Below are 56,282 nucleotides of genomic sequence, written 5' to 3'. Positions count from 1 at the left end.
CGCACCTAGTGCTTGTAATTCTTCTTCTGATGCATAAGCGTTCGCAATAATAACATCATCAATTAATTCTGTCGCAAATAAATGCTTCGCTTGCGTTGTCATCGGTAATTCACGATGCTCTTCTAACGTACATAAACCTTCTGTTACTGGCCAAGGTCCGTATGTTGCATCAAATGATGAAATAAATGCAGCTGTTCTCATGCCGTAATCTTTAAATTGTTTCGAGCATGTAATGAAATGATCGTATGATAACCCAGAATAGCGGTGCGGATAAAAATTATGACAGCCAATTAAATTTTCACGATTTGGTCTATGACTCATAATGTTATCTACATACTTCGTACCATTGCTCATATTAATCTCAATTTTCAAACCATACGGATTATAAGTCATAATTGATTCTTCTAATCCTGAGAAACCAACATCTAAACGAATACCGTACGCACCTAATTCATGGAAGAATGATAAATCATTATACGAAATACCTAATTGTTCAAAAACAGATGGACTAATATCAACTAATACTTGGAACCCTAATGCATTCGCATGAGAGATCGTTTCTTTAAATTCTTCAATAATTTTCTCTTTTTCTCCATCCACAGATAGTAAACATGTGAACACACGTGTAAATCCGTATTTACTTGCTAATGTTACATATTCCTTATCTTTCTCTACCGTTGAATGTTCTGGATAAATAGAAATACCTAATCGTCTCATATGTACACGCCTCTTTCTTCATTGTTTTGTAAACCTTTTCAAATATATGTAGCGAAAAAGTATATATCCCCTTCTCATTCACTACCTTTTGAATCCGCTTTCTTTAAAGAAAAAACAATTTCTATCATTCATAACAACTACAAGTCTATACATCTATACTTTACATCTTTTTTTCATAGTTGTGTAGCGTTTACACAAATTTGTCAGTTTTTCATTTTAAAAATTGTTATCCGCTTTCAAGACACCTTCCTTGACTGCTACATTGACCAATACATATACTCAAAAGAAAAGAGATAAAGTGAAACTTTAATCAGTGGGGGTTTTGTTCATCCCCCACCGATTATTAGCCTTCACCAATCGGGCGTTTGCTGGCAGCAGGGCTTCCACCTAACTTCTTTGCTCCAGCCAGATTTTGAGGTGGGAATTTTACTGTCCGCAATTAGCGGAAAAAATGTATATAGGGGATGAATATATGGGAGAGGCAATACTCGTAAAACGAGAACCGTTATGGACAAAAGAGTTTGTTGCTTTAATTTTTGCAAACTTATGTATGTTTTTAGGGTTTCAAATGTTAATTCCAACTTTACCTGTTTATGTGAAAGAAATCGGTGGCACAAGTTCAAATATCGGATTGGTCGTCGGTATGTTTACCGTTGCGGCACTTTTTGTTAGACCGCTAACTGGAAACGCCTTACAGAAATTTAATAAAAAAATCATTTTAATGATCGGTACTGCTATTTGTTTACTCGCTATGGGCAGTTACCTTTTCGCCTCTACCATTTTTCTCTTGCTTGCCGTTCGTATTTTACACGGAGCTGGCTTCGGTATTACAACGACTACATATGGAACTGTCGTTTCTGATTTAATTCCAGCAGCTCGCCGCGGAGAAGGCATGGGATATTTCGGACTTTCTGGAACCATTGCAATGGCTCTCGGCCCACTAATCGGACTATGGCTTATGCAAGCATATAATTTCAACGTTCTTTTTTTATGTGCACTTTCATGCACAATCGTTTCATTAATTTTAACGAAACTACTTCAAATCCAAAAAACGAAACAACCACCAAAACAATCATCTGGTACTTTTCTCGATGGATTTATTGAGCGCAAAGCTTTACTTCCTTCATTATTAATATTATGTATTACATTAATGTACGGAGGAATCGGCAGCTTTATCACACTATTTGCTACCGAAGTTGGCATTGCTGATATTAGTCTCTTCTTTTTATGTAACGCGCTAGCAATCGCTGTAACTCGTCCATTTTCCGGAAAGTTATATGATGCGAAAGGCCATACATTCGTCATCATTCCAGGGGTTATTATAACGTTCGCAGGTATTATTTTATTGTCGTATACAACGACAATTCCGAGCTTAGTTATTGCGGCAGCCTGTTACGGAAGTGGCTTCGGAGCGATTCAGCCTGCGCTACAAGCATGGATGATCGACCGAGTAGCACCGCACCGACGAGGAGTCGCAACAGCTACATTCTTCTCAGCATTTGACCTTGGAATTGGTGCGGGAGCGATTATTTTCGGATTCATTGCACATTTTACAAACTATGCGACTGTATATCGTTATTCTTCCCTATTACTTATTGCTTTTCTGTTCATTTACATTACAAGTATAAGAAAACAAAAGCACGGAGATAAAAATACAGAAAAAGCTGCTGGATAATTTAGCGGCTTTTTTTTCTTGCAAAAAAAGACTACTTAATAAATATTAAACCCCATGTTGGCTTTATAAAACTACATGCATTTCCCTACATATTTTTTTAACTATCATCAAAAAATATACAATGAACTTGTAGAAGATTTCTTTGATATACAATTGAATAATACTATTCTAAAAAGTGTGATTTCTTTACAAAAACACTATTTACAAAAGACGAAAACCATTAAAATACAGCTGTTTCTTTAAAGAATTGTAAACTTTTCACCTCTTTGTAAATTTAGTGTAAATTTTACTAGCAAACCGTTTACAGTGCCTCAAGATTTAGTTAATAATTACATCGTACATGAAATTTAAGGAGTGGAATGCGTGGAATATAATGTTCAAGAAATGATCTTCCAATTCATTGGTGGATTAGGTATTTTCTTATTCGGGATTAAATACATGGGCGATGGACTGCAACAAGCAGCTGGAGATCGTCTTCGCGATATTTTAGATCGTTTTACAACGAACCCACTTATGGGTGTACTAGCAGGTATGTTAGTTACTGTATTAATTCAATCAAGTTCAGGAACAACCGCTTTAACAGTCGGACTTGTAAGTGCCGGATTTATGACATTAAGACAAGCAATTGGTGTTATTATGGGTGCGAACATCGGTACGACAGTTACTGCATTTATTATCGGGATTAAAATCGGAGAATACGCTCTCCCAGTTATGGCAGTTGGAGCGATTTTACTATTCTTCTTTAAAAATAAAAAAGTACATTCTGTAGGTCAAGTTGTATTCGGTTTTGGTATGTTATTCTTCGGTTTAGAATTAATGAGCGCAGGTATGAAACCTCTTCGTTCATTAGAGGCATTCCAAGATTTAATGATTAGCATGAGTGATAATCCAATTTTAGGAATTATTGTCGGTACAGTCTTCACTTTAATTGTACAAAGCTCAAGCGCAACAATCGGTATTTTACAAGAATTATTCGGTCAAGGTGCAATCGATTTACAAGCTGCCCTTCCTGTATTATTCGGTGATAACATCGGTACGACAATTACAGCAGTATTAGCAGCAATCGGTACTTCAATTGCAGCAAGACGTGCAGCATTAGTTCACGTTATCTTTAATATTATCGGTACCATTATCTTTACGATTATATTGATACCATTTACAAATTTAATTCAATATTTCCAAACGTCATTAAACTTGAATCCAGAAATGACAATTGCATTTGCACATGGAACATTTAACGTAACGAATACAATCATTCAGTTCCCATTCATTGCAGTATTAGCCTGGATTGTAACAAAAATTATTCGTGGTGAAGATGCATCTATTAACTTCAAACCACAACATTTAAATCCAATCTTTATTGAACAATCTCCAGCTATTGCTTTAACAGAAGCTCAAAAAGAGATTATCCGTATGGCGGAGTTTTCATTAGATGGATTAAAAGAAGCAAACCAGTTTTTAAATACACAAGACAAAAAACACGCTAATATGGCTACTCAATTAGAAGGAGCTATTAACAATTTAGATAAAAAAATTACCGAGTATTTAGTTTTACTATCAGAAAAACCACTTTCATCAGCAGATTCTGAGAAGCATTCTGTTTTAGCTGGTGTTGTTGGAGATATTGAACGTGTCGGTGATCATGTAGAAAACCTTGTAGAACTTGTAGATTTCCAAATTTCAAACCGCGTTTCACTATCAGACGACGCACTAACTGAATTAAATGAAATGCTTGAATTAACAATTTCAACATTACAAGATGCAATCAATGCTTTAACAAACTTTGACACTGAACTAGCTCAAACTGTTATTGCAAAAGAACGTAAAATCGACCAAATGGAACGTGTTCTTCGCAAACGTCACGTAATACGTCTAAACGAACGTAGCTGTTCAGGCGATGCAAGCATCATCTTCGTTGACATGGTAAGTAACTTAGAGCGTATCGGTGATCACGCTGTAAATATCGCTGACGGTGTTTTAGGTGAACAAGGAAAAGTCAATTTAAAACAATCATTATAATAGGAAAGAGACGCTCAAGTTAGCGTCTCTTTTTTATTTCATATTTACAACTGTTCTTCCTTTTAACTTTCCTTGCAATATGAGCGAAAACTTCTCATCTAATTTTTCTAATGTACATTCTTCTGTATAAGATAATAGTTCTAAGTTTTTCCACTCTGTCGCTAACAATGCCCACACTTCTCTTCTCATATCTACTGGACATTGTACGGAATCTATTCCTACAAGGCTAATACCTCGCAAAATAAACGGATATACTGTTGTGTGTAATTCATGCCCTGCCACATTACCACATGTCGTTACACAACCGGCATATCGTACCAATTTCAATGCTGTTTCTAACATCTTTCCGCCCACAGTATCGATAACCCCGGCGTATATTCCTTTAAGCATTGGCCTTCCTGATTCATCACTCAACTCTACACGCTGAATTACCTTCTTTGCTCCTAAACGTAGTAACATCTCTTCTTCTTCCAATTTCCCTGTTGCTCCGACTACGTTATATCCTAACTTACTTAAAATACTAACCGCTACACTACCTACACCGCCCGTAGCACCAGTTACTAAAACATCTCCCATATTAGGCATAATTCCTGCTCCAATGAGCTTATATACCGATAGTGCAGCTGTAAAACCAGCTGTCCCATACATCATACTTTCCTTCAAAGACATTCCTTCTGGTAAAGAAACAATCCAAGATGATGGCACGCGAATATATTCTCCGAATCCACCAGACGTATTCATACCTAAATCATACCCCGTTACAATAACTTGATCCCCTACCTTAAAGGAACCATCTTCACTACTCACAACTTCTCCTGCAGCATCGATTCCTGGCGTATGAGGATATGTTCTCGTTACACCTTTATTACCAGTAGCTGAAAGCGCATCTTTATAATTTAATGAAGAGTAATGAACTCGTATTAGCACATCTCCTTCAGGTAAACGATTGATTTCTCTCTCGACAAGCTTTCTTTCAAATTGATTATTTTCTTTTTCTTTCACGACGATTGCTCGGAATGATGTATGACCCATTATGCTCTCTCCTTCATCCGTAAAATTCTTCTTTATTATATAGAAGAAATAAGTAGTACTACCAATTTCTTATTGGCTATATTTCAACAAATCTTACTTCTCTCTCACTTTCTCACAATATATATTTTCATTTCTACTAAAAAAACATATACTTATCCTACATCTGAAAAATAACATATAGAAAATCTGACTTTTTATAAATAAATTGAATTTTTACGAAATGTAAATGATTTGTAATGTTTTTTTTCGTCAAATTTCATTATAATAAGTGGATGTGAGTGTCGTATTTCAATCCAAATGAAGGAGTACAAGAAATGGAGCAAAACCCATCTTTGCAAGAAAATACACGCAATAAACCGAAAAAAAGTAAGAAAAAAACAAAAATTATTATAAGCGTCATTCTATTCTTTTTAATAGTAGGAGGCGGTTATACGTGGTTTTTAGTAAATAAAGCATCTTCTGCTGTTCGAAATGCCGCACACGATTTAGCACGCGGTGATAAATCTGATTTACGTGATAAAGCTGTAAAACCTATTACGAACAATGTCTCTGTCTTAATAATGGGTGTTGATGAAAGCGATGTCCGAGGAAAAGAATATGGTGAAGCTATAAGAACAGATGCGCTGTTGCTTGCAACTTTTAATAAAGACAGCAAAACTGTTAAACTATTAAGTATTCCACGTGACACATATACTTACATTCCAGTAGAAAAGAAAAAAGATAAAATTACACACGCTCATGCATTCGGTTCTGCTAAAAACGGTAAAAAGGGTGGACCACAAGCAAGTATCGATGCAGTTGAAAAATTAATGAATGTTCCTGTCGATTACTTTGTAAAATTTAACTTTAAATCATTTATAAAAATTGTCGATGATTTAGGCGGCATTGAAGTCGATGTACCTGTTGAATTTTCAGAACAAGATAGTAATGATAATGCCGATGCAATTCACCTGAAAAAAGGTGTCCAAAAGTTAAATGGCGAAGAGGCTCTTGCTCTTGCTAGAACGCGACACATCGATAGTGATGCAATGCGTGGGCAACGTCAACAACTCGTTATTGAAGCTATTTTAAAGAAAATAACAAACGTTGGATCTGTAACAAAAGTTGGCAACATCATTGATGATATTAACGGACAATTCGTTACAAACTTAACATTCGATGATATGCTTTCATTCTATAAATATGGCGCAGATTCTTCAGTTGAAAAATTACAAATTCAAGGTGATGACTGCTATATGGAAAAAGGTGATGACACATGTAGCAAATCTGCTGGTGGCGGTCGAACATATTACTACAATCCAGATAAAAAAGCACTAGCAAATGTTACGAACGAACTTCGTACTCACCTTGGACTACCTGCCTATACAAAAACTGACTTTGATTCGAAAAAAACAGATTCAGAGAAAACGAAAGACACTAACTCTGAGAGAACAAAAGACACTGACTCTGAGAGAATAAAAGACACTGACTCTGAAAATACAAACAAACGTGAGTCAAGTAACAACAACCATAATGATAATAACAATGAAGATATAAAAACATCATCTAATAACAATGAATAAAAAGAAACCGTACTCTATGGAGGTAGAGTGCGGCTTCTTTTTTCAAACATGAAAAATCAGAACTTTCCAACTATCTTTTTTAATATTTTTAAATTATAATAAATAATAGTAATCTATTCCAATTACCAGGGGGCTCATACATATGAAAGCTGCAGTAAAACATAACATTTCAGATTTTAAAGACTACTTAAAATCCAACGATATATACATGGAAGAAAATATAGATGAAAATGATGGTTCGGTGCATTTTTCAGTAGGATTAGAAACAGAAGCTGGCGCAAAAATTCAACTTATCGCTGCTTTCGAAAATGAAAATCCGACTGTGGATATATACTGCTTCAATGTTGCTCACGTACCTGACGAAACATCAACAAATGACATTTTACATGTCATCAATGAATTAAACACATCTTACCGATTTGCAAAATTCACACTAAATAAGCAAAATGCAATTGATATTTCAACATCTCTTGCATTCTCAGAACCAAACTTTAATCCAGCACTTGTTTTTGAGCATACGAGAATGCTGTATAAATTAGCGAACGACGAATATAAAAACTTAATGAAAGTTATTTGGGCATAAAGTAAAACTATAATCAGTGACGTTTTACTACCCACAAAACAAAAGGATGGGCTGCAAGCAGCACCATCCTTTTACTTCGATATCATATCAACCCACATTTTAACAGCAGTTCCTACAATTAAAGTGGACAATACATATTGCAGTACTTTTTGATTTAGCCTCTTCCCGACTCGTGCTCCAAGTGGCGCAGCAAATATACTTGCAACCGCAATAATTAGAGCTGGAATGATAACTACTTGCCCAGTAATCACTTTTCCTGTAGTAATCCCTATTGAGGAAATAAACGTAATAGCGATAGATGTTGCGATCGTCATGCGCAGTGGTAATTTTAAAATAACTAGCATAATGGGAACTAAAAGGAACGAACCTCCAGCTCCTATAATGCCTGAAGCTCCCCCTACAACGAACGCTAACAAGCTCGCTAACCATTTATTATACTTCACGTCTCCACTATTATTTTGTTTCGGTACAAACATCATAATAGCTGCAATTGTAGCTAATGCTGCATAAACAACATTCACTGTATGTTCCTCTAATATGTTAGCACCGAAACTCCCTATGAAGCTTCCTATTAATATACTAGCTCCCATATACATAACTAACGTTTTATTCATGTCATTACTTTTTCGGTATGCCCACGCACCTGCAAAAGTTGCAAAGAATACTTGTACCGCTGTAATACCGCTCACCTCATGTGCAGTATAACCAGTAAACCCTAGCAATACTGGAATGTAAAAGATCATCGGATAATTAATAATCGCGCCGCCAATCCCAACCATTCCTGATATAAACGATCCTATAAACCCAATTATAAAAAGTAATACGACTAAGCTCACCTTACATCCCCCGCCTTCTTAAAAGAAGGTGATTTAAATGAATAAGTTTACATTCCCATCCGAAGCATCTGCTAAATATGCTCCTACCCCAGCAAACTCTACCCCTTCCATAATCTCTTCCTCTTTTAACCCTAATAAATCTACTGTCATTTGACAAGCTACAAGTTTAATTCCTTGTTCTTTCGCCAAATCAATTAAATCCGGCAAAGGCATTGCGTTATGTTTTTTCATAATGCCTTTAATCATCTTCGGCCCCATGCCAGCAAAATTCATTTTGGATAATCCCATCTTATCGGCACCACGCGGCATCATCTTCCCAAATACTTTCTCTATAAAAGTCTTCTTTACTTTCACATGCTCATCTTTTCTAAGAGCATTCAACCCCCAAAAAGTATGAAATATAGTCACTTCTTGATCATAAGCCGCTGCACCATTTGCAATAATATAGGCAGCCATCGCTTTATCATAATCTCCGCTAAATAACACGATTGTCGTTTTCTTCTGTTGTTCCATTTTGTTCCTCCTCTAAATTACCTATAGGGGTATTTAATTGTTTATAAAAAGGCTCAAATCTTTTATCTCTATGCTATATGACTTTACCTTCCCAAGCTAACATACCACCTACCATATTGATCACTTGAAAACCGTAACCTTCTAAAAATTGAACTGCTCTTGCACTTCTTCCTCCCGAGCGACAAACGATAATGTATTCATTATTTTTATCAAGCTCCTGTATTCGAAACTCTAGTAAGCCTAACCTAATATGAAGCACGCCTGGAATTTTCCCTTCCCTCACTTCTTCCACTTCACGAACATCAATTACATGTATCTCTTCATTTCGTAACAATCTTTCCCCTACTTCTCTCGCTGTAATTTCTTTCATCTTAATATTCCTTTCCTTACAAAGCGTTCATACCACCTGAAACATTTATAATGCGCTGAAATCCTAATTTCTTTAATACTTTTGCTGCTTGCTTACTTCTCATCCCGCTCTGACAAATAACGATTACTTTCTTATTCTTATTTAATTGATTTGCCTTACTAACTAACTCATTTAGCGGGATATTCTGAAAGCCCTTCATATGGTTCCCTCTATATTCGCCTACTGTACGAACATCGATAAAGTGTACTTCCCCTGTTTTCCCACTATACTTTTTAATTCTTTTCCATTTATATTTTGAACACCTTTAACCGGTAAGAACCGTGAAATAACAAACCATGCAGCCAATACAACGAAAAGCGTACTTACTATTGTGTTCATATAACTCCCCCTCTACATTTATAAAATTATTTCTTTACTACGCCTTCTTAATCCAAAACTTTAGTACATCGCTTTCTTCTGCATGCTTTACGATGTCATGACCAGTTTTGTTTGCCCACGCTGGAATATCCTTAATTGACCCTTTATCCGTTACATGTACTTCTAACACTTCGCCCGATTGTAAAGTATCCATCGCTCTTTTCGTTCTTACAATTGGCATTGGACATGCTAAATCTTTCGCATCTAAAACTTGTTTTATATTCATCATCTATTCCTCCAATTTGTTATTAATTATGAACTGCACAGCGGTTTGGACCAATCTCCATTTCACGTTCTTCTTCCACACTCGGATGAATTTTCCCCATATTCGTTTGACGAATTTCTTGATAAGCATTCGGCTGAGGTGGTAGATTCTCCGTTACAATTTTGCGAAATTCATTCTCATCTTTCATATTTAACCCTGCATTCACTTCAAACAATTGTTTTAAATTAGCACTCACAACCCCATTTTCATCCATTTCACTTATTTTTGAATAATGAGCTGGTAAAACAATTAACTCTTGAGATAATTCCTTATAGCGCTTATATAATGTATTTCGTAAATCGCTCACCCAATCTTCAGCCTTACCAGCAAGATCTGGACGCCCGATTGAATCTACAAATAAAATATCGCCCGATAATAAATAGGAATTATCTACAATAAATGATGTACTCCCAATCGTATGCCCTGGTGAGTATAGCGCATCAATTTCGATTTTGGTACCCCCTACCGTAATAACAGATCCTTCTACAAGTGGTTCGTATAAGAAAACGACTTCCTCCGCATCTTTTGGAGGTAACCAATACGTACCACCTACTTTTTCAGCTAACTTACGACCGCCAGAAATATGGTCTGCATGTAAATGTGTATCCATTACATTCGTAATAGTAACTCCATGCTCTTCCGCAAACTCCTCATATGATTCAATCGTTCTTACTGCATCAATAACTGCTGCTTCACCGTTAGAAACGACCATATAAGATAAACAGCCTTTTCCAAGACGATTAAATTGATATATACTCCCTCCGCCCTGTACATCTCCTACTTTGAGCGGCTTTACATATTCACTCCAAGCTTTCATCCCACCAGCTAAATAGGAAACATCGTTGAAGCCAGCATCCAACAATTGCTCCGCGACAAACTGCGAAGAACCTTCTTTTGCACATACGACTAAAATCTCTTTCTCTCTCGGTAATTCATCTACAATATGGTCTACACCATCTAACAAGTCAAAATAAGGTTTATTAATAGAAGAAACTTGTTTCCCTTCAATTTTCCAATCTTCATAATCCGTCTCATTACGAACATCTAAAATGAATAACTCTCCGAATAAAACTTTCTCTGCGACATCTTTTGCTTGTAACGGTTTAACATTCATTTTATTACCCCCATAGGTATATTTTCGTTCAAAAAAAATTTACTTCTCTATATTCCCTTGCCACCCTAACATACCAGGAATGACATTTTTCACATTTGAAAAACCTTTCTCTTTCAACATTTGGCAAGCTACATCACTGCGGTTACCAGTTCGGCAAACAACATAAATTTGCTTCGTCTGATCTAACGATGTACTGTCTAGTTCACCTAGTGGCACCGAAATAGCAGATGGAATATGACCAAAAGCAAATTCTGCTGCTTCGCGAACATCTAATACAATGCACTCTTCTCCGTGAGATAATATATCCTGTAATTCCGCATTCGTAATTGTATGAGGATATTTCACAACTTCATTCACTTCATGTTCATGCGCTTTCCTCACATAATGCATCAATATAGCACCCTCGTGTTTCGTCCCGATATATTGATGCCCTATTTTATTCGCCCAACTTTGTATATCTACCGTAGATCCTTTATCTGTTGCCTCAATTTCAATCACTTGCCCTGATGCCAATCCTTCCATCGCCTTCTTCGTCTTTACAATAGGCATCGGACAAGCCAAACCTTTACAATCTAAACTCATATCCACTTTTATACTCATTATCGATTCCTCCATATTTCACATACTTATACCTGTAGGGGTATATTAAAACGTTTTTGAAAATCTGTCAACACTTATGTTTGACAGATTATCGGCTTTTTACAAGTAATTGAACGGCTTCTTTAATTAACTCTTCATTTGAACCATTGCCACTTTCAAACTGTTCACGCAAACATTGCTCTAAATTTGTTCCAACAACTAATCCAATTGTACGATCTAATGCAGAACGAGATGCCGTTAACTGTGTAATAACCTCTCGGCAATCTTTTCCTTCTTCCATCATACGAAGCACACCGCGCACTTGGCCTTCAATACGTTTTAATCTATTTTTCATATCTTGATTGTATTCCACTGTAGACCACCTCCGTAATTATAGCTATATTATACATTACTTTATAACCTTGTATAACATCATATACCCTTTAGGGTATATTGTAAAGGGGGATGTTTGTTTCTCAGCCTTCTAGCGGTTAAGTGGTCTACTCTACCTTATTCCTTATAAACTCTTTGTAAAAAGATAATCCATATCGCCACCTAACGCTGCAGCTGTATCACCAGTTTCTCTAAAATCATGTGTATAAATTTTCTCAAATGAACCGAGATCTACTTGCTTATAAAATTCAAAACAAGGGAATCCATCATGTTCTCCTTGAATATCGATACTACCATCCCTTTTCACACATACAGTTAATACATAGTCCACAGGAGGGGCATACACATTTAACGGATTACTAGCGCTTGCACTCATTTTGAATTGCACACCGTTAGAACTCCATACAATATGAGTACACACAATATTTTCAGTACTCGCTTTTCCTGTTCTTTTATTCACAGAACCGTCTGGATTAGTAACCTTCTCTGTCGTAATACCCGTATTTGCATATGAAAACACTTCTTCTTTATAAAAATCCACTACAACCTCTTGCTCCACTCTAGAGCGCATAGTATTTACCGCATGTGGTGTAAATTCACGTGAATCACCTTCAAATTGGATTACTTTTCCTGTTTCCATATCCTTCTTAGCTTCCGTCCAAGGCATTGGAATAAATACACTCGCTCTAATTTTTACGATATTAGTCATATGAAACCTCCATTAATTCTATTTAAATACATCATAATTTGTTTTATCACTATAATTTAGTCAACTTGATTGACTTCATTGTGTATAGTACAATGAATTGCACTTATAGTCAATTTAATTGACTATAAGTGAGGAGGTTATATACATGAATCATCAAAAATTTAACGAATTAGATCTGACATCACTTTTATCATTATCGTTCAGTACATTAATTACTGAACTACATGACAGGTTAAGTAAATTGGGATTTGAAGATATTAGGCCCGCACACGGTTTTATGTTCAAACGCATCCTTCCTAGTGGAGCAACAGGTATTGAACTAGCTGAATATTTAGGGGTTTCCAAACAAGCTGTAAGTAAAATGGTGGATTCTCTTGAAAACAGTGGTTATGTCACGCGCAAAACGCACCCTACTGATAAAAGAGGTAAAATCATCGTTTTAACCGAACGTGGTTTGTCAGTAATGAAAGCAAAAGAAGAAATAGTAGCTGAAATAGAACAGCGATGGATTGAAAATATCGGTGCGGATCGAATGCAATTGCTAAAAGAAGATTTGACAACATTCGTTACTACAAAAGATGCAGGAAAATTATCATCCAACATACGACCTGTTTGGTAAACAAAAACTCTATATAAAAAAGAACGGACATAGCATGCTATGTCCGTTCTTTCCATCACACATACTTCCGATGCACCATCTTCCCATCATAAGAAAACACAACGCCCTTACTCTCCACAATGGACTCCATATGCACCGTTCTTCCCCACAACTGATGAAGATATGGCAATACTTTTTCTAAGTATTTTAAATCGAGCTCGATTCCTTCGTAACTATGTTTAATGTATAATTCTCCGTTCTTTAAGTAGTCTCCATCTTCTACTACTAAGTACGGGAATCCACCATTTGTCCGCATATTTACGAGCTGATCACGTACATGTTCCCATTCTTTATCAATTACTTTATATTCTTTTCCTTGGCGCTGGAATAAGTACATATCTTCTCTCATTACGAGTTCTTTATTTAAGTAGTTTCTTAGGAATGATACGTCCCATTCAATTTCGCGTACTTCAAACATTTTCTCTCGACCAGAACCAGGCTTCACACCACGCCTTTTCATTTCTTCTGTCGGGTTGTTGTAGCGTTCTTCAATATCTTCAAACATTTTAATACCGAGGTAGTATGGGTTAATGCTTGTTTTTGATGGCTGAACGACACCTGCATTTAATTTTGCGAATTCGATTGCTTCATCAGATGTTAAGTCCATTTCACGCAGTATACGTTGATGCCAGTAGGAAGCCCAGCCTTCGTTCATGATTTTTGTTTCAAGCTGTGGCCAGAAATATAACATTTCCTCACGCATCATCGTTAATATGTCTCGCTGCCAATCTTCAAGCTCACGGCTATATTCTTCAATAAAGAGTAGTAAATCTTTCTCTGGTTGCGGTGGAATCTTCTTCTTTTTGCGTATATTCGATCGTTCCCTCTTTTTATTTCGATCATCTAAATTCCATAAATCATCGTATTGTGATGCTTTTTTCTTTTCCACTTCTTCCTCTTCTAAATCATCAATACTCCATGCAAGTTTCGGACGCATAAGCGACGGATCAATATGCTCTTGAATGGCAAGTACGGCATCTAAAAATGTTTCTACCTCTGCCTTTCCGTACTTATGCTCATACGCTTTCACACGGTCCGCTGTTGCGGCCATACTTTCTACCATATCCCGCTTCGTATTTGAAAAACGAATATTATTTTTGAAGAAGTCACAGTGTGCTAAAACGTGTGCTACGATTAATTTGTTTTGGATTAAAGAGTTCGTATCCAATAAAAATGCGTAACATGGATCAGAGTTAATAACGAGTTCGTATATTTTACTAAGTCCTAAATCGTATTGTAATTTCATTCTGAAAAATTGTTTTCCAAAACTCCAATGTGAAAACCTTGTCGGCATCCCATATGCACCAAATGTATAAATAATTTCCGCTGGACATATTTCATAACGCATCGGATAAAAATCAAGCCCAAATCCAGTCGCAATTTCCGTAATTTCCGCAATCGCATATTGCAGTGCTTTATCGTCACTTGCTCTCATTATTTTCCCTCCTTACACTTTCCCTTAAGAAAGTGTATGATGGGGAACAAGCTTTCATGAGGATTGATTGCATAATAAAAAGACACCCTCGTAAAAACGAGAATGTCTCATCTATTAATCTTCAATAATCTCCATCTTCTCCGTAATCGGTGTACGAGCTTTTCCTTCTGGCGCTTTTTCGAAATAACCAATATGAAGAATTCCAACGATACGTTGGCCTCTTGTTAAACCGATTCCTTCTATAAATAATGGATTATAGTTTAATCCACCTGATTTCCAAACACAGCCTAAGCCGCGTTCCCAAGCAAGCAATTGGAAGTTTTGCATAAATGCGCATGTTGCAGCGTAATCTTCGTCACGCTGAATTTGACGCGGATCTTCATTCATATATACAACGATTTGTGCAGGTGTGCTTAAGAAACGATCAGATAAAATTTTACCGCGTTTCGCTCTTTCTTCTTCTGTGAAAGAGTTTAATACCGCATCTACTAATTTCTTACGGCCGTCCCCAATGTATAATTTACAATTCCATGGCTCACGGTGTTTATGATTTGGTGCCCACGTTGCATCGTTTAATAGTTCAATTAATAATTCTTTGTCTACTGCTTTATCTGTAAATGTACGAACAGATCGTCTTTCTTTAATAACATTTGCGATGGAAGTATATGTAGTCATATTTTTCTCTCCCTTATTTTTCATCTATATGTATAAGTTTGTTATTGATATTGATTTTCAATTTCGATTATAACCTAGTTTTTCACTATTAATCAATGTTTTATGTTGGAAAACATATAAAAAACTTCTTTTTCTACTGTGAATAAAAAAACTTAGCTTGTTCACAAGTTTTTCACATTTTATGGAAATGATATGTGTAAAGTTTTCCACATTATCCATCTAGGAGGAGTTTACATGTACAAAAAAATCGCAGTAAGTATGACTATGGCCGCATTATTATGCGGGGTATCTACCTTCCCTGCTTCTGCTACCACGCCAAAGGAAGTTGCAATGCATCATCATAAACCTATTTCAGAAGAAGAAATGCAGTCGCTCGAAAAACTCGGCTATAATAAACATGAAATTTGGAAAGCTGCCCACATTGCAAGAATCAGCAAAAAAGAAACTAAGGACGTTTTAGCTTACTATAAGCAAAATAAATCTTGGGAGAAAACCGCACAACATTTCGGTGTAGATCCAAGTAAGCTTAAAAAGCATCATATGAATAAGGAAACAAAAAAAGCATTACTGCAACAATTAGCAACGATGCAAAAATCCACACCAGATGGACTAAAACAAAAAATGAAAGAATATAATATCGGCTTACGTCAGCTCACGGTATTAACAATCATCTCTCAAAAAAGTAATACCCCTCTTGATGATGTACTAAAAATGAAAAAAGACGGTATGGATATTAAACAAATCGCGGAAAAATTAAATGTTAAAAGAGAAGATATACGAGCAGAGATGATTAAATTAGTGAAGTCTATTAAAGAGAAGCAAACAAATTAACACGCAAAAAAGGAAGAGGTATTCACTGCTCTTCCTTTTCTTTATGAACTTTCAACTTTGAAGTATAAATTCCCGTCTTTCCCAAAAACTAACATAAACAAATGATGTAGTAAGGGGTGAGAAAGTGTTTCGTTTATCGTCTAAAAAGAAGAAAAAAACAATCTGTTCCATTCCAGAGTTTATCCTCACTATGAAAGAATCTAGTGATTTCGTTTCTTATAACATCGTAGAAGATGGGACACTATGTTTGTTTTATTATAAATCTACAGCTGAATCACTCCTCATTAATCGATTCATTTTAACACCTATAAAAAGAGAATTAGATCGCATTGAAAATATAAGTGACATAGCAAATATCGTTACACTCGAAGGGATCATCACCAGTCCTTCTATTGATGATATTCGTGAAAAATTATTAGTTGGGTATGTACTCATACAGATAACAAACGATTCCCAAGCAGCAGAATATGCACTTATTCGTGCTGAAAGTTCAGTTTTAGGTACACGATTATATAACGATACCGAAAATGAATATAGTGTAATCGGTCCAAAAGTCGGATTTGTTGAAAATATTGATACAAATACACACTTACTTCGCCGAAATATAGTAACAGAGCAATTAGTTTTCAAAGAAGTTATAGTTGGCTCTATATCAAAAACAAAGGTTATAGTTGCTTACATCGAAGGCATTACAAATGAACAACACATCAATACTGCAATGCAGCGCTTACAAGACGTTGACTTTGATGTTCCTTTTGATGCAACTATGATTGAACAGTTTATTAGCGATAATAGTAACTCACCCTTCCCTGTTTTACTACCTACAGAGCGGCTAGACCGCTCTGTGTACGCATTACTGAATGGAGGCGTTGTTATTTTAACAGACGGTTCACCTTACGCATTAGCTGGACCAGCGACGTTACTTGATTTCTTCGTCTCGCCAGAAGATTATTATTTACCATGGATTGCAGGCTCATTTCTTAGATTAGTTCGTTTTTTTGGAGCAGCTTTCTCTCTATTTTCTTCAGCTATTTACACAGCTGTATTAACATATCATTATCAAATGATTCCTGCAGATTTACTTGGCCCTATTATTTATTCTAGAGCCAATGTACCATTTCCACCTGTTTTGGAAGCTCTTTTTTTAGAAATTACAATTGAATTACTGCGTGAAGCTGGAGCACGCTTACCGACTAAAGTCGGCCAAACAATTGGTATTGTTGGAGGAATTGTAATTGGGCAAGCATCTGTTGAAGCTGCTTTAACGAGTACGATTTTATTAATTGCGGTTGCATTATCTGCGCTTGCTTCTTTTACAACACCGACAGTAAAAATGTCTTCTACAATCCGGATATTACGATTTCCTCTTATCATTTTAGCCGGAGCGTTTGGTGGCGTTGGTCTCATCGTCGGATTTGTATTCATATTAGCTCATTTAATTCGCCTTAAATCACTCGGATCACCTTATTTATTACCTTTATATCCATTCCGCGGTTTAGGGACAGCAGAAGGACTCCTTCGTTTGCCGTTTAGTCAAACTGCTGGGCGTGCCTCTTTTCTGAGACCAAAAAAGAAATGGCGCTATGACCCAAACAAAGCGAAAGAAAAACGTGACGGTGAAGAGAAATGAAAAATATTTTATTATGCTTTTCCATTATCATTTTAATTTTTCAATCTGGTTGTACAGAAACAAATATAGTTGATACACAGCGAATGATTCACGTAGGTGGATTCGATATAATGAAAGATAAAAAATTTCGCGGGACAATTTTATATCCCGATTACACAAAAGGAGTACAATCGAAACCAGAAACTCAATCAACTCATGCAGGTACAATTGAAACTATATCGTCCCTTCTAAACGCAAAATCGCCACATACGATCGCTATAGGTCAAATGCGTGTTGTCCTATTTGGGAAAGCATTTGGTGAACGTGGAATTGGAGATGTTATTAACAACTTACAACGTGACCCTAACATTGGCCGCGATGTACAGCTAGCACTGGTAGATGGTTCAGCAGAAGAATTACTTAAACATGTTAAAACAAATGGATCACTTTATCTATCTGATTTACTGGAGCAAAATATAAAAAACGAGACAATCCCGCGGACAGCTTTAAATATTTTTTTATATAACTTTTATTCATCAGGATGCGATCCATTTCTTCCTTATATTAAAGTTGATGAAGACAAGTCCGCTTCCATTAAAGGACTCGCTTTTTTAAAAAAGGATAAAGTGGTTATGTACACCGATAAAAAAGAATCTTTTTTATTAAAATTACTTATTAATCCAACGAAAAATGGTCGCTACGAAGTTCCAATACGTCAAGGTAAGCATAAAGGATTGATCGCTACTCAAAACTTATCTGGAAAAAGTGTTTGTTCTCTTTCGCAAAACGGTGATATTCCGAAAGTTAACATTCACTTAAAATTAAATGGACTCATAAAAAATGCTCCCGACTGGCTTGATTTATCTAAGAACGAAAATGTAACTTACGTAAAAAAACATGTAGAAAAAACGCTTGAGAAACATTTAAACGAATTAATAAAACAATTCCAAGAAAAAAAAATTGATCCAATAGGTATACGAGAAGAAATTCGTAGTCATTCAAGAAAATGGACTATAAAACAAATTCAAGAAATGTACCCTAATGTAGACGTTGCTGTTCATGTGCAAATCAATGTCGTGCAATCTGGTATCGGAGAATAGTGGAGGTGCTATAATGGCTGAACAAGATAAAACACATACTGTTTCCCCTTATTTCACATTCCTTCTATTACACTCCCTTCAAATTGGAGTAGGTGTGTTAGGGTACCAAAGAATTATTGCGCAATATGCCGGTTATGATGCTTGGATTTCTCTTATTATCGCTGGTATTGCAACTCATATCGTTTTATTTTGTATGCTTAAAATGTTAGAAAAAGATAATGATTTAATGAATATTCATACGACATGTTTTGGAAAGTGGATTGGAACATTTTTTTCCGTATGTTTTGCCGCATACCTTCTATTATTTTGTCTTACTGTTCTTCGTACATATATTGAAGTCATTCAAGTTTGGGTCTTTCCTACAATTAAACCGTGGAAATTAACTTTACTATTTTTACTTGTAACTTATTACATAATTAGAGGCGGCTTTCGTTCTGTAACAGGAATATGTTTTTGGGGTGTCATAATACCGATTTTCGTACTACTTTTCTTAGTTTTCCCAATGAAATACGCACATGTCCGTAACATTTTCCCAATTCTCGCTCATTCACCTTTAGACATTTTAACTTCAGCGAAAGCATCTGCATTAGAATTTCTTGGATTTGAAGCAATCCTTATCTTTTATCCATTTATTAAAAAAGGAAAATCGTTAAATAAATGGGCACATAGCGGTATTGCTTTTACAACCATTCTATACGTAATATTAGCGATTGTGTCCCTTATGTACTATAGCCAAGGGCAACTACATCATACAATTTGGCCAACATTAACGATGCTAAAAATAATTAAGGTTCCTTTTATCCAAAGGTTTGAGTACATTATTATTTTCTTATGGTATCTAATTATTTTACCTAACCTTTGTTTAACGATTTGGTCTTCTTGTTGCATTACTAAGAAATCTTTTCGCATACCATTTAACATTACACTGCCATTTTTTATCGCAACTATATTTATTTCATCCTTGTATTTCACAAACCGCGAAAGTATCAATACATTGAATACAGTACTGTCTCAAGCTGGTTTATATATTGTATACGCTTATATCCCAGTTTTATTTCTATTCCATTCATTGCGGTGGCGCTTCAAAAATAAGTCGAAAGAATCTTCACCCGACACACCATGATATTTGATACAATTTGATTAATACATGTGTAAAGGGGACAAGCGTATGAAGAAATATGTATTTTCTTTACTTGCAGTACTGAGTTTAATTCTTGCTGGATGTGGAGCTACTAGTACAAATGAAAAAAAATCATCTGAATCAAAAGAAGAGCATGACCATGCATCGCACACGCAGCAAGCTGACATTCAAGAAAAAACAAAGGGAGTCGACACACTTCCTGCCTTCCTAGACAAGCTTGATCCACAAATGAAAGACATTTACACTGTCGCTGGACAAAATGCAGAGCTATTAGATTGGATTCCATGTTACTGCGGTTGCGGTGAAAGTGTAGGACATAAAAACAATAAAAATTGCTTTATTCGTGAAATTAAGAAGAATGGTGAAGTTGTTTGGGATTCCCATGCAACGACTTGCGTCAATTGCCTAGAAATCGCAGTTGAATCAGCTACGATGAAACAAAAAGGAAAATCAACGCTTGAAATTCGTAACTATATTGACAATAAATACAAAGAAGGCTATGGCAAACCAACACCTACGCCAATGCCAAAAGCTTAAAAAACGAGGAAATACCTCGTTTTTTTTCATTCACTTTTTTTTCTTAACAAATTCTTTCAAGTGTATTTCTCCTTACTTATCACACACTATATATAACTCTCGGTAAGGAGGGTACACAGTGCAAACATATAACGACTATGATAAAGCTCTCTATTACACGTATTGCTGTAATTGGGATAAATTACTCGTTCTCATGGTTCAGACGAACGATCAATTATTTTCTAAGCGTATTGAGCATTTTTTACATGCTTATCAATACAGTAAAGAGCTACCAGAAGTTGATAAACAATTGCAGCTCCTATTTCAATATATTGACCACGCATCTCAAAAGTCACATGTAGAAGAAGTAGAGCAAATTCAAATGTAAAATATAGCGCTATTCTCTTTATGAGAATGGCGCTTTTTAAAATGTTGATATCAATAAATGTTTCTCCTTATAAAACTTTTATTGATAAACATATTTTTTCTTTCTTTTCCCTACTACTTCATACTATAATTTAGTATGTAACTATTATAAGTGAGGTATAAAATATGGGACGAGAAAAAAAGCAAGAATATGCTTTACTTACTGCATGGGGAGCTTCATTTATTGCTACATTAGGAAGTCTATACTTTTCCGAAATCATGAAATTTGAGCCTTGTGTCCTTTGTTGGTATCAGCGTATTTTTATGTATCCATTTGTTTTATGGCTTGGTATCGCTGTAGTAAAGAAAGACTATCGCATTGCAAGTTATTCTTTACCAATCGCAAGTATTGGTGCTTGTATTTCTTTATATCACTATGCAATTCAAAAAATCGCAGCATTTTCAGCTGCTGGGGCAGCTTGCGGCCGCGTACCTTGTACGGGAGAATACATAAACTGGTTCGGCTTTGTGACCATCCCGTTTTTAGCACTTATCGGCTTTATCACAATCGCTGTTTGTAGCTTTATCGTAATCAAAAACAAATAAGGAGATGAAAGAATGAAAAAAATGCTTATATTTGGCGGTATTATTATTGCCTTGTTTGTAGCAATTTTCGCTGTCACACAAATGGAAGAAAAAAATGCTTCAACTAGCCAAAAAATTGATAATGCTACTGGTAGTCAAACAGATGGTGCTGACTACTACACAAATAAAATCTCTCTTTCAGATCTCCAAAAGAATTTAAAAGAGAAAAAAGAAGAAACAGTATACTTTTATCAAACATCTTGCGTTCATTGCCAAAAATTATCTCCTGTCGTAGTACCGATGGCTAAAGACTTGAATGTTGATATGAAAGTTATGGATATTGAAAAATTAGATGCTCCTTGGGATGAATATAAAATTCAAGGTACACCAACAATCATTCATTTTAAAGATGGTAAAGAAGTGAGCCGTATTAGCGGCGAACAATCGAAAGACAAATTAAAAGAATGGCTTGAGCAAACGAAGAAATAACGAGAAAAGGAAACTCCTTCTACACATGAAATGGGCGTAAAACCTCACACTAATGTATAAGGAGGGGGTTTTATGCCAGAAGTAAAATGCTCTGTTTCCAATTGCTCATTTTGGGGACAAGGTAACTTTTGTCAAGCAAGTGCTATCATCGTTCAGCCTGATGCAGATGAAGCTGGTCAAACTGAAAATGATTCGTATACAAGCGCGGTTTTAACAAACGAGACGTTAGAAAGCTCTGTAGCAACGAGTGTAGAAACTTGTTGCCATACATTTAAACCAAAATATTAAACATAAAAAGCATACGATGAATCGTATGCTTTTTTACATTCCCCTCCAAAAATCATGCATGATAAAAAAGTACAAAATAACGAGGACAACCGTCCCACATAGGGTAATGCGCCTATATATACTCTTTTCTCCTTCCCTTGCTTTTACAAAAGCCCAAATAAATCCGAAGAACAATATTAAATCAACATATGGAACATAAAAGGAAAAGACGAGAAACGCATACAAATACACAATGAATAAACAGGTCGTTACTAAGAAAACTTTAAATGCAAATTCGCTTTTCATAATGTAACCGCCCCCTATCTGTATTGTATTATATTCAGCAAAATACAATAGTTGCAGTTAAACTCCAAGTAGAAATAAGCTACCGCCTATAAAACGGTAGCTATTACGGAACATTGTATTTCCGTTTATATATATTACTTAAAGTCGAAGTAGGAATTTGCTCGTAACGAATTTTTTCTCCTGTTTCATCTACAATATACAAATTGTTTCCTATATAATATATTCCATTTTTTCGTTTTGAGTACACCGTATATCTTTCATTCGGCAATACCGTTTTCACTTTTGTTAACTGCCCATTCGGTTCTTGCCAATATATATCCGCGCGATCTACTAACGTAAGTATTCCTATTTGCTCTTCTTCTACTTTACGACCATTCCAACTCACAACACGATAACCAAGTGTATTTGCCTCATATTCCGGACTCATATGAAAACGAGAAATGATTACTTTTGTTTGTAATTGTACTCGGTCATATAACCATTGTATATCCTTGTCATGCATGCGAATACAACCATTTGATTCCCTACTTCCAATCGTCCATTCCCGATTTGTCCCGTGAATCGCATATTCCTTTTTATCTAGTCCAAGCCACCTCGTACCGAGAGGGTTGTTTGGTGCACCACCACGTATCTTTTTTCGATGGTATTCTTTATTTTTATATTTAGTTATAATACAAAAATTACCTTCTGGCGTAGGTGTACGATCTCTTCCAGTCGTTATCGGAAACGTTCTCGTATAGTTTCCTTCTTCAAAGAAAGACAGCTGATTCGTCGTAAGATTAACTAATATTAAATGATCTGTATTAGCAAAAACGCTAGCTGGTAGGCAGAAAAATAGGATTACGATAAACAATACTTTTTTCATCTAAATCCTCCCTAGCACTAACATCATAATAAATGCAATTAGCTTTACTTTGCTCTTATAAATGAAAACTATCCATTTACGATAACGCCTCCGTTTACATGTATCATTTGCCCCGTAACATAAGATGAATCGTCCGATGCTAAGTATACGTATGCTGGTGCTAATTCATATGGCTGACCAGGTCTTTGCATCGGAACATTGCTTCCAAACTGTGACACTTTCTTCTCATCAAAGCTCGATGGAATAAGAGGTGTCCAAATCGGGCCTGGCGCAACACCATTTACACGAATTCCTTTTTGCACTAACGATTGAGAGAGAGATCTTGTAAAAGCAACGATAGCTCCTTTCGTTGCAGAATAATCAATTAAAGTTTCATTTCCTTCATATGCAACGATAGACGCCGTATTTATAATGACATCCCCTTGTTTGAAGTGAGAAAGTGCTGCTTTCGTAACGTGAAAATAAGAAAAAATATTAATACGGAATGTTTTTTCTAGCTGTTCTGCTGTAATATATTCTAGTCCTTGCTGCGGATATTGCTGTGCGACGTTATTCACAACAATATTTAAACCACCTAACTGCGAAACAGTCTCTTCCACAATATCTTTACAATGTTGTTCATTACTTAAATCTCCCGGTAGTAATACACACTTTACGCCTTCTTTTTCAACACGTTGTTTCGTCTCATTCGCATCCTCCTCCTCATCTAAATAAGCAATTGCAATATTTGCACCCTCTTTTGCAAAAGCGATGGAAACAGCTCGTCCAATCCCGCTATCTCCCCCTGTAATTAACACATTCTTCCCCTTTAACTTTTCACTTCCCTTATAATTGGGATCTTCAAACTGCGGAAGTGGATTCATTAATGATTCAATACCAGGCTGTTTATTTTGATGTTGGGCTGGCATTGTTAAAAAGCTTTTTTGCTGTGGCATAACTTCCTTCAGCTCCTTTTCCTTATCATGTGCACAATAAAAAACTACAATTCACACATAGTTTTACGATTAATATTCGAATTTAAGACACAAAATATGAATTGTTGTAAACTTTTTATACAAAACTATTGCAAAATAGTTAAAAAACGAATATTATATATAACTGTTGTGAAAATTATTCGTAAACAGAAAGGATGTTTATATGTTTAACCTTTCAAAACATAAAACTTCTATTAAAACTGAAATTATGGCAGGTATTATTACCTTCTTAACAATGGCATATATCATTGTCGTAAACCCTGTCATCCTTGGGGATGCAGGTGTTCCATTTGAACAAGCATTTACAGCAACAATTATCGCTGCTGTTGTCGGAACATTATTTATGGCGATCTTTACAAACTTACCAATCGCAATTGCACCAGGTATGGGATTAAATGCTTACTTCTCTTACTCTGTTGTAAAAGCTCATGAAGGCATGACTTTCGCAATTGCATTCTCTGCTGTATTCGTAGCAGGTATGATTTTAATTTTGTTATCATTCACATCTTTCCGTACAAAATTAATGGAAGCCATTCCTGAAAACTTAAAACACGCAATTACTGCTGGTATCGGACTATTTATCGCCTTTATCGGTTTACGTTTAACAGGTATCGTTACAAAAAACGATGCAAACTTAGTTGGACTTGGTGATCTTCACTCTGCTCCAGTTCTACTAGCATTAGCTGGACTTGGAATTACAATTGTCCTTATGTCTTTAAATGTAAATGGTGCGCTATTTATCGGCATGCTATTAACTGGTCTTATCGCTTTCTTCACAGGACAATTAACGTTCTCAAACGGTGTTACATCAATGCCTGGATTACCAGAAGGAATTATCGTATCAAATCCAATTACTGCTGTATCTGATGTAATTAACTACGGATTATACGGCGTTGTATTCTCATTCTTCCTTGTTACACTATTCGATACAACAGGTACACTACTTGGCGTTGCGCAACAAGGTGGATTTATGAAAGACGGAAAGCTTCCAAAAGCAGGACGAGCTCTTCTATCTGACTCATTCTCAGCAACAATCGGTTCTATGTTCGGAACAACACCATCAACAGCTTACATTGAATCTTCTGCTGGTGTTGCAGCTGGTGGCCGTACTGGTTTAACAACAGTTACAGTAGCTGTTCTATTCGCATTAGCAGCTTTCTTTGGACCATTAGTGAGCGCTGTATCTGGTGTATCAGCTATTACTGCACCATCACTAATTATCGTTGGTAGTCTTATGATGGGTTCAGTTCGCCACATCGATTGGGATTCATTTGATGAAGCATTCCCAGCATTCTTAGTAATCTTAAGCATGCCACTTACATCAAGTATCGCAACAGGTATCGCACTTGGATTTATTTCATCCCCACTTATGAAAGTGGCAAAAGGTAAATTCCGTTCTGTTCACCCACTTGTGTATGTATTCGGAATCTTGTTCGCTTATCAATTGATATTCTTACCACATTAAAATCCCTCTTTCTGAGGGATTTTTTATTTTCAAAAAACATTTGACAACTGTACAGAATCATGGAATAATTCAAAATAGTTAAATATTCGATGTCTTATCAAGAGCAGGTGGAGGGATGAGCCCTACGAAGCCCGGCAACCGACCCATTTATGGGCACGGTGCTAATTCTTACAACACGTTGTGTTGAAAGATAAGAGTAATATGATAAGACGTCTTTTCTATATGAAAAGGCGTTTTTTATTTTCACTCCCTCCCCTCTCTTCTTAGTTTAGGAGGGATTTTTTTATGAAAAAATTGTGTTCCATCGTACTTATTTTTCTATTACTTACATTGACGGCTTGTACAAATGAACAAGATGCTATCTCTTCACAAAAGCAACAAACGGTGAAAAAAGTAACTACAACAGTTGAAAATCATTTACAAACAGAAATTCCAAAGCAAATAAAAAAGCCATTAAAAATCGCATTAATTATGCAAATGTCTATCGGAACTTTTTCCTCTCAATATATTGAGGGCGTCAAAAAACAAGTCGAGCTATTTGGCGGTAGTGTACAAGTCTACAATTCTGATAACGATTTAGCAAAAATGGCTGCAAATTTAGATACTGCTATTAATTCAAAAGTGGATGGTATTTTAATTGATCATGGCCGATCTGAAGCATTAAAACCTGGGGTAGAAAAAGCGTTACAGGCGAACATTCCCGTAGTCGCGTTTGATAACGATCTACGCTTACCAGGTGTAACGATTATTGATCAAGATGACTATAGTCTTGCATGGAAATCATTAAAAACGTTAGCAGAAGATTTGAATGGACAAGGAAATATCGCAGTCGTATGGGTTGGCGGATTTGCTCCAATGGAACGTCGTAACGTTATCATTGATGCTTTTTATAAACGGTATCCAAATATAAAAGAAGTTGCGCGATTCGGTACTGCTAGTAATAACACACCACTTGATACACAAACACAAGTAGAAGCTTTACTAAAAAAATATCCGAAAGAAGGAGATTTACAAGCCATTTTCGCTTCGTGGGATGAGTTTGCTAAAGGAGCTGTTAAAGCACTTGAACAAGCTGGTCGTACAGATATAAAAGTATACAGCATTGACTTAAGTAATGAAGATTTACAACTTATGCAAAAAGAAAACTCACCTTGGTCTGCTACGGCTGCAACGGATCCAGCTGAAGTAGGGAAAGTTCAAGTACGATTCTTATACAAAAAAATTGCCGGTGAACAAACGCCAGATATTTATTCACTAGAACCTTATTTAGTAAAGAAAAATAGTTTACCAAAAGAAAATATAACAATGGATCAATTATCAAAACATATAAACGGTTGGGGAGACTCGAAAGATGCGTATTCTCCTTGGATGAAAAAATTAGAGAAGGAGAAAAAATGATGACATTCTCTCTTCAAAACATTACACATTCTTATCATGCCGCTACACCTGTTCTAGAAGATGTTTCTATCCATATTCAAAAAGGAAAAGTTCATGCCCTACTAGGAATGAACGGTGCTGGGAAAAGTACTCTACTGAAAATAGCAACTGGTGAAATTCAACCAGTTGCTGGCGATATAAAAATTGATAATCAGTCTGTTTCCTTTCCTTCGCCACGCGATGCAAAAAAGCACGGTATTTCTTTCGTAACACAAGAAGTAGACCACGGACTTATTCCGGGATTATCTGTATTAGAAAATGTACTTATCGATCATTTAGCAATGCAAAATAAAGTACTATTTTCAAAGTCAAAATTAGTCGCACTCGCTAAACAACATTTGCAAACTGTACAGGCTGATTTAAATATTTTTGAAGATGTTTCAAACTGCTCATTACATGAAAAACAATTACTTCTTATCGCAAGAGCTTTATCCAACAATACAAATTATCTTTTATTAGATGAGCCTACTTCTTCTCTTGGACCGAAAGAAATTGAAACCTTCGGGCAACTATTAAAAGATTTAACATCAAAAGGAATTGGCATCATCTTAATTTCTCATCGTTTATCAGAGATTCGAAATTTCGCGGATGATGTAACTGTATTACATAATGGTAAAGTCGCACTTTCTGATGCGATTACAAAGGTTACAGATCAACAAATTGTAGAATCGATGACTGGAAAACAACTTACACTTCCTATTAATGCAGCACCAAAACGAGGGAACGAAGAATTCTTTAAAGTACAAGAACTTCCATTACACAAAAACCATTCTCCCCTTTCTCTCACCGTACGGAAAGGTGAAACTGTTGTGATATACGGATTAATTGGCAGTGGCAAAACAACACTTGCTGAAACGTTATTTGGTGCTCATCATACTTATCACGCAGAAATAAACGGTCAAAATATAACGATTAAAACACCGCGAGATGCGATTAAAGCGAAAATCGCACTTGTACCAGAAGAAAGAAGAAAACAAGGCGTATTTCTTTCGGAAGATATTATAAGCCACACGAATTTACACCAATCAGGTTGGAGACGAAAACAAACCGAATTAAATAATGCTACTGCGGCAATTTCTTCTTTCAGCATTTCACCGAATGACCCAAAAGCCTTTATTCATTCACTTAGCGGTGGAAATCAACAAAAAGTCTCGATTGCAAAGTGGCATGGATTCAAACCGAATCTCTTTCTTTTAGACGAGCCAACTAAAGGTGTAGACATAGCTGCAAAACAAGACATTTTTCAATTCATTCGTAACATTACTGAAAACGGGAGTTCCGTAATTTACTTCACAGGAGAACAAGATGAAGCACTACATATCGCTGATCGCATTCTTATACTGGCAAACGGAGAATTTGTAGGTGAATACTTACCAAACGAACTATCTCCTGAACAGCTTTTACATTTATCTGAAGGGAGTTATTCCATTGAATCTCGTTCATAAAACAAAAACTAAGAAACTATATTTACCTACTCATCTTTTTTATCAATTTAGTACGATTGCTATCATTATAGGTGTTACAATTTTCTTCTCTATCGTCAACGATTCTTTTTTAACGTACAACAATATTAGTGATATTTTACGCTCCATTTCTATCGTAACGTTACTTGCAATTGGTGTTACCTTTACATTAATTGTAGATGGGTTTGATTTATCAGTCGGCTCTACCGCTAGTTTAGCAACCATTGCAGCTGCTTCCTGTCTCGTTTTATATCGACAAGAACTATTAGTCACACTCCTTGTTCCTATTCTTTGTGGGCTATTAGTTGGATTATTAAATGCACTACTCGTTATCCGAATTAAACTACCAGATTTACTAGCTACATTAAGTATTATGTATATCGTGAATGGACTACACTTAACATTTTCAAAAGGATCTTCTATTTATGAAGGAATGTCTGGTGCCAAAGGACATTTTATTCCATCCTTTTTATTTATCGGTCAAGGTTCTGTCTTAGGAATTCCAGTCCCTGTCATTATCATGCTTATTGTCGTTTTGATTGCATATGTATTTTTAGAAAAAACAACGTACGGTCGTTTCTTTTATATGACAGGTGGGAATCGAGAAGCTGCTAGACTAGCTGGTATTCCTACTGATCGTTACCGTGTATATGCCTATATGATTAGCGGTTTACTTGCCTCTATTGGCGGAATTATTCTATGTAGCCGCGTTGGCACAGGACAAGTTTCAGCTGGCGCCCCATTATTAATGGATGCAGTTGCCGCTGCCTATATCGGTTATGCAATGTTCGGTGCTAAGAAACCAAATGTCATCGGAACATTTCTTGGTTCCATATTAATCGGGATCATATTAAACGGCCTTACAATGATGAACGTTCCTTATTATGCACAAGATATCATTAAAGGCAGTATTTTAATTGCTGCTTTAGCTTTTTCATTTATTAAAAAGAAACGTAAATAAAGTGAAACTTTAATAAGTGGGGGTTTTCTTCCCCCCACTTATTATTAGGCTTCACCAATCGGGCATTTACGGGCAGTTGATCCCCCACCTAACTTCTTTGCTTTCGCCGAATTTTGAGGTGGGGGTCTTACTGCCCGTTAATGCGCTACTTTCCTTTTGCAACAATCACACGAACTACTTCAACGCAAGGAGCAGAAGACCGTTTGCTATTGCTATAACACCTAAGAAGATTGCTATCATCAGCTCTCCCATTCCATTATTAAATACATAAATAATAGAAGAAATGAAAACCTCCTCTACGACCAAACTAATTAAAAGAGGTTAGAAACCTTTAATATTTCTCATTTACCTGTAATTCTTTACTATACTTTTGAATGAACACTGATGAAATAATCATTACCATTCCTATACTAAAACCAATAAGCTGATCTAATAACATTTCATCATGCATGAGCAAACGAAATAAAAATACACCACCAAAAATAAGCAACATAGTAAATCCAGTATGTCTAAGTCCTTTATATACATTTTCCATATGTATCACCTCTCTACATACCTTTATCCATATTATACCATATTCCGAAAATTTGTATAACCAACATTCGGTATTGAAACCACTAATAAAAAAGACTGCAGAGAAATTCTTCTCCGCAGCCTAATATTTATTTTTGCAAAAACGCCTGTAAATCTGCAAATTGTCTCTTTGCATCCTCATAGCCTTGCTCATATAAACTTTGTAATTTTGCTGTATCTTTTTCCATACGATCTACTTGAAGCGGCACTTCTGGGCGAATAACAAATAAATTCCCAGCTTGTTCTTCTTTTTCAATGTAGTGAAGTGTTTCATTATACACTTCATAACGATTCAGCATCGTGTTAACAAGGTTCGGATATTTTTTATAAGCTTTCGCTGCAACCCATCCAAACTTTGATTTTTTCTTTGCGTAACCATGATTTCTCGTTAAAATAACGACTGATTTTTTAAATCCGTCTTCTTGCGCTTTACGAACTGGAATCGGATCAGAAATCCCGCCATCTAACAATTGCTTACCGCGGTAATTTACTACCGGTGCAATGAAAGGCAATGAACTAGACGCTTGTAATAAATTTAGCGCATCATCATTCGTTCCTTCTTTTTCAAAATAAACAGATTGCCCTGTTTCACAATCTGTTGTCCCTACAAGGAAACGCTCTGGACTATTGAAGTATGTTTCAAAATCAAACGGCACATGCTTTTCTGGAATTTCATGAAAAATGAAATCCATATCGAATAGTTGACGTTTTTTCCACAAATTTTTATACGATAAATATTGTGGATGTGATGCATAATCAATATTGACTGTTTTATTTCTATTTCTTTGTCTGGAAAGATACGACGCTGCATGACAAGCACCAGCCGAGACACCAATCACATATGGAAAATATAAATCTTGTTCCATAAAATATTCTAATATCCCGCCCGTATATACACCACGCATACCGCCGCCTTCTAATACTAACCCCGTATTTTCAAGCATGTTACTCTCTCCTCTATATATATTGACTCTTTAATTATTCACTATGTTAAGTATCTTTTTCTATTATATATGAGTTCTTTCAGAAATTATATTCAAAAGGCTTGAGAAAAAAGTATTTTTTCTTCCAATTATATTTCCAAATGATCAGAGACATCCTTTATAAACCTTTGAATAAAATCTTGCTCTTCTTTCGTATATCCATCTAAAAGTAACAGCCACTTTTCTTCCGCTTGTTTATGCAACTTTTCATGAGCTTTATATATTTCATTTCCTCTTTCCGTTAAGCGGAAGAAAATTTCTTTTTGATTATCTAACATTTGCATCTTCTCAACGAACTGCTTTTGAAATAACTTTGTACAAATTTTAGAGATCGCGCCCTTCGTCATTCCCATTTCTGTCGTAATAGCCGTTACATTCATGAGACCATTTTGTCCGATACACTCGATAACATGTAACTCAGATAAAGACATACCACTTACACCTGTTTCACGAAGAAACTTCTCATTATTTTCTTTCAAATGCTCTTCTTTTTTATGAAAAAGTGTACGAATATCCGAAATTATTTCCATTTGTTTCGCTGTACGTTCCAATCCATTCGCCTCCTAAGTTTCCAAAGAAACAATTTAACTATATACCATTTTAAAATCATTTCTCCATCTTTACAAGTGAGAAAATCATGTTAAAATAAATTTAGTTTCCCAGGAAACTAAAAATAAGGAGGTTAGCATTATGGAAAAAACCAAACTGAATTTCATTTTATATGTTGTCTGTATGAGTGCCTTACTCAATTCCTTCGCTCAAAATATTTACACACCGATCTTACCGATGATTCAAAATTCGTTTCATACTTCTCTTTATCTTGTAAGTTTAACCGTTTCACTTTTCACATTCATTCTTGCGATTATGCAGCTCATATACGGACCTTTAATTGATACAAAAGGAAGAAAATCTGTCCTTATCCCTAGTTTAATTATTAGTACAATCGGCTCAATTGGTTGTGCTTTCTCACCAAACATTTACTTATTTCTATTTTTTAGAGCTGTTCAAGCTATAGGAATAGCGGCTATACCTGTAGTTGCAGCAACGATTATCGGTGATTTATTTGAAGGAAAAGAACGCGGAGAAGCGATGAGCCTTTATCAAATGTTACTTGCTCTCGCACCTGCGATCGGCCCTCTTATAGGTGGTTATCTCGGCAGTATACACGGCCACTTATCTGTATTTCTGTTTTTATCTACAATTGGCATCATCTTATTAATTATAAACATTTCACTACTTCCAGAAACAAAACCAAATGTAATTAAACAACCTAAAGTAAAAAAGAATTACTGGCTTATCTTAAAAAATAAAACTGGATTTTCTATTACACTTATTGGCTTTATTCAATTTTGTATGTATTTCTGTTTCCTGGTTTTTTTGCCTAGCATATTAACAAATATATATCATCTACACGCAAGTGAAATTGGTCTTATGTTTGTACCAATATCCCTTTCTATTATGTTAGGAAGTTATTGCTACAAATTTTTGCAAAAACAGTTCACAACAAAGCAAGCTTTATTCATCACTAGTTTCTTCAATATTATATGTATCACTTTATTCTCTTTAGCATATAGCAACAATATCCCAACCGTCATTATCGTTACCTCTTTATACGGTTTTAGCATGGGACTTTCTATGCCAACTCACACTACTTTATTAACGGAAGAATTCGTACAAGAACGCGCAACAGCTATCGGTATGTACAACTTCATTCGCTATTTTGGCATGGGTACAGGACCTATTGTAGGTGGGTTTCTTTTATTTAATCAAAATTACTTTTGGATTTTCTTTATAGGAGCAGTTACATTTCTACTTATAGTTTTATACGCAATAAAAATGTTACGTTTCTCTACCGCACAAAAGGCAAAATAGAGCCCTCGAAAGGTGGGCTCTATTTAAGCTCTTTGATCCGCAACAATATGAATATCAATATACTTTGTTTGTCTCATAATTTCATTTACAATAGAACCTTTTCGTATTTCTTCCCATCTTGTTCTCGCTGATTGTCCGAGTAAAACTTGTGTTACTTGTAGTCTCTGGGCAACTTCGATAATAACATCAGCTGGTTTTCTTCCTTTTGCTTCTTCTAATACAAAACTCGCATCAAATTGATTGGTTAACGATTTCCACTCTTCAATCGTCTGCTTTTTTTCAGCTGAAATAGAATCTATATTTTCCCTCTCAACGTTTAATACGTACAATTCAGCATTTAACCGATCAGCCATGCGCCATCCCCGTCTTATTAATTTCTCCGCTGTTGAACTGTATTGTACACAAACGAGAATTTTTTCTTTTACGCCAATTGGTTCTATTACTGTTTGGCTAATTTTCTCGTCCATATCATCAGCAACTTCTCGAAGTGATAATTCCCTAAGTGCCCCTAGATTATTAAGCGTAAAGAAATTTTGTAAGCTCTGCTGAATTTTTTCTTCCTTATATATCTTTCCATCTATTAATCTCTTCCTTAATACCTCAGGCGTTGCATCAACGAGCTGAATTTCATTTGCTTTTTGTAAAATAAAATCTGGAATACGTTCCCGTACTTTTACATTCGTAATTTGAGCTACAATGTCATGAACGCTTTCTAAATGTTGAATATTAAACGCAGATAATACAGATATACCGGCATCTAACAATTCTTGCACATCCATGTAACGCTTCTTATTTTTAGACCCAGGAATGTTACTATGTGCAAGTTCATCCACTACAACTACTTGCGGGCCACGCTTTATAATTCCTTCTACATCAAGTTCATAAAATACTTTTCCTTTATACTCTATTTCTTTTAAAGGAACTTTTTCTAAATCAGCAATTGCTTCTTCCGTCTCTTTTCTACCATGTGTTTCAATTAAACCAATTACAATATCAATGCCGTCTTTTTTCATCTCTCGTGCATCAAAAAGCATTTTATAACTTTTCCCTACGCCTGGGGCAGCCCCTACGTATAGCTTTAATTTTCCACGATTTTGTTGACGAATGTATTCTAAATATTCCTCTGGCGTTCGCCTTTGAAACGTCGGTTTATAATCATCCGCATACAAAACACTCACAACCCTTCTTGCGAAACAACACTACCTCAATCCGTTAGATTGAGGTAGTACTGTTACTATTTCATTAATTTCTGTAATTCTAAGTTTAACTTTAAGACGTTTACGCGATCTTCTCCAAATAAACCGAGGGCAGCACCTTCTGTTTGTTCCTTAATCAATTGATTTAACTTTTCTTTCGGAATATTCGTTAATTTAGAGATGCGATCTACCTGCACAGACGCTGCCTTTGGACTAATGTCAGGATCAAGCCCTGAACCTGAATTCGTCACTAAGTCTATCGGTACTTCTGTAACTGGAACGGTTGGATTTTGTTTCTTCCAGTCTTCCATACTTTTCTCTACTCGTTTCTCTAAATCTGGATTAGACGGTGCATAGTTATTTGAACCAGATGCTTCTGCTTTATATTCTATACTAGAGACACGTCCATGAAAATAACGTGGATCTGTGAAATTTTGACCGATTAACTTCGAACCAACTATTTCATCCTTATCATTATATATAAGACTTCCATCCGCATTATCCTTCATTACCGCTTGTGCAATACCAGTTACAATAAGCGGGTATACGAGGCCGCACAAAACTAAAAATGTAAAAGTAATACGAATAATTGGTGATAGTATACTTTGTTTCTTCGCCATCTTTTTCCCCTCTTCCTTATATGAACAAGCCGACAATCATATCAATTACCTTAATTCCAATGAACGGAACGATAACCCCGCCAAGCCCGTAAATGAGTAAGTTTCTGCTAAGCAATGCATTAGAGCTCATCGGTTTATATGCGATTCCTTTCATCGCTAATGGAATAAGTAATGGAATAATAACAGCGTTAAATATTAATGCTGATAAAATTGCTGACAGTGGTGACGTTAATTTCATAATGTTCAATGCTTCCATTTGCGGAATCGCAAGTGTGAACATCGCTGGAATAATTGCAAAATATTTTGCTATATCATTCGCAATACTAAACGTTGTTAACGCCCCGCGCGTCATTAACAATTGCTTACCAATTCCTACAACCTCAATAATTTTCGTTGGATTCGAGTCTAAATCAATCATATTTGCTGCTTCTTTTGCAGCTGTCGTACCGCTATTCATCGCTAATCCAACGTCGGCTTGCGCTAACGCCGGCGCATCATTTGTACCATCACCTGTCATCGCTACAAGCTTCCCTTTATCTTGCTCTGCTTTAATAACTGCAATTTTATCTTCTGGTTTACACTCGGCAACGAATTCATCTACACCTGCTTCTTTTGCAATTGTTGCTGCTGTTAATGGGTTATCCCCTGTACACATAACCGTTTTAATCCCCATCTGACGTAATTGTTCAAAACGCTCACGCATACCAGGTTTTACCGTATCCTTTAAATAAATTAAACCGTAAATACGATCATCTACTGCCACTACAAGTGGTGTTCCACCCTCTTTTGAAATGAAATCTGCTTTTTGATTCACATCTTTTGGAATCTTTCCACCTTGTGATCGAACCCATTCAATCACGCTACCTACAGCACCTTTTCTCACTTTCGTTCCGTCCTGTAAATCGACACCACTCATTCTTGTTTCTGCTTTAAACGGAACGAACTCCCCTTGTTCTGCAAGTTCTCGATTATATGATATAGATTTCGTTTGCACATATTCTATAACAGATCGGCCTTCTGGTGTTTCATCTAAAACAGAACTAATAGCAGCCCACTTTCCAACTTGCTCAATCGTTTCATTTCCTACTGGAAGCAGTGTATGTGCCATTCGGTTCCCGAAAGTAATCGTACCTGTTTTATCTAAAATAATTGTATTAATATCGCCCGCAGCTTCTACTGCTTTCCCTGACATTGCTAACACGTTAAACTTTGTCACGCGGTCCATCCCAGCTATACCAATTGCCGATAATAACCCACCAATTGTCGTTGGAATTAAACAAACTAACAATGCTACAAGTACAGCTGTATCAATTTGAAACCCTAAATAATTCGTGAAAATTGGCAACGTCACAACAACGATTAAGAAAATAAGCGTTAAACTCGTTAATACTGTATTTAAAGCAATCTCATTCGGCGTTTTTTGACGAGCAGCCCCTTCTACTAATGAAATCATTTTATCAATAAATGATTCTCCAGGATTACTTGTAATAACAATTGTAATTTCATCACTTACCACCATCGTTCCACCTGTTACGGAACAAAAATCGCCACCCGCTTCCTTTATAACAGGGGCTGATTCTCCTGTTATTGCAGATTCATCGACAGACGCTAACCCTTTTATTACTTCACCATCATTTGGAATCATTTCCCCTTGTTTTACGATAACAACGTCACCTTTTCTCAGATCAGTTGCTGAAACTTGAACAATGTCTCCATTTTCTTTTACGACATTTGCAAACACATCTTTCTTCGATTGTTTTAAAGAATCGGCTTGCGCTTTACCACGGCCTTCAGCTAACGCTTCTGCAAAGTTAGCAAATAAAACTGTAAATAATAGAATGAGAGAAACTGTTATATTAAACCATCCTGGTACACTACTAGAACTGCTTGAGAGAAAAGATAAAATGAACGTAATGATAAACCCAATTTCCACAATGAACATAATCGGATTCTTTATCATTACTTTCGGATTCAATTTCGCAAAGGATTGTTTCATCGCATGCGTCACGATATCACGATCCAACGTTTTCGCTTGTCTAACTTCATCTTCTACAGCATGTATTTGTGAATCGTTCAATTGTTTTTCTTTTACTACTACCGGTCTCATTATTTACCCTCCATTACTTCAATGTAAGAAATTCTGCAATTGGGCCAAGTACTAACATCGGGAAAAATGTTAATGCACCAACAATTACAATCGTTCCAATAAAGATTCCTCCAAATAAACCATTATCCGTACGGAACGTTCCGACTGTTTCTGGTACTACCGTCTTCTCTTTCAATGAAGCTGCTACAGCTAGCATCGTAATTAAACTGAAATAGCGTCCTAAAAACATAACTAAACCAGTCGTAATATTCCAAAACGGTGTATTATCTGCTAATCCTTCAAATCCAGATCCATTATTCGCAGCTGACGATGTGTATTCATATACAACTTGCGTTAAACCGTGAAAACCGGAATGAGAAATCGCATCCGTTCCTAAACTTGTTGAAAGAGCTAATGCAGAAAATCCTAAGATAAGTAATGGATGAAATAGAATCGTTACTGCAATTAATTTCATTTCCTTACCTTCAATCTTTTTACCTAAAAACTCTGGTGTTCTTCCGACCATTAATCCAGATATAAAGACTGCAATAATTGCATACATAATAATATTAATAAAGCCCGCTCCAACACCGCCGTATACTGTATTCAACATCATATTTACGAGTGGAACTAAACCGCCAATTGGCGTTAACGTATCATGCATCGTATTAACGGCCCCTGTTTCAGCAGCTGTCGTTACTGTTGCGTATAGTGAAGAGAATACTGTTCCAAATCGTACTTCTTTCCCTTCTGTACTTCCTTGTACATGTTCGATACCCATTCCATTTAATGCCGGATTCCCGTTTAGTTCAGATGTCGTAATCGTTATAAATCCTAGTAAAAACACCATGAATAGTGAAACGAAAAGGATACGCCCTTGTTTTTTATTTCCTACCATTCGTCCGTACGTAAATGGAAGTGCTGTTGGTAATAACATCATAAGCATCATTTGCAAAATATTACTCATTTGTCCTGGATTTTCAAAAGGATGTGTAGAGTTTGCCCCGAAAAATCCACCGCCGTTATTCCCAAGTTCCTTAATAGAAACGAATGATGCAACAGGCCCTCGTAAAATACTTTGTTTTGCTCCATCAATCGTTTGTGCTGTAACCGCCCCATCTAACGTTTGTGGTACACCAAGTGCGACAAAGACTAACGCTGCAATAAATGCGATAGGAAGAAACACTCTCGTTAACGCCCTCGTAAAATCAACGAAAAAGTTGCCAAGTTCTTTTCCAGCAAGTCCTCTTATAAAAGCCATAACAATCGCTAACGTCGTTGCTGGTGCCGCAAACATTAAAAATGTAATCCCGATTAATTGTGATAAATAAGATAAACCATTTTCACCGCTGTAATGTTGTAAGTTTGTATCAGCCATAAAACTAATCGCTGTATTAAAAGCGAGCGTAGGCTCCATCCCTTCAATATGCGCTGGATTTAATGGCAATACACCTTGTAATCTAAAAATGAAATATACAACGACAATCATAAATCCGTTGAGTAGAACTAATGATAATGCATACTGTTTCCACGTTTGATTGTATCCTTTTACACCTGTAATTTTAAAAATAAGTTTCTCAAAAGGCCCGAATACTTTATCTAGCATTTTGCTACCTTGAAAGGCTTTCTCTAAATAAATCCCCGTTGGCTTTGCTACTAAAATAAACAAGAGCATTGTAATAATGACTGCAACCCAAATCATAATGAATGATTCCCCCTAATTAAAACTTTTCTGGATTTAATAATGCGTATACTAAGTACACCGTAATCGCTGCAACAATAACCGATAAGGCAATCATCATGATTGCTTCCCTTCTTTCACAACTTTATCTGACCAACTTGCAAGACTTGCCATCGATGCTACTAATACAACAAAAATTCCGATCATCACAACATCTAACATAACAATCCCTCACTTTAAATGTTAAAATTTACCATTAAAATATTAAAAAAGAACACTGAGCTCTACTCAGTGTTCAAAAAATGAACAACAAAAAGTAAACCTCCTCTCTAAACGCTTACGAGGTTAGCTGTCGGATTCGGGCCTAAAGAGTAGCCCTACTTTCAAAACTGAAAGATTCACCCCAAGTGACGATGCACAAAATTGGTTCCCCCGCTCCATTTCTGGAACTCAGCGATTTTAGGTTTTTTTTGGAAATTTGATAAATGATTTATGAGAGTAAATATACTCCTCTATATTTCACTTGTAAAGAGGTAAATTACTTAAAATAAGAAAATATTACGCTATTTAAACGCTTACATTACGTATTATTAATATTCTTTCATCTGTTTTCTTGTCTTTTCTTTCTTTTTCATAGAAATGACCTTTTATATATAAAAAAAGAGCGAATGTATATAAGCACCCCACTTAGGCACACTTAACATTCGCTCTCGTTTTCATTCAGAATTTATTTACCACATAAAAAAGCACGTAAATTTCTCCCACGGATATAAACTTGTGATAATTCTGCATGTAACTGCTCATATTCAATAATATCCGCCTCTAAATACAAAGCATCTTTTGATGGTAATAAAATATATGGCCCTGGAAAAATAGGATCAATCTGTGCCAATTCTTGAACCCTCTCGATCGATACCGCCCAACGATTTGCTATATCTCCAAATAGTAGTACCTTCATCATTTCTTCCCCCGCCCTATTCAAAAAATAAAAACGAAATATTATCACAGTTCGTAAACACGACAAATTTAGCTCCAATTGTTTCATAGAGCCGCGCTGGATATCGTTTATTCCTTGTAACAACAGTAATAGGCGCTTGAAAAGAAAAACGAATGTGTTCTGTGAAGAAACTAACTGTTGGAAGCTCATCCCCTAGTAAAATCACCTTCTTAATTCGTGTGCACATACTAGTAAAATCTTTCTCCTTATTACAGCTATAAGCTGATTCAAACCCATAATCTCTAACTTCAGCCGCTATCTCTTCATTGGCTGTAAAAATAATTAACTCATGCTGAAATGCTACTAGCTCTCTTAAACTCTTTACCTTGTTTTTTTCTCCAACACAAATAAGTGTTAGTTCCATGTACCTCATCCTCCTTAGCATAAAAGAATTCAAACGTAGATTGATATTCCCCTATACTAATCGGATCGATGAAGTGATGTATCCATCATGGCACCGTCCTCTCTCAAAACGCTTACGAAGTTAGCTGTCGGATTCGGGCTTTGAGAGTAGCCCTACTTTCAAAACTGAAAGATTCACCCCAAGTGACGATGCACAAAATTGGTTCCTCCGCTCCATATATTTGGACTCAGCGTATTACAAAAAATGTATTCTGGCTGATATATTACTCTTGTATTTTGAAAAAGTAAACAAAAAAAGCCAGTTGTAAAACTGGCCTTTTCATTCTTCATGCTTATGCTTTATTCAATTTATACGCAAAATGATTCGTTGGTCCATGACCACTACCAATATTCAATGGCTCTTCAATTGCTATACTAATAAATCGTTTTGCCTCTTGAACTGCTTCGTCCATTGAGTATCCTTTCGCAAGTCCAGCTGTAACTGCTGAAGCAAATGTACAGCCACTTCCGTGCGTTTGTTTCGAAGGAATTCGTTCACTTCTAAATTCAATAAACTCTTCTCCATCAAAGAGTAAATCAATTACTTCATTACCTTGATATTCCGCATGTCCGCCCTTCATAAGCACATATTTAGCACCTAATTCGTGCAATACTTTCGCAGCTTTCTTACTATCTTCTATATTATGAATCTCCATCCCAGTTAACACTTCAGCTTCTGGAACATTCGGTGTAATAACTGTTGCTACTGGTAATAAATATTCCTTTAATGCTTGAACTGCTTCTTGCTGTAATAATGATGCTCCGCCCTTTGCAATCATAACAGGATCTAGCACAATATTATTCCAACCAAATTTCTTAATCTGTTCTGCCACAATTTGAATAATTTCACTACTAAATAACATTCCTAGTTTCACTGCATCTGGTGTTAAATCCGTACCAATTGAATTCAGCTGTTCCGTAATACCTTCTAATGGAACAGGATATACCCCTTGAACGCCAAGCGTATTTTGAGCAGTAATTGCCGTAATTGCCGTCATCCCATACACACCAAGCTCTTGGAATGTTTTTAAATCCGCTTGAATACCAGCACCACCGCCGCTATCAGATCCTGCAATTGTTAAAGCTTTATTCACTTCCATCTCACTCATCCTTTTCTATCCAAAATAGCGATGATAAATCGTCTTTGCTTCGCTTATATCTTTCGTTCCATGTACAAGTACACGGCCATCTTTGAAGGCAACTAACCTCTTTTCTTCAACAGAGAAAGATAGTAAATATGGATTTACATTTAAATCATTCACACGGCCTTCTAGTAGCTGTTTATATTGTTCAAAATCCATTTCTTCTTTATGAGGTGGTCTAATTTGAACTGTATTTCTCCCGCATAAAACTGCTGTTTTCGATGTATTCTCTTTATTTAAATACGGATATAATGCATTCTCTCCGCACGAAGGACAATTATGTTTGCGAAGTTTTTGCACATTCATACATGAATACTCATTCTTCCACATATCAAACGATACAAGTCCATCTCGAAGTGATTTATAATCTTCTACTAACAGTTTAAGAGCTTCTGTTACTTGATGAGAAACGACAAGAGATACAGCAGGTGATATAATACCCGCTGTATCACATGTCGCCCCGCCAAGCGGAATCGATTGTAATAAACATGATAAACATGGTGTTTTACTAGGAAGAATTGTGTAAGAAAGACCGTAACTGCCTACACATGCACCATAAATCCATGGAATAGAATATTTTTGTGCTATATCATTCACAATAAAACGTGTTTCAAAATTATCAGTCGCATCAATCATTACATCAACGTTTGTAACAAGTTCTTCTAGCTCCTCAGCTGTTACATCTTGAACGAGGGCCTCTATTGTTACATCACTATTAATCTCTTCTAAACGCTTTTTAGCCGCTATAGCCTTCGGAAGATTATTTTTCACGTCGCTCTCTGCATACAATTGTTGTCTTTGTAAATTACTCCAATCGACATAATCACGGTCAACAATTGTTATCTTCCCAACACCAGCTCTTACAAACATTTCTGCATTTGCACTACCAAGTGCGCCTGCGCCGATAATAAGCACATGCTTTTCTCTTATCTTTTGCTGTCCTTCTTCCCCAATTGGAGAAAATAGTTCTTGGCGAGAATATCGATTATTCAACTACACTCATTCCTTCTAAAGGACTGCTTGCAGTTGCACAACGTTTACGTGCAATACGCCCCGCTTCAAAGCCTATGCGACCTGCCTCAATACCTAACTTCATTGCGTATGCCATCTTAATAGGATCTTTTGCTCCTGATACAGCCGTATTTAATAACACACCATCTGCTCCTAATTCCATCGCAAACGCTGCATCAGCTGGGCTACCAATACCTGCATCAACGATAACCGGTACTGTCGCTTGTTCAATAATGAAGCTTAAATTTAACGGATTTACAATACCAAGCCCTGAACCGATTGGTGATGCTCCTGGCATAATTGCATGCACACCTAGTTCTTGTAATTTACGTGCTAATACAACATCATCAGATGTGTACGGAAGTACGATAAACCCTTCTTCTAGTAACATTTCAGATGCCTTTAACGTTTCTACTGGATCAGGTAACAACGTTCTATCATCACCAATAACTTCAACTTTGATCATGTCACAAAGCCCTGAAGCTTTTGCTAATTTTGCAATACGAACAGCTTCTTCAGCATTTTTTGCTCCAGCTGTATTTGGTAATAACGTATATTTTTTCACATCAAGCTTCTCTAATAAATTAGGTTGCTTTGCATCAAATATATCCATACGACGTACTGCAAACGTTAAAATTTCAGCTTCAGAAGCGTCAATTGCTTTTTGCTGTACGTCAAAATCAGGGAATTTCCCTGTTCCTAATAAAAGTCTAGACTGAAATGACAATGGTCCAATGTTTAACATAATCAACCGCCTCCTACGAAAGTTACAATCTCAATTTGGTCTCCATCAAAAACAGATGTATCTGTATGATCATCTTTTTGTAAAATATCTTTATTACGCTCTACTACAACAATTCTGTTATCTAACTCTAAATGTGTAAGTAACTCAGCTACTGTTTTTACACTCTCTGGTACTTCAATTTGGTTACCATTAATTTTTAAATTCAAACTTCCATCCCCTTTCTAAACCGTTTTAGAAAGCAATGAATCTAGCAAGTGATTCTCCTGCTTTCCTTCTATTAAATCCGCCATATATTGACCAGAAACAGGGCTTAATAAAATGCCGTTTCGATAATGGCCCGTACAAGCATATAAACCTTTTATTTCTTCATGTTCTCCCATATAAGGAGCTTCGTGATTCGATTGTGGTCTTAATCCTGCCCATGCGCTTTCCCACTCTGCTTCTTTTAAAGCTGGCAATATTGTATAAGCACGCTCTAATATAGAAGTAATGCTTTCCGGTTGTACAGTTTTATTAAACGTATGCGGCTTCATCGTTGCTCCAATTACGTAACGTCCGCCGCGCTTTGGAGCAATATAAAATCTTTCTTGGAAAATAGGTGCCTTTAAAAGTGGTTTTCTACTTCTTACCGCTACTACTTCTCCTTTAACTGGATATGTACCCCATTCGCGGTGAAAATGACCTAGTAACTTCGTGCTCCATGAGCCACCGGCAATCACCACTTTTTCGCATGTGATTATACCTTCGCTCGTAACAATACCAGTCACTTTATTATTTTCAATACGAATATCAAACACTTCTGTCTGTTCATATATATCCGCACCGGAAATTGATGCAGAATGCGCGAATGCTTTCGTAAGCTCTGGTGCAATAACGTGACCATCTTTCGGATAATATACCGCTCCTATAATGGATTCGGATAGAAATGGCTCTTTTTCCCGTAAATGGTCTCCCGTTAGAAAATATGAATCTTCACCTGTTTTCTGTTGCCAATCCATAATGTGAAGAATTCTTTCCTTCTCATCTTCGTTTTGTGCAATACGATATATCCCTTTCTCCTCATATCCAATATCAATACCCGTCTTTTCACGTAAAACTGTTGCAAGTTGTGGAAATATAGCTCGGCTTTCTCTAGCAAGTTCAAATAGCGGGTCATACGCATCCCATTCTGCTTGAACACCAAGCAGGCCAGCAGCTGCTTTAGAAGCTTCTGATGCAATTTTTTGCTTCTCTATAATTGCTACTTTATGTCCTCTTTCTGCTAGAAAATGTGCAACTGAGCTACCAATTACACCACCGCCAATAATCGCTACATCATACTTCTCACACATGTTTTTCCGCCCACTTTCTTATTGATTCCTTATAAGATTTCGCTTTGCTATATGGGTTACTACTACTTACAATTCCGGACATAACTGCTATACCGCTTACACCGTTAGTAAGAACATCTACTGTGTTTTCTGGGGTAATTCCTCCAATCGCTGTAATCGGTATAGATAAACAGCTTGCAATGTCTGAAATTTCTTCAAGTCCTCTCGCTGGCACACCTTTTTTACAATCTGTCGGAAATACATGACCATAAACGAGTGAATCCGCTCCATTTTTAAATGCTACTATCGCTTCCTCTAACGAGTGTACTGAATAACCGACATGCAAATAAGAAAACTTTTCTTTCACTAACCTTACATCTGCGCTTCGGTATCCTAGTTGAACACGCGGAATGTTTAATAAAATGGCGATATCAATTCGATCATTTATAACAAGCTTAGATGCTGGAAAGCCTTTTTTCAAAAGACTTTCCACCCCTTTATATAATTCCTTCGTACTTTTCTCACGCTCACGAATATGCAAATAATCAATCTCACTCTCAATTTGCATCGCTACATTCACTAACTCTTCGAATGGCATATGGCCATTTGAGATTACATGGAGCTCATTTTTCATATTCATTCGCCTACTTTAAAATGTTTTCGAATAATTCATCGGCAGGAACAATTTCTTTCGTCATTCCTTTGTCTTTCAACCATTTGTTTTGTTTCTCCCATGACTCTTTTGAATCTGATAAAAATGGCTCATCTTTCGTTTCCATCTTCTCTAATAAAATTTTCATGCTTTCTTTTTCAACTTCTGGTACAAGCGGGAAGTTTTCTTTTTCTTGATGATCTAATAAAATATTTAATGCTTCATCAGGGCTTTTCTTCATAAAGTCATACCCTTTTTTTGCCCCACGTAAAAAGGCTTGCAATGCTTCTTTATCTTTTTTCAACGTTTTATCACCTGTTACGAAAACAAGTTCATGATAATTCGGCACACCATATTCTGCTGGATTAAAGTACGCTGGTTCATGGCCTTCATGACGCATAACAGGTACTTCATGGTTAATGTATGCTCCTGTTACAGCATCCACTTTTTTCGTAATTAACGCTGGTACTAAATCAAAGCCAACATCAACTACTTTCACCGTATCAGGATTACCACCAGCTTCTTTTATCATCGTTTTTAAATATGCTTCACTTAAAGGAGTTCCAGAATATCCTACTGTTTTTCCTTCTAAATCTTTCGGTGATTGAATACCTGCTGATTTCAGCGATACGACATGATTTAACGGTGAACGTACGACAGCTCCAATTGATTTCACTGGAATTTGTTCATTTGCTCTGGCCATAACAACATCTGGCTGATAATACAAACCAACTGTCACTTTCCCTGCTGCAGCTAAAGTTAATGGATCAGTTGGATTAGAAGGGAATTTTATATTTACCTTTATTCCTTCTTCTTTAAAGTAGCCTTTTTCAATTGCTGCATAAATAAAGCTATGTACCGCATTTGGGTACCAATCGAGCATAACCGTTATTTCTTTCTCTTTTTTACTTTTATCTGATGCTGAATTACTCGAACATCCTGCAATCATTGCAACTAATAATGTAAACACAAAGATGCGTTTTAAAAATTTCATGAATGCTTCCTCCAACTAATGAATTTCTTTTCTAATATGGAAATAAGTATGACGAAGAAAATAGCTAATAATGATAACAATACAATGGGTGCAAATACACCAGCTCCATCTAACTGTGTCATCATTCTCTTACTGAAATAACCAAGCCCAGCTTGTGCACCGAGCCATTCACCGATTGCTGCCCCAATTACACTAAGCGGAACTGCAATTTTTAAAGCTGAAAAAAAATAAGGAAGAGCAGACGGTAACTTTAACTTAAGAAAAACATCTTTCTTCGTTGCTCCATATGTAACTAAGAGCTCCTCCCATTCTTTTTTCGTACTACGCAGTCCGTCATACGTATTGACCGCAATAGGGAAAAACGTAATTAAAACTGTAACAACAACCTTACTCCAGAGGGTATATCCAAACCATAAAACGAAAAGCGGAGCAAGCGCTGTAATAGGAATCGTTTGTGAGGCAACTAATAATGGATAAAATGCCCTTTCCATCCATGTACTCGCATTCATTAACATCGCTAGCCCTACACCTAATACGATAGAAATAACAACACCTATTAAAACGACGTATAACGTTGCCGGTAAATGAACCGTAAATAATATGTCTTTTAGTTCCCATATCTTCATTACAATTGCTGACGGTGACGGTAAAATGTACATTTCATCTACAATTCTTGCTCCTATTTCCCACATAACGAGTAAAATGCTAGAAAGTGTAATGGCAGGAACTAATTCTTTCAATCGGTTCATCATACGAGTACCTGCCTTTGTAACATACTAAGAAGCTCATCTTTCAGCGCTAACACATCCGGTTTATATAAATCTTTTCGTGTTCTGTTATGATCAAGCGGCACAATCCGTTCAGTCAAAGTAGTTATCGGCTGCTGTTCCACCACTAAAATTCGATTCGAAAGAAACAACGCTTCTTCCACATCATGAGTGATAAATAAAATTGTTTTTTCCCACTCTTTCCATTGTTCAAACAACCATTCTTGCAAAGATGCCTTCGTTAAAGCGTCCAATGCGCTAAACGGTTCATCTAGCAATAATATCTCTCCGCCTGTTAATAATGTTCGGATAAAAGATACGCGCTGCCTCATACCGCCAGATAAATCTTTCGGGTATTTTCCCTCGTATCCTTGTAAACCAAATTTATGTAACAGTTCCTTTGCCTTTACTTGTGCTTCTTTCTTCTGTACACCCTGACATTCTAGTGGCAAAGCAGCATTCTCAATAATTGTTCTCCACGGCAGGAGCATATCTTTTTGAGGCATATACCCTACAGGATAACTTTTTAGCTCTATCCGTCCAGTACTAACTTCTTCTAAGCCTGTAATAAGGCGAAATAGAGTACTTTTCCCGCAGCCACTTGGCCCAATAATGCTTACAAACTCTTTCTCTTGTATAGAAGTATTTAATTCATCGATGATTGGCTTCTCATCATAATGAAAAGAAACATTATGAAACTGTAGTATGTTCTTGCTCCTCAAATCCCCACATCTCCTTACGATAGGACATATCCCAGAATAAATATTCAAATCGACTGGAATATAAGAAAATCTCCTCTAATCTTTCTAGCTCTCGCTCTGACTTTCCAATTGCCATTTCATCTAATAAATCTATTAACCAAATACAAAGGTTACCGTATTCTTCAGAACTATATCCTTGAATCCACTCACCAAAGAACTCATGATCTCTCGCTCCAGGAATATCATTTAAACGCTTTCCAATTTCCCAATAACTCCACATACATGGAAGAAGTGCTGCTATTAATTCCGCAAGTGTGCCATTTTGAGATACAGACATCATGTAATTTGTATAAGCTAAATTTTTAGCAGATGGTTTTGCTGATTCTATCTCCTCTATAGAAATTCCAAGCCTTTTTGCATACTGTTTATGGATCGTCATTTCTCCATTTAATATTCCATCAATTTGTTCAGCAAATTTTCCCATTACTTGTGGATTCGTTGCCTTTACAACACCGATGGCATATAGCTTTGCATAATCTAACAAATATAAATAATCTTGAATAATGTAATACTGAAACTTATCTTTTTCTAACGTGCCATCCCCCATCCCTACTACAAATGGATGATTATGACTCATCTCCCAAACTGGTTGTACAGTTTCTAACAATCTATTACAAAATTTCATTTCTATTTCCCCCTTCAATATATGTATCTAAATAAAAAACCACTTCTATAATCAGAAGTGGTTACAACAAATAAAATTATAGTTTATTCGTTGTTCCACTTCCCTTCGCTAGTATTACCTAGATCAGGTGTTGTAAGGGTTAAGGATTATTCCTCTCTCAGCACGAAAAGCACCCCTAGTGGTTTCAATATAAAATTTTCAAATAAAAAAGCCCCGTTTCTATACGCAAAGAAACGGGGACTCATCATTAGTGTCCGAATTGCTTCCCTACGCTAGCATAATCTAGATCAGGTAATGAAAAGGATCAAAGACTTAAGGTCTTACTCTCAGCTGGCAACACCAGCTCTCCTAGCAAACTATAAAATTATCACTGTCAGTATAACACCCTAATAAGACATCATCAACTGTTTTAATTTTCTCAATTGTCAACGAAATTACAGAGTTATATAATAATTATTATTCTATTTCGTAAAATAAAATCCCAATTAATTCCACAAAAAGGAATCATTATCCTGAAAAATTTATTTTTATATTGATTTCATATTACATTTATGTGAATACACCCACTATATTATATCTTTATACTATAATAAAATTACAACTAACTATACAACTAGAGGAGGTCTCTATTATATGAATATGAAAGCTACAGCTCTAACAGCAACTACTGTCGCAATCGCCTCATTACTTCCTTCTATGGGCGAAACAAATGTACAAAAAGCAAACGCTGAACAATTATCTAATGTCAAAACTGGATATGTCAAAGTCGATCAAGTAGCCTTACATAAAGAAGATAATACAAATAGCACATCCCTTGATACAATTCGCTTTAATACGAAAGTTAACATACTTAAAACAACGAAGGATTGGTATAAAGTATCTGTTAATAATAAAGTAGGCTATGTACAAAAAGATGCTATTCTGCAAAAAAACAAACTTCAATCTACTAATCAATACATCGTCAATGCTAATGCATTGAACGTTCGCTCTGAACCTAATTTAGAATCTTCCATTTTAGATGTATTACCAAATGGTAAGTTCGTGACTATTCAAGGAGAACAAGGCGAATGGTATAAAATTTCACATAACGGTCAAACAGGTTATGTACAAAAAGCATTCGTATCTAATGGTTCGCAGCCCTTAGTAAAAGGAATCACAGTTCAAAATGATACGAAATATACTGTTGCAACACCTAAATTAAATGTACGTAGCAATGCTAGCACAAATGGTACTCTACTTGGTTCTTTACAAAACGGTACACAGATACAAGTAGTAGAAACAGTAGGAACTTGGTATAAAATTCGTTTTGGCACAGGATACGGGTATGTGGCCAAACACTATGTGGTACAAAATCAACAGCAATCACAAGCTCAAACAGCTCAATCTTCAGCTATTCCAGCAGTTTTCAAATTCCCTACTCAAGGAAAAATCAGCTCAACCTTTGATATACGCTGGGAACAAATGCATTATGGAATAGATATTGCAGCACAAGGTAACGTCTCCATTCAAGCTGCCGCTGCAGGTAAAGTTATTAAATCATATTATTCAGCTAGTTATGGCAATGTAGTGTTCATCGCCCATCAAATAAACGGGAAATTATATACAACAGTTTATGCTCATATGAAAGATCGCACTGTACAAGCTGGTGATCAAATACAAACTGGACAATTACTAGGTCATATGGGTAACACAGGTCATTCATACGGACAACACCTCCATTTCGAATTACATAATGGAGAATGGAATTTTGAAAAAACAAATGCAGTAAATCCACTGCCGTATTTAGTTAGGTAAATTGTATGCCACGCAATATACCTCTCTTCATTGAATACTTAGCCTTTTTAGGTTTAATCTGTTGTTTAATAATTTACAATACAAACACTGTATTTTTATCTATTATCATTGCTTTTGTTGCTCTAGAAATTATGATGGAGTCATTTCAAGTGCGACTAAAGCAAAAAGTTGCCCATGTTTATAATGCTATTTTTCTATTAAGTGCCCTTATAACAAATGTTATTAGTAATGGCTTTTATTTATCTACTATAATTCCCGTATTCTTTATGGCTGTTTTATTATTCATAGCTAGATACATTAATGTCCCTAATAATAAAAAACATGAACAAGAAGCTTAGAAAGAGGAGACACTGTGTACCAATCTTTCAAAGATAACACAATGAAATATATATTGAATTTATACGAAAAACTAAATACTTTTTTTGGTATACAAGGAAGTTATACTGCACAACTTCTCCTATATGGAATGTTATTTCTCATCTTAATCACTTTCTCCTTGTTTTACTAACAAAAAAGGATCTCACATAACATTGAGATCCTTTTTAATTTATATTAATTTTTCATATGTAAAATACTGTTTAGCCACAAGCATATTTTTCATAAATAAAACTAAGATTATATTTTTTCTCTAAACCCATTCTTTGTTCATCGTCACACCAATAGAAAAGAATATCATGAATCGTCGCATAACGCTTATTTTTAAGAAATAGTTTAAAGAATGACGGTAAACAATCATGTAATTGTATAAATATATAATTGCGTAGTATTTCTTCTTTATATTCAATGCCCTTACAAATATACAGTAATTCTTCACAATAATATGCATGCTGTGGAACTTGAATCATTTCGAAAAATGGCACGTATGATAATAACTTTCCGATAAAATGGTTATATCGATCCATTATACCTATTGTCATATGTTCCATCATTTCTTTCATCACATATAAATAATCATCTACATGAGTTGTCTTTAGTGGATCTAATCGATCTGAAATTTGAGAAAGTACAGCTCTTTGACAAGCTAAAACTACTTGACTAGGTCCATAATATGATAGAAAATCTGTACACTTACGATACTTTCGCAACAAGTCATGTGTATATAAATCATACACAAAAGTATTACAATACATCGCTAGACTCATCATATCACTATTCAGCTGCTCTTTTGACTGTGCTTTAGCCCTCTTACACATATAGAAGAATGTAAACTCTAATATTTCTTTTTGAGATAATAGATGTTTACAATTTGTTATACATTTCTCATTAAATTTAACTCTATCCCAAATTTCTACATCCCCATCTGTTAATTCCCCGACACGATATTTAATAACTAAATAGTTTAAAGCAACTGCTTGTGTCAAAAGATCCCATGTTTCATATTCCAATGAAGTTTGGACAAATTCAGCTAGCCCTTGTGTTACCATAAAAGTATTTGCCTCTTCATACCAACCAATCTCTTGACATAAACGAAGAATACGTACTAAGGTTGGAATTTCATCTTTATGAAACTGTGGTAAATTCTTTACTCTATTCATTCCATAAACGATAACTGCTGCTAAATTTTCTTCTTTATAAAATTCTTTTTCTTTCCATGCTAATATAGTTCGCTCTTTTCCTTCACCTTTTGGGTGACAAGGTACAAGTAAAGATAATAATTCAGCAAAATTATTTGGTTCTATATATGTATCTGTAACCAAATTCCAATTTGGATCGCCCTGTACAGCCCTCATATAATTCCCCTTCCCTTTTTATCCCGCTATTTGCCGGGCAGTAAGACGCCCACCTCAAAATCCAGTGAATGCGAGGAAGTTAGGTGGGAAATAAAACTGCCCGTAAAAGCCCGATTGGTTCAACGAATAATCATTGGAGGATGGACAAAACCCCCAATAATTAAAGTTTCACTTTATCTACGTAGGAAATATTAATTCATTATTACAACACTAAAAATAAATATTGTTATATTCAAAACCTATCATAATACTTATATCTATCAGTATATCACTTTTTCTCTTATTTAAAATTAGGAATGAAAAATTTAAATAAACTGTCGAAAACCTGAACTATGTACTTATTATATAATGTCTCAGATACATCACGCTAATATATTAGTTTAATCCACATATACTAGAATAATGTATCTGATTTTTATCCATCATTTATCCCACTATTTGCGGACAATAACACTTTCACTAATTAAAGTTTAACTTTATTCCGTACGTTCCGAGATTTCACTTAAAGCGAACCCAGCTTGATCATCTGCCGCTTCTCTTATAGCTAAATCACCTAATGCTAGCATCCCGACAAGTTGACCGTCCTCAACTACTGGCAATCGTCTAATTTGATACTGTGCCATTAATTCTGTAGCTTTTTCAATAGAATCATCTGGAGAAACCGAAACAATGTTTGTCGTCATTACATTTGTAATTTTATTAGACCCAGGATGTTTTTCAGCAATCCCTCGAACAACTAAATCTCGATCAGTAACAAGCCCAACGACTTGTTCATTTTCAAGAACAGGAATCAATCCAACTGATTCTTCCTTCATTTTTACAGCAGCCTCATATACATTATCTAACGGTGTACAATGTACAATATGAGTACTCATAAAGTCTCTAACTTGCGTCATTTTTTATCTCCTCCTTTTAATACATACCATAGTTTTTCCTAAATTCCTTTATTTATTTGAGGAAAATAAGATGATAAAAAAGAGGATTATACACAATAAAAAAGAGCCAGCATATTGCTGACTCTTTCTTTATGACCCGTACGGGATTCGAACCCGTGTTACCGCCGTGAAAGGGCGGTGTCTTAACCACTTGACCAACGGGCCATGGCTCCGCAGGTAGGACTCGAACCTACGACCGATCGGTTAACAGCCGATAGCTCTACCACTGAGCTACTGCGGAATAAATATATGGTGGGCCTAAATGGACTCGAACCATCGACCTCACGCTTATCAGGCGTGCGCTCTAACCAGCTGAGCTATAGGCCCATATACTTTACAGGGGCAGTAGGAATCGAACCCACACTGGAGGTTTTGGAGACCTCAGTTCTACCTTTAAACTATGCCCCTAAATGATGCCGGCTAGAGGACTTGAACCCCCAACCTACTGATTACAAGTCAGTTGCTCTACCAATTGAGCTAAGCCGGCATAAAAAAAATGGTGGCTCGGGACGGAATCGAACCGCCGACACGAGGATTTTCAGTCCTCTGCTCTACCGACTGAGCTACCGAGCCAACATAAATGGCGGTCCCGACCGGGGTCGAACCGGCGATCTCCTGCGTGACAGGCAGGCATGTTAACCACTACACCACGGGACCATTTGGTTGCGGGGACAGGATTTGAACCTGCGACCTTCGGGTTATGAGCCCGACGAGCTACCGTACTGCTCCACCCCGCGATAATATAATGTTTTAAAAAATGGAGGAGGTAGAGGGATTCGAACCCCCGCGCGACTCTCGCCGCCTGTCGGTTTTCAAGACCGATCCCTTCAGCCGAACTTGGGTATACCTCCATGAAGGAAAAAATATTTTATTATTATATGTAGCTAAACCATTTCAAAAAAAAAAAAAAAATGGAGGAGGTAGAGGGATTCGAACCCCCGCGCGATTCTCACCGCCTGTCGGTTTTCAAGACCGATCCCTTCAGCCGAACTTGGGTATACCTCCGAGACATATAATAAATAAAGTGGAGCCTAGCGGGATCGAACCGCTGACCTCCTGCGTGCAAGGCAGGCGCTCTCCCAGCTGAGCTAAGGCCCCATGTTTTTGGGAAAATCGGGAAGACAGGATTTGAACCTGCGACCCCCTGGTCCCAAACCAGGTGCTCTACCAAGCTGAGCCACTTCCCGTTAATAAAAGCGCGCCCGAGAGGAGTCGAACCCCTAACCTCTTGATCCGTAGTCAAACGCTCTATCCAATTGAGCTACGGGCGCATATGGTGCCGAGGGCGGGGGTCGAACCCGCACGGTGGTCACCCACCGCAGGATTTTAAGTCCTGTGCGTCTGCCTGTTCCGCCACCCCGGCATGTCATATTGAAAATTGGAGCGGAAGACGGGATTCGAACCCGCGACCCCAACCTTGGCAAGGTTGTATTCTACCACTGAACTACTTCCGCAAGACATGTTATGAGATATTTTATTAAAAGTGCGGGTGAAGGGAGTCGAACCCCCACGCCAAAGGCGCTAGATCCTAAGTCTAGTGCGTCTGCCAATTCCGCCACACCCGCATATTTTATTGAAAATGGTGAGCCATGAAGGATTCGAACCTTCGACCCTCTGATTAAAAGTCAGATGCTCTACCAACTGAGCTAATGGCTCTTAATGGCTGGGCTAGCTGGATTCGAACCAGCGCATGACGGAGTCAAAGTCCGTTGCCTTACCGCTTGGCTATAGCCCAATAATTAAGAAATGGTGGAGGGGGGCAGATTCGAACTGCCGAACCCGAAGGAGCGGATTTACAGTCCGCCGCGTTTAGCCACTTCGCTACCCCTCCGACATAAATGGTGGAGGATGACGGGATCGAACCGCCGACCCCCTGCTTGTAAGGCAGGTGCTCTCCCAGCTGAGCTAATCCTCCATTTGCCTGGCAACGTCCTACTCTCACAGGGACAAGGTCCCAACTACCATCGGCGCTAGAGAGCTTAACTTCCGTGTTCGGTATGGGAACGGGTGTGACCTCTCTGCCATCATTACCAGACTATATTCATTTAAGACAAGAATCATTTTAACTTATTCAACTTTTAAAGTCAATAAGTTTTTTATATTCTTTCAAAACTAGATAACATTGCTTCATATTATATGGTTAAGTCCTCGATCTATTAGTATTCGTCAGCTCCACATGTCACCATGCTTCCACCTCGAACCTATCAACCTGATCATCTTTCAGGGATCTTACTAGCTTACGCTATGGGAAATCTCATCTTGAGGGGGGCTTCATGCTTAGATGCTTTCAGCACTTATCCCTTCCGCACATAGCTACCCAGCTATGCCCTTGGCAGAACAACTGGTACACCAGCGGTGCGTCCATCCCGGTCCTCTCGTACTAAGGACAGCTCCTCTCAAATTTCCTACGCCCACGACGGATAGGGACCGAACTGTCTCACGACGTTCTGAACCCAGCTCGCGTACCGCTTTAATGGGCGAACAGCCCAACCCTTGGGACCGACTACAGCCCCAGGATGCGATGAGCCGACATCGAGGTGCCAAACCTCCCCGTCGATGTGGACTCTTGGGGGAGATAAGCCTGTTATCCCCGGGGTAGCTTTTATCCGTTGAGCGATGGCCCTTCCATGCGGAACCACCGGATCACTAAGCCCGACTTTCGTCCCTGCTCGACTTGTAGGTCTCGCAGTCAAGCTCCCTTATGCCTTTGCACTCTACGAATGATTTCCAACCATTCTGAGGGAACCTTTGGGCGCCTCCGTTACACTTTAGGAGGCGACCGCCCCAGTCAAACTGCCCACCTGACACTGTCTCCCGGGTCGATAAGACCCGTAGGTTAGAATTTCAATACAGTCAGGGCGGTATCCCACCAGCGCCTCCACCGAAGCTAGCGCTCCGGTTTCAATGGCTCCCGCCTATCCTGTACAAACTGTACCAAAATTCAATATCAGGCTACAGTAAAGCTCCACGGGGTCTTTCCGTCCTGTCGCGGGTAACCTGCATCTTCACAGGTACTATAATTTCACCGAGTCTCTGGTTGAGACAGTGCCCAAATCGTTACACCTTTCGTGCGGGTCGGAACTTACCCGACAAGGAATTTCGCTACCTTAGGACCGTTATAGTTACGGCCGCCGTTTACTGGGGCTTCAGTTCAGAGCTTCGCTTACGCTAACCCCTCTCCTTAACCTTCCAGCACCGGGCAGGTGTCAGCCCCTATACTTCGCCTTACGGCTTCGCAGAGACCTGTGTTTTTGCTAAACAGTCGCTTGGGCCTATTCACTGCGGCTTTCCGTTAAGAAAGCACCCCTTCTCCCGAAGTTACGGGGTCATTTTGCCGAGTTCCTTAACCAGAGTTCTCTCGCACACCTTAGGATTCTCTCCTCGCCTACCTGTGTCGGTTTGCGGTACAGGCACCTTTTATCTCGCTAGAAGCTTTTCTTGGCAGCGGGGAATCAAAGACTTCGCTCCATAAGGAGCTT

At 36.9% G+C, this 56,282-nt stretch carries 59 protein-coding genes, 20 tRNA genes, 2 rRNA genes, 1 pseudogene and 5 riboswitches (2 of these 87 cut by a window edge); of the genes and pseudogenes, 21 read left to right on the top strand and 61 right to left on the bottom strand.

Features of this window, described 5'->3' with window-relative positions:
- On the bottom strand, positions 1 to 717 hold the 5' portion of the coding sequence (locus tag MHH42_RS04080; protein WP_001253372.1) for a DUF871 domain-containing protein. It extends 372 nt beyond the left edge of the window; 717 of the gene's 1,089 nt are visible here — the first part of the coding sequence; the start codon lies at positions 715 to 717; its stop codon lies off the left edge, out of view.
- A gap of 472 nt (positions 718 to 1,189) precedes the next feature.
- On the opposite strand from MHH42_RS04080, the gene MHH42_RS04075 reads away from it, so the two are divergent.
- Together MHH42_RS04075 and MHH42_RS04070 are read left to right on the top strand one after the other, a co-directional pair.
- Positions 1,190 to 2,392 carry an MFS transporter gene (locus MHH42_RS04075; RefSeq protein ID WP_000503251.1) on the top strand — a complete coding sequence of 401 codons (1,203 nt, stop codon included), beginning with the start codon at positions 1,190 to 1,192 and terminating at the stop codon, positions 2,390 to 2,392.
- Positions 2,393 to 2,755: 363 nt separating this feature from the next.
- The gene (locus tag MHH42_RS04070; RefSeq protein ID WP_000456283.1) at positions 2,756 to 4,411 is read left to right on the top strand and encodes a Na/Pi cotransporter family protein; all 1,656 of its coding nucleotides are present in this window, start codon (positions 2,756 to 2,758) and stop codon (positions 4,409 to 4,411) included.
- Between the two features lie 33 nt (positions 4,412 to 4,444).
- Here MHH42_RS04070 and MHH42_RS04065 read toward each other — a convergent pair whose 3' ends face one another.
- Positions 4,445 to 5,509: a YhdH/YhfP family quinone oxidoreductase gene (locus tag MHH42_RS04065; protein ID WP_303745091.1), complete on the bottom strand. Its 1,065-nt coding sequence runs from the start codon at positions 5,507 to 5,509 to the stop codon at positions 4,445 to 4,447.
- Positions 5,510 to 5,757: 248 nt separating this feature from the next.
- Here MHH42_RS04065 and MHH42_RS04060 point away from each other — a divergent pair, with 248 nt between their 5' ends.
- Together MHH42_RS04060 and MHH42_RS04055 are read left to right on the top strand one after the other, a co-directional pair.
- Positions 5,758 to 7,005 (top strand): LCP family protein, encoded by a 1,248-nt coding sequence (locus MHH42_RS04060; protein WP_070172749.1) that lies wholly within the window; start codon positions 5,758 to 5,760, stop codon positions 7,003 to 7,005.
- A 142-nt stretch (positions 7,006 to 7,147) separates the two neighbouring features.
- Positions 7,148 to 7,588, top strand: coding sequence for a hypothetical protein (locus MHH42_RS04055; protein WP_000642358.1), 441 nt, complete (start codon positions 7,148 to 7,150; stop codon positions 7,586 to 7,588).
- Between the two features lie 71 nt (positions 7,589 to 7,659).
- Here MHH42_RS04055 and MHH42_RS04050 read toward each other — a convergent pair whose 3' ends face one another.
- The 9 genes and pseudogenes from MHH42_RS04050 to MHH42_RS04010 all read right to left on the bottom strand — a co-directional run bounded on the left by MHH42_RS04050 (position 7,660) and on the right by MHH42_RS04010 (position 12,784).
- Positions 7,660 to 8,424, bottom strand: coding sequence for a sulfite exporter TauE/SafE family protein (locus tag MHH42_RS04050; RefSeq protein ID WP_000060711.1), 765 nt, complete (start codon positions 8,422 to 8,424; stop codon positions 7,660 to 7,662).
- Positions 8,425 to 8,457: 33 nt separating this feature from the next.
- The gene (locus MHH42_RS04045) at positions 8,458 to 8,937 is read right to left on the bottom strand and encodes a DsrE/DsrF/DrsH-like family protein (protein ID WP_000437728.1); all 480 of its coding nucleotides are present in this window, start codon (positions 8,935 to 8,937) and stop codon (positions 8,458 to 8,460) included.
- A 73-nt stretch (positions 8,938 to 9,010) separates the two neighbouring features.
- Positions 9,011 to 9,307, bottom strand: a complete 297-nt coding sequence (locus MHH42_RS04040; RefSeq protein WP_340892916.1) for a rhodanese-like domain-containing protein — start codon at positions 9,305 to 9,307, stop codon at positions 9,011 to 9,013.
- Positions 9,308 to 9,323: 16 nt separating this feature from the next.
- Positions 9,324 to 9,685, bottom strand: a pseudogene (locus MHH42_RS04035) (rhodanese-like domain-containing protein).
- 37 nt (positions 9,686 to 9,722) lie between these two features.
- The gene (locus MHH42_RS04030; protein WP_002038023.1) at positions 9,723 to 9,953 is read right to left on the bottom strand and encodes a sulfurtransferase TusA family protein; all 231 of its coding nucleotides are present in this window, start codon (positions 9,951 to 9,953) and stop codon (positions 9,723 to 9,725) included.
- A gap of 19 nt (positions 9,954 to 9,972) precedes the next feature.
- Entirely contained in the window at positions 9,973 to 11,103 is a 1,131-nt protein-coding gene (locus tag MHH42_RS04025; protein ID WP_001101336.1) for an MBL fold metallo-hydrolase, read from the bottom strand.
- Between the two features lie 39 nt (positions 11,104 to 11,142).
- Positions 11,143 to 11,718 carry a sulfurtransferase TusA family protein gene (locus tag MHH42_RS04020; protein WP_015000162.1) on the bottom strand — a complete coding sequence of 192 codons (576 nt, stop codon included), beginning with the start codon at positions 11,716 to 11,718 and terminating at the stop codon, positions 11,143 to 11,145.
- Positions 11,719 to 11,791: 73 nt separating this feature from the next.
- Entirely contained in the window at positions 11,792 to 12,055 is a 264-nt protein-coding gene (locus MHH42_RS04015; RefSeq protein ID WP_000456206.1) for a metal-sensitive transcriptional regulator, read from the bottom strand.
- 144 nt (positions 12,056 to 12,199) lie between these two features.
- Positions 12,200 to 12,784 (bottom strand): DUF3238 domain-containing protein, encoded by a 585-nt coding sequence (locus MHH42_RS04010; protein ID WP_340892914.1) that lies wholly within the window; start codon positions 12,782 to 12,784, stop codon positions 12,200 to 12,202.
- Between the two features lie 145 nt (positions 12,785 to 12,929).
- Here MHH42_RS04010 and MHH42_RS04005 point away from each other — a divergent pair, with 145 nt between their 5' ends.
- Complete coding sequence (locus tag MHH42_RS04005; RefSeq protein WP_001016383.1) at positions 12,930 to 13,403, top strand: MarR family winged helix-turn-helix transcriptional regulator; 474 nt, start codon at positions 12,930 to 12,932, stop codon at positions 13,401 to 13,403.
- A gap of 55 nt (positions 13,404 to 13,458) precedes the next feature.
- Here the strand turns inward: MHH42_RS04005 and spoVR are convergent, their stop codons facing one another.
- Together spoVR and MHH42_RS03995 are read right to left on the bottom strand one after the other, a co-directional pair.
- The gene (gene spoVR / locus MHH42_RS04000; protein ID WP_001202697.1) at positions 13,459 to 14,877 is read right to left on the bottom strand and encodes a stage V sporulation protein SpoVR; all 1,419 of its coding nucleotides are present in this window, start codon (positions 14,875 to 14,877) and stop codon (positions 13,459 to 13,461) included.
- A 114-nt stretch (positions 14,878 to 14,991) separates the two neighbouring features.
- Complete coding sequence (locus tag MHH42_RS03995) at positions 14,992 to 15,552, bottom strand: nitroreductase family protein (protein ID WP_002093832.1); 561 nt, start codon at positions 15,550 to 15,552, stop codon at positions 14,992 to 14,994.
- A gap of 234 nt (positions 15,553 to 15,786) precedes the next feature.
- Between MHH42_RS03995 and MHH42_RS03990 the strand changes: the two genes are divergently transcribed.
- The 9 genes from MHH42_RS03990 (at position 15,787) to MHH42_RS03950 (ending at position 22,477) form a co-directional block, all read left to right on the top strand.
- Entirely contained in the window at positions 15,787 to 16,383 is a 597-nt protein-coding gene (locus MHH42_RS03990) for a hypothetical protein (protein WP_000276987.1), read from the top strand.
- A 124-nt stretch (positions 16,384 to 16,507) separates the two neighbouring features.
- Complete coding sequence (locus MHH42_RS03985; protein WP_000489316.1) at positions 16,508 to 18,013, top strand: spore germination protein; 1,506 nt, start codon at positions 16,508 to 16,510, stop codon at positions 18,011 to 18,013.
- Complete coding sequence (gerYC, locus tag MHH42_RS03980; protein WP_000789833.1) at positions 18,010 to 19,092, top strand: spore germination protein GerYC; 1,083 nt, start codon at positions 18,010 to 18,012, stop codon at positions 19,090 to 19,092. The genes MHH42_RS03985 and gerYC overlap by 4 nt, the downstream gene beginning before the upstream one ends.
- A 13-nt stretch (positions 19,093 to 19,105) precedes the next feature.
- Positions 19,106 to 20,215: a GerAB/ArcD/ProY family transporter gene (locus MHH42_RS03975; RefSeq protein ID WP_000840374.1), complete on the top strand. Its 1,110-nt coding sequence runs from the start codon at positions 19,106 to 19,108 to the stop codon at positions 20,213 to 20,215.
- A gap of 45 nt (positions 20,216 to 20,260) precedes the next feature.
- Complete coding sequence (locus tag MHH42_RS03970) at positions 20,261 to 20,770, top strand: PCYCGC domain-containing protein (protein ID WP_000761016.1); 510 nt, start codon at positions 20,261 to 20,263, stop codon at positions 20,768 to 20,770.
- Positions 20,771 to 20,888: 118 nt separating this feature from the next.
- Complete coding sequence (locus MHH42_RS03965) at positions 20,889 to 21,137, top strand: YhdB family protein (protein ID WP_001195459.1); 249 nt, start codon at positions 20,889 to 20,891, stop codon at positions 21,135 to 21,137.
- A gap of 164 nt (positions 21,138 to 21,301) precedes the next feature.
- A complete protein-coding gene (locus MHH42_RS03960) occupies positions 21,302 to 21,721 on the top strand; it encodes a disulfide formation protein C (RefSeq protein WP_000532269.1) in 420 nt (139 codons plus the stop codon).
- A gap of 12 nt (positions 21,722 to 21,733) precedes the next feature.
- The gene (locus tag MHH42_RS03955) at positions 21,734 to 22,189 is read left to right on the top strand and encodes a thioredoxin family protein (RefSeq protein ID WP_000738448.1); all 456 of its coding nucleotides are present in this window, start codon (positions 21,734 to 21,736) and stop codon (positions 22,187 to 22,189) included.
- A 72-nt stretch (positions 22,190 to 22,261) separates the two neighbouring features.
- Positions 22,262 to 22,477, top strand: a complete 216-nt coding sequence (locus MHH42_RS03950) for a DUF1540 domain-containing protein (protein WP_001115393.1) — start codon at positions 22,262 to 22,264, stop codon at positions 22,475 to 22,477.
- 33 nt (positions 22,478 to 22,510) lie between these two features.
- Here the strand turns inward: MHH42_RS03950 and MHH42_RS03945 are convergent, their stop codons facing one another.
- The 3 genes from MHH42_RS03945 to MHH42_RS03935 form a co-directional block, all read right to left on the bottom strand.
- On the bottom strand, positions 22,511 to 22,762 hold the full coding sequence (locus tag MHH42_RS03945; protein ID WP_000834196.1) for a hypothetical protein: 252 nt from the start codon (positions 22,760 to 22,762) through the stop codon (positions 22,511 to 22,513).
- A gap of 103 nt (positions 22,763 to 22,865) precedes the next feature.
- Positions 22,866 to 23,627 (bottom strand): L,D-transpeptidase, encoded by a 762-nt coding sequence (locus MHH42_RS03940; protein ID WP_000756371.1) that lies wholly within the window; start codon positions 23,625 to 23,627, stop codon positions 22,866 to 22,868.
- A 68-nt stretch (positions 23,628 to 23,695) separates the two neighbouring features.
- Positions 23,696 to 24,562, bottom strand: coding sequence for an SDR family oxidoreductase (locus tag MHH42_RS03935; protein ID WP_001136296.1), 867 nt, complete (start codon positions 24,560 to 24,562; stop codon positions 23,696 to 23,698).
- Between the two features lie 202 nt (positions 24,563 to 24,764).
- Here MHH42_RS03935 and MHH42_RS03930 point away from each other — a divergent pair, with 202 nt between their 5' ends.
- The 4 genes from MHH42_RS03930 to MHH42_RS03915 all read left to right on the top strand — a co-directional run bounded on the left by MHH42_RS03930 (position 24,765) and on the right by MHH42_RS03915 (position 29,927).
- Positions 24,765 to 26,066: an NCS2 family permease gene (locus MHH42_RS03930; RefSeq protein ID WP_340892913.1), complete on the top strand. Its 1,302-nt coding sequence runs from the start codon at positions 24,765 to 24,767 to the stop codon at positions 26,064 to 26,066.
- Positions 26,067 to 26,157: 91 nt separating this feature from the next.
- Positions 26,158 to 26,263, top strand: a riboswitch (SAM riboswitch).
- 88 nt (positions 26,264 to 26,351) lie between these two features.
- The gene (locus MHH42_RS03925; protein WP_000732072.1) at positions 26,352 to 27,464 is read left to right on the top strand and encodes a sugar ABC transporter substrate-binding protein; all 1,113 of its coding nucleotides are present in this window, start codon (positions 26,352 to 26,354) and stop codon (positions 27,462 to 27,464) included.
- The gene (locus tag MHH42_RS03920; protein WP_002105611.1) at positions 27,461 to 28,948 is read left to right on the top strand and encodes a sugar ABC transporter ATP-binding protein; all 1,488 of its coding nucleotides are present in this window, start codon (positions 27,461 to 27,463) and stop codon (positions 28,946 to 28,948) included. The genes MHH42_RS03925 and MHH42_RS03920 overlap by 4 nt, the downstream gene beginning before the upstream one ends.
- Positions 28,932 to 29,927 (top strand): ABC transporter permease, encoded by a 996-nt coding sequence (locus MHH42_RS03915; protein WP_016107845.1) that lies wholly within the window; start codon positions 28,932 to 28,934, stop codon positions 29,925 to 29,927. Before MHH42_RS03920 ends, MHH42_RS03915 begins: the two co-directional genes overlap by 17 nt.
- 331 nt (positions 29,928 to 30,258) lie before the next feature.
- Here the strand turns inward: MHH42_RS03915 and MHH42_RS03910 are convergent, their stop codons facing one another.
- The 3 genes from MHH42_RS03910 to MHH42_RS03900 all read right to left on the bottom strand — a co-directional run bounded on the left by MHH42_RS03910 (position 30,259) and on the right by MHH42_RS03900 (position 32,034).
- Positions 30,259 to 30,462, bottom strand: coding sequence for a hypothetical protein (locus MHH42_RS03910; protein WP_000432816.1), 204 nt, complete (start codon positions 30,460 to 30,462; stop codon positions 30,259 to 30,261).
- A 127-nt stretch (positions 30,463 to 30,589) separates the two neighbouring features.
- The gene (locus MHH42_RS03905; RefSeq protein ID WP_000892699.1) at positions 30,590 to 31,444 is read right to left on the bottom strand and encodes a patatin-like phospholipase family protein; all 855 of its coding nucleotides are present in this window, start codon (positions 31,442 to 31,444) and stop codon (positions 30,590 to 30,592) included.
- A 128-nt stretch (positions 31,445 to 31,572) separates the two neighbouring features.
- Positions 31,573 to 32,034: a MarR family transcriptional regulator gene (locus tag MHH42_RS03900; protein ID WP_000442447.1), complete on the bottom strand. Its 462-nt coding sequence runs from the start codon at positions 32,032 to 32,034 to the stop codon at positions 31,573 to 31,575.
- A gap of 139 nt (positions 32,035 to 32,173) precedes the next feature.
- Between MHH42_RS03900 and MHH42_RS03895 the strand changes: the two genes are divergently transcribed.
- Positions 32,174 to 33,355 (top strand): MFS transporter, encoded by a 1,182-nt coding sequence (locus tag MHH42_RS03895; RefSeq protein WP_340892911.1) that lies wholly within the window; start codon positions 32,174 to 32,176, stop codon positions 33,353 to 33,355.
- Positions 33,356 to 33,378: 23 nt separating this feature from the next.
- Here the strand turns inward: MHH42_RS03895 and kdpDN are convergent, their stop codons facing one another.
- From kdpDN to tenA, 18 genes are all read right to left on the bottom strand, one after another.
- A complete protein-coding gene (gene kdpDN, locus MHH42_RS03890) occupies positions 33,379 to 34,533 on the bottom strand; it encodes a KdpD-like non-kinase potassium sensor (protein WP_340892909.1) in 1,155 nt (384 codons plus the stop codon).
- 56 nt (positions 34,534 to 34,589) lie between these two features.
- Positions 34,590 to 35,171 carry a K(+)-transporting ATPase subunit C gene (gene kdpC / locus MHH42_RS03885; protein ID WP_001085547.1) on the bottom strand — a complete coding sequence of 194 codons (582 nt, stop codon included), beginning with the start codon at positions 35,169 to 35,171 and terminating at the stop codon, positions 34,590 to 34,592.
- 16 nt (positions 35,172 to 35,187) lie between these two features.
- Positions 35,188 to 37,278, bottom strand: a complete 2,091-nt coding sequence (gene kdpB / locus MHH42_RS03880; protein ID WP_340892907.1) for a potassium-transporting ATPase subunit KdpB — start codon at positions 37,276 to 37,278, stop codon at positions 35,188 to 35,190.
- A gap of 13 nt (positions 37,279 to 37,291) precedes the next feature.
- Positions 37,292 to 38,959 (bottom strand): potassium-transporting ATPase subunit KdpA, encoded by a 1,668-nt coding sequence (gene kdpA / locus MHH42_RS03875; protein ID WP_000638325.1) that lies wholly within the window; start codon positions 38,957 to 38,959, stop codon positions 37,292 to 37,294.
- A gap of 19 nt (positions 38,960 to 38,978) precedes the next feature.
- On the bottom strand, positions 38,979 to 39,059 hold the full coding sequence (gene kdpF / locus MHH42_RS03870) for a K(+)-transporting ATPase subunit F (protein ID WP_000972378.1): 81 nt from the start codon (positions 39,057 to 39,059) through the stop codon (positions 38,979 to 38,981).
- Positions 39,056 to 39,160 (bottom strand): SipW-dependent-type signal peptide-containing protein, encoded by a 105-nt coding sequence (locus tag MHH42_RS03865; protein ID WP_000887889.1) that lies wholly within the window; start codon positions 39,158 to 39,160, stop codon positions 39,056 to 39,058. Before MHH42_RS03865 ends, kdpF begins: the two co-directional genes overlap by 4 nt.
- Before the next feature lie 98 nt (positions 39,161 to 39,258).
- Positions 39,259 to 39,404, bottom strand: a riboswitch (cyclic di-AMP (ydaO/yuaA leader).
- A gap of 261 nt (positions 39,405 to 39,665) precedes the next feature.
- Positions 39,666 to 39,899, bottom strand: coding sequence for a hypothetical protein (locus MHH42_RS03860; RefSeq protein WP_002038038.1), 234 nt, complete (start codon positions 39,897 to 39,899; stop codon positions 39,666 to 39,668).
- Positions 39,900 to 39,912: 13 nt separating this feature from the next.
- Positions 39,913 to 40,299, bottom strand: coding sequence for a hypothetical protein (locus MHH42_RS03855; RefSeq protein ID WP_000424095.1), 387 nt, complete (start codon positions 40,297 to 40,299; stop codon positions 39,913 to 39,915).
- 93 nt (positions 40,300 to 40,392) lie between these two features.
- A riboswitch (cyclic di-AMP (ydaO/yuaA leader) is annotated at positions 40,393 to 40,541 on the bottom strand.
- Positions 40,542 to 40,630: 89 nt separating this feature from the next.
- On the bottom strand, positions 40,631 to 41,437 hold the full coding sequence (gene thiD, locus MHH42_RS03850) for a bifunctional hydroxymethylpyrimidine kinase/phosphomethylpyrimidine kinase (protein WP_000453550.1): 807 nt from the start codon (positions 41,435 to 41,437) through the stop codon (positions 40,631 to 40,633).
- 15 nt (positions 41,438 to 41,452) lie between these two features.
- A complete protein-coding gene (gene thiF / locus MHH42_RS03845) occupies positions 41,453 to 42,472 on the bottom strand; it encodes a thiazole biosynthesis adenylyltransferase ThiF (RefSeq protein WP_001065429.1) in 1,020 nt (339 codons plus the stop codon).
- Positions 42,465 to 43,235, bottom strand: a complete 771-nt coding sequence (gene thiG / locus MHH42_RS03840) for a thiazole synthase (RefSeq protein ID WP_000932007.1) — start codon at positions 43,233 to 43,235, stop codon at positions 42,465 to 42,467. Before thiG ends, thiF begins: the two co-directional genes overlap by 8 nt.
- 2 nt (positions 43,236 to 43,237) lie before the next feature.
- Complete coding sequence (thiS, locus tag MHH42_RS03835; protein WP_001049505.1) at positions 43,238 to 43,441, bottom strand: sulfur carrier protein ThiS; 204 nt, start codon at positions 43,439 to 43,441, stop codon at positions 43,238 to 43,240.
- A gap of 15 nt (positions 43,442 to 43,456) precedes the next feature.
- The gene (gene thiO, locus MHH42_RS03830; RefSeq protein ID WP_000333290.1) at positions 43,457 to 44,566 is read right to left on the bottom strand and encodes a glycine oxidase ThiO; all 1,110 of its coding nucleotides are present in this window, start codon (positions 44,564 to 44,566) and stop codon (positions 43,457 to 43,459) included.
- Entirely contained in the window at positions 44,559 to 45,179 is a 621-nt protein-coding gene (gene tenI / locus MHH42_RS03825; protein ID WP_000787173.1) for a thiazole tautomerase TenI, read from the bottom strand. Before tenI ends, thiO begins: the two co-directional genes overlap by 8 nt.
- Before the next feature lie 10 nt (positions 45,180 to 45,189).
- Positions 45,190 to 46,191: an ABC transporter substrate-binding protein gene (locus MHH42_RS03820; protein ID WP_000670425.1), complete on the bottom strand. Its 1,002-nt coding sequence runs from the start codon at positions 46,189 to 46,191 to the stop codon at positions 45,190 to 45,192.
- Positions 46,188 to 46,940, bottom strand: a complete 753-nt coding sequence (locus MHH42_RS03815) for an ABC transporter permease (RefSeq protein ID WP_002038041.1) — start codon at positions 46,938 to 46,940, stop codon at positions 46,188 to 46,190. Before MHH42_RS03815 ends, MHH42_RS03820 begins: the two co-directional genes overlap by 4 nt.
- Positions 46,940 to 47,680, bottom strand: coding sequence for an ABC transporter ATP-binding protein (locus MHH42_RS03810; protein WP_340892906.1), 741 nt, complete (start codon positions 47,678 to 47,680; stop codon positions 46,940 to 46,942). Before MHH42_RS03810 ends, MHH42_RS03815 begins: the two co-directional genes overlap by 1 nt.
- The gene (gene tenA, locus MHH42_RS03805) at positions 47,649 to 48,344 is read right to left on the bottom strand and encodes a thiaminase II (RefSeq protein ID WP_000666918.1); all 696 of its coding nucleotides are present in this window, start codon (positions 48,342 to 48,344) and stop codon (positions 47,649 to 47,651) included. Before tenA ends, MHH42_RS03810 begins: the two co-directional genes overlap by 32 nt.
- A gap of 83 nt (positions 48,345 to 48,427) precedes the next feature.
- Positions 48,428 to 48,531, bottom strand: a riboswitch (TPP riboswitch).
- Between the two features lie 60 nt (positions 48,532 to 48,591).
- A riboswitch (TPP riboswitch) is annotated at positions 48,592 to 48,704 on the bottom strand.
- Between the two features lie 273 nt (positions 48,705 to 48,977).
- On the opposite strand from tenA, the gene MHH42_RS03800 reads away from it, so the two are divergent.
- Both MHH42_RS03800 and MHH42_RS03795 read left to right on the top strand, forming a co-directional pair.
- A complete protein-coding gene (locus MHH42_RS03800; RefSeq protein WP_001056043.1) occupies positions 48,978 to 50,138 on the top strand; it encodes an SH3 domain-containing protein in 1,161 nt (386 codons plus the stop codon).
- A 5-nt stretch (positions 50,139 to 50,143) separates the two neighbouring features.
- A complete protein-coding gene (locus MHH42_RS03795; protein ID WP_001137815.1) occupies positions 50,144 to 50,476 on the top strand; it encodes a hypothetical protein in 333 nt (110 codons plus the stop codon).
- 240 nt (positions 50,477 to 50,716) lie between these two features.
- Here MHH42_RS03795 and MHH42_RS03790 read toward each other — a convergent pair whose 3' ends face one another.
- From MHH42_RS03790 to MHH42_RS03675, 24 genes are all read right to left on the bottom strand, one after another.
- The gene (locus MHH42_RS03790) at positions 50,717 to 51,868 is read right to left on the bottom strand and encodes a DUF3965 domain-containing protein (protein ID WP_001203043.1); all 1,152 of its coding nucleotides are present in this window, start codon (positions 51,866 to 51,868) and stop codon (positions 50,717 to 50,719) included.
- A 476-nt stretch (positions 51,869 to 52,344) separates the two neighbouring features.
- On the bottom strand, positions 52,345 to 52,764 hold the full coding sequence (locus MHH42_RS03785; protein ID WP_000195538.1) for a CBS domain-containing protein: 420 nt from the start codon (positions 52,762 to 52,764) through the stop codon (positions 52,345 to 52,347).
- A 132-nt stretch (positions 52,765 to 52,896) separates the two neighbouring features.
- Positions 52,897 to 52,968, bottom strand: a tRNA-Glu gene (locus tag MHH42_RS03780).
- Between the two features lies 1 nt (position 52,969).
- Positions 52,970 to 53,044 (bottom strand) — tRNA-Asn (locus MHH42_RS03775).
- 9 nt (positions 53,045 to 53,053) lie between these two features.
- Positions 53,054 to 53,130: transfer RNA gene (locus MHH42_RS03770), tRNA-Ile, on the bottom strand.
- Between the two features lie 10 nt (positions 53,131 to 53,140).
- Positions 53,141 to 53,211 (bottom strand) — tRNA-Trp (locus tag MHH42_RS03765).
- A gap of 6 nt (positions 53,212 to 53,217) precedes the next feature.
- Positions 53,218 to 53,290, bottom strand: a tRNA-Thr gene (locus MHH42_RS03760).
- Positions 53,291 to 53,300: 10 nt separating this feature from the next.
- A tRNA-Phe gene (locus MHH42_RS03755) sits at positions 53,301 to 53,376 on the bottom strand.
- Positions 53,377 to 53,384: 8 nt separating this feature from the next.
- Positions 53,385 to 53,460, bottom strand: a tRNA-Asp gene (locus tag MHH42_RS03750).
- Between the two features lie 3 nt (positions 53,461 to 53,463).
- A tRNA-Met gene (locus MHH42_RS03745) sits at positions 53,464 to 53,540 on the bottom strand.
- A gap of 21 nt (positions 53,541 to 53,561) precedes the next feature.
- Positions 53,562 to 53,654 (bottom strand) — tRNA-Ser (locus tag MHH42_RS03740).
- A gap of 61 nt (positions 53,655 to 53,715) precedes the next feature.
- A tRNA-Ser gene (locus MHH42_RS03735) sits at positions 53,716 to 53,808 on the bottom strand.
- 20 nt (positions 53,809 to 53,828) lie between these two features.
- Positions 53,829 to 53,901 (bottom strand) — tRNA-Ala (locus tag MHH42_RS03730).
- A 15-nt stretch (positions 53,902 to 53,916) separates the two neighbouring features.
- Positions 53,917 to 53,990 (bottom strand) — tRNA-Pro (locus tag MHH42_RS03725).
- Between the two features lie 10 nt (positions 53,991 to 54,000).
- Positions 54,001 to 54,074 (bottom strand) — tRNA-Arg (locus MHH42_RS03720).
- Positions 54,075 to 54,077: 3 nt separating this feature from the next.
- Positions 54,078 to 54,166, bottom strand: a tRNA-Leu gene (locus MHH42_RS03715).
- A 16-nt stretch (positions 54,167 to 54,182) separates the two neighbouring features.
- Positions 54,183 to 54,257, bottom strand: a tRNA-Gly gene (locus tag MHH42_RS03710).
- A 30-nt stretch (positions 54,258 to 54,287) separates the two neighbouring features.
- Positions 54,288 to 54,368, bottom strand: a tRNA-Leu gene (locus tag MHH42_RS03705).
- A gap of 15 nt (positions 54,369 to 54,383) precedes the next feature.
- Positions 54,384 to 54,459: transfer RNA gene (locus MHH42_RS03700), tRNA-Lys, on the bottom strand.
- A gap of 4 nt (positions 54,460 to 54,463) precedes the next feature.
- Positions 54,464 to 54,538 (bottom strand) — tRNA-Gln (locus MHH42_RS03695).
- Between the two features lie 12 nt (positions 54,539 to 54,550).
- A tRNA-Tyr gene (locus MHH42_RS03690) sits at positions 54,551 to 54,634 on the bottom strand.
- Between the two features lie 8 nt (positions 54,635 to 54,642).
- A tRNA-Val gene (locus MHH42_RS03685) sits at positions 54,643 to 54,718 on the bottom strand.
- A 4-nt stretch (positions 54,719 to 54,722) separates the two neighbouring features.
- Positions 54,723 to 54,838, bottom strand: a 5S ribosomal RNA gene (rrf, locus tag MHH42_RS03680).
- 101 nt (positions 54,839 to 54,939) lie between these two features.
- Positions 54,940 to 56,282, bottom strand: a 23S ribosomal RNA gene (locus MHH42_RS03675) (it continues 1,579 nt past the right edge of the window).

Origin of the sequence: Bacillus sp. FSL L8-0099, from assembly GCF_038006385.1 — a bacterium.
GTDB classification, from domain to species: Bacteria; Bacillota; Bacilli; order Bacillales; family Bacillaceae_G; genus Bacillus_A; species Bacillus_A toyonensis.
Note: the sequence above shows the minus strand (reverse complement) of the source record. Positions and strands in the feature narration are given on the sequence as shown.

What these genes read in the sequence shown, in the direction of transcription:
- MHH42_RS03800 (WP_001056043.1), top strand. Translation starts at nt 48,978, where the DNA reads ATGAATATGAAAGCTACAGCTCTAACAGCAACTACTGTCGCAATCGCC.
- MHH42_RS04020 (WP_015000162.1), bottom strand. Translation starts at nt 11,718, where the DNA reads ATGGAGGAATCGATAATGAGTATAAAAGTGGATATGAGTTTAGATTGT.
- MHH42_RS03865 (WP_000887889.1), bottom strand. Translation starts at nt 39,160, where the DNA reads ATGTTAGATGTTGTGATGATCGGAATTTTTGTTGTATTAGTAGCATCG.
- thiO (WP_000333290.1), bottom strand. Translation starts at nt 44,566, where the DNA reads ATGTGTGAGAAGTATGATGTAGCGATTATTGGCGGTGGTGTAATTGGT.
- MHH42_RS03920 (WP_002105611.1), top strand. Translation starts at nt 27,461, where the DNA reads ATGATGACATTCTCTCTTCAAAACATTACACATTCTTATCATGCCGCT.
- thiG (WP_000932007.1), bottom strand. Translation starts at nt 43,235, where the DNA reads ATGTTAAACATTGGACCATTGTCATTTCAGTCTAGACTTTTATTAGGA.
- MHH42_RS04055 (WP_000642358.1), top strand. Translation starts at nt 7,148, where the DNA reads ATGAAAGCTGCAGTAAAACATAACATTTCAGATTTTAAAGACTACTTA.
- kdpB (WP_340892907.1), bottom strand. Translation starts at nt 37,278, where the DNA reads ATGAGACCGGTAGTAGTAAAAGAAAAACAATTGAACGATTCACAAATA.
- MHH42_RS03815 (WP_002038041.1), bottom strand. Translation starts at nt 46,940, where the DNA reads ATGAACCGATTGAAAGAATTAGTTCCTGCCATTACACTTTCTAGCATT.
- kdpA (WP_000638325.1), bottom strand. Translation starts at nt 38,959, where the DNA reads ATGATTTGGGTTGCAGTCATTATTACAATGCTCTTGTTTATTTTAGTA.
- MHH42_RS03925 (WP_000732072.1), top strand. Translation starts at nt 26,352, where the DNA reads ATGAAAAAATTGTGTTCCATCGTACTTATTTTTCTATTACTTACATTG.
- MHH42_RS03955 (WP_000738448.1), top strand. Translation starts at nt 21,734, where the DNA reads ATGAAAAAAATGCTTATATTTGGCGGTATTATTATTGCCTTGTTTGTA.
- MHH42_RS03970 (WP_000761016.1), top strand. Translation starts at nt 20,261, where the DNA reads ATGAAGAAATATGTATTTTCTTTACTTGCAGTACTGAGTTTAATTCTT.
- kdpF (WP_000972378.1), bottom strand. Translation starts at nt 39,059, where the DNA reads ATGATGATTGCCTTATCGGTTATTGTTGCAGCGATTACGGTGTACTTA.
- MHH42_RS03950 (WP_001115393.1), top strand. Translation starts at nt 22,262, where the DNA reads ATGCCAGAAGTAAAATGCTCTGTTTCCAATTGCTCATTTTGGGGACAA.
- MHH42_RS03995 (WP_002093832.1), bottom strand. Translation starts at nt 15,552, where the DNA reads ATGACTACATATACTTCCATCGCAAATGTTATTAAAGAAAGACGATCT.
- tenA (WP_000666918.1), bottom strand. Translation starts at nt 48,344, where the DNA reads ATGAAATTTTGTAATAGATTGTTAGAAACTGTACAACCAGTTTGGGAG.
- gerYC (WP_000789833.1), top strand. Translation starts at nt 18,010, where the DNA reads ATGAAAAATATTTTATTATGCTTTTCCATTATCATTTTAATTTTTCAA.
- MHH42_RS04005 (WP_001016383.1), top strand. Translation starts at nt 12,930, where the DNA reads ATGAATCATCAAAAATTTAACGAATTAGATCTGACATCACTTTTATCA.
- MHH42_RS04040 (WP_340892916.1), bottom strand. Translation starts at nt 9,307, where the DNA reads ATGAAAGAAATTACAGCGAGAGAAGTAGGGGAAAGATTGTTACGAAAT.
- MHH42_RS03860 (WP_002038038.1), bottom strand. Translation starts at nt 39,899, where the DNA reads ATGATGAAGGTACTACTATTTGGAGATATAGCAAATCGTTGGGCGGTA.
- thiD (WP_000453550.1), bottom strand. Translation starts at nt 41,437, where the DNA reads ATGGAAGTGAATAAAGCTTTAACAATTGCAGGATCTGATAGCGGCGGT.
- MHH42_RS03940 (WP_000756371.1), bottom strand. Translation starts at nt 23,627, where the DNA reads ATGAAAAAAGTATTGTTTATCGTAATCCTATTTTTCTGCCTACCAGCT.
- MHH42_RS03790 (WP_001203043.1), bottom strand. Translation starts at nt 51,868, where the DNA reads ATGAGGGCTGTACAGGGCGATCCAAATTGGAATTTGGTTACAGATACA.
- MHH42_RS04045 (WP_000437728.1), bottom strand. Translation starts at nt 8,937, where the DNA reads ATGGAACAACAGAAGAAAACGACAATCGTGTTATTTAGCGGAGATTAT.
- MHH42_RS03910 (WP_000432816.1), bottom strand. Translation starts at nt 30,462, where the DNA reads ATGGAAAATGTATATAAAGGACTTAGACATACTGGATTTACTATGTTG.
- MHH42_RS04030 (WP_002038023.1), bottom strand. Translation starts at nt 9,953, where the DNA reads ATGATGAATATAAAACAAGTTTTAGATGCGAAAGATTTAGCATGTCCA.
- MHH42_RS03990 (WP_000276987.1), top strand. Translation starts at nt 15,787, where the DNA reads ATGTACAAAAAAATCGCAGTAAGTATGACTATGGCCGCATTATTATGC.
- MHH42_RS04075 (WP_000503251.1), top strand. Translation starts at nt 1,190, where the DNA reads ATGGGAGAGGCAATACTCGTAAAACGAGAACCGTTATGGACAAAAGAG.
- MHH42_RS03960 (WP_000532269.1), top strand. Translation starts at nt 21,302, where the DNA reads ATGGGACGAGAAAAAAAGCAAGAATATGCTTTACTTACTGCATGGGGA.
- tenI (WP_000787173.1), bottom strand. Translation starts at nt 45,179, where the DNA reads ATGAAAAATGAGCTCCATGTAATCTCAAATGGCCATATGCCATTCGAA.
- MHH42_RS03905 (WP_000892699.1), bottom strand. Translation starts at nt 31,444, where the DNA reads ATGCTTGAAAATACGGGGTTAGTATTAGAAGGCGGCGGTATGCGTGGT.
- MHH42_RS03820 (WP_000670425.1), bottom strand. Translation starts at nt 46,191, where the DNA reads ATGAAATTTTTAAAACGCATCTTTGTGTTTACATTATTAGTTGCAATG.
- MHH42_RS04025 (WP_001101336.1), bottom strand. Translation starts at nt 11,103, where the DNA reads ATGAATGTTAAACCGTTACAAGCAAAAGATGTCGCAGAGAAAGTTTTA.
- spoVR (WP_001202697.1), bottom strand. Translation starts at nt 14,877, where the DNA reads ATGAGAGCAAGTGACGATAAAGCACTGCAATATGCGATTGCGGAAATT.
- MHH42_RS04010 (WP_340892914.1), bottom strand. Translation starts at nt 12,784, where the DNA reads ATGACTAATATCGTAAAAATTAGAGCGAGTGTATTTATTCCAATGCCT.
- MHH42_RS03855 (WP_000424095.1), bottom strand. Translation starts at nt 40,299, where the DNA reads ATGGAACTAACACTTATTTGTGTTGGAGAAAAAAACAAGGTAAAGAGT.
- MHH42_RS04060 (WP_070172749.1), top strand. Translation starts at nt 5,758, where the DNA reads ATGGAGCAAAACCCATCTTTGCAAGAAAATACACGCAATAAACCGAAA.
- MHH42_RS03785 (WP_000195538.1), bottom strand. Translation starts at nt 52,764, where the DNA reads ATGACGCAAGTTAGAGACTTTATGAGTACTCATATTGTACATTGTACA.
- MHH42_RS03895 (WP_340892911.1), top strand. Translation starts at nt 32,174, where the DNA reads ATGGAAAAAACCAAACTGAATTTCATTTTATATGTTGTCTGTATGAGT.
- MHH42_RS03945 (WP_000834196.1), bottom strand. Translation starts at nt 22,762, where the DNA reads ATGAAAAGCGAATTTGCATTTAAAGTTTTCTTAGTAACGACCTGTTTA.
- kdpC (WP_001085547.1), bottom strand. Translation starts at nt 35,171, where the DNA reads ATGGCGAAGAAACAAAGTATACTATCACCAATTATTCGTATTACTTTT.
- MHH42_RS03930 (WP_340892913.1), top strand. Translation starts at nt 24,765, where the DNA reads ATGTTTAACCTTTCAAAACATAAAACTTCTATTAAAACTGAAATTATG.
- MHH42_RS03935 (WP_001136296.1), bottom strand. Translation starts at nt 24,562, where the DNA reads ATGCCACAGCAAAAAAGCTTTTTAACAATGCCAGCCCAACATCAAAAT.
- MHH42_RS03795 (WP_001137815.1), top strand. Translation starts at nt 50,144, where the DNA reads ATGCCACGCAATATACCTCTCTTCATTGAATACTTAGCCTTTTTAGGT.
- MHH42_RS03975 (WP_000840374.1), top strand. Translation starts at nt 19,106, where the DNA reads ATGGCTGAACAAGATAAAACACATACTGTTTCCCCTTATTTCACATTC.